This window comes from Natronorubrum texcoconense, assembly GCF_900100335.1.
Taxonomy (GTDB): domain Archaea; phylum Halobacteriota; class Halobacteria; order Halobacteriales; family Natrialbaceae; genus Natronorubrum; species Natronorubrum texcoconense.
Genome location: NZ_FNFE01000011.1, coordinates 1 through 54,968, shown reverse-complemented (window position 1 = coordinate 54,968; position 54,968 = coordinate 1). Strand labels below are relative to the sequence as shown.

The following is a 54,968-nucleotide window of genomic DNA, read 5'->3' as shown; positions in this document are numbered from 1 at the left end:
GTCCGTCCGACCTCGCCATCTACTGCGACCGTGCCTTGTTCCTCGAGCGTATCCAATCGGCGCAACGCCGTGGTTCTGTTACAACCGATCTCGTCGGCGACCTTCCCTGTGGACGCCACCGAACACTCGCGAATAGCCTCGAGAAAATCCGTATCAGTGTATGTCTGTTCGTACTGTTGTTCGATGAATTTCTCATCGTAGCTGTCATTATCGTCGTTTCCGCACCGCTCTGTCATTACCATATAATACGGTTGCAACTCTCTTAAATCCCGTGCATCACGCTGACCAATGGGAAGTATTAAGTCACTTCAACTGAATGTAACAGGTAACGAAGCATCTCGCCTCGCGGTGGTTCGCTCCAGAATCGTCGCGGAATGCAGTGTGGTGGCACACACTGCGGCCGGGTTGCTTCGTGCGACGACTATCCAAAGACCAATCCCACGAAGCATGACACAGTTCCAAACCCAGAGTATTAACACTAGTGGAGCAGATTCACAGACCGAACAGCCGGCTGACGCGAGCCGTCAGACCGTAGCACGACAGACGCCCGATGTCGTTCTTTCGGCGACGCCAACGTACGACCGCGCGTACGACACACTCCTCACGCTCAAGGAGGCCACGCGATGACCCGCAAGGCCTTCAACCCGGACGTCGGCGACCGTGCGGAGTTCCCGAAGCTCAAGGAACAGTACGGAGAGGACCCGGCGCGCTTCCTTCAATCGAGTAAGGATCTCGCCGAGGCCCGAATCGCAGGCATCCAGAGCCGCGAACTTCTCGAAGCGTACCGCGCAGTCGCGAAACAGATCCTGTCGGGCGGCGATCTCGACGAGGCAATGGGCTACATCGACGAGCGCGAACGCGAGCTCACCGGCGAGCCGATCACTCCTGAACCCGACCCGACGCCGGAGCCGATCGCGACGGACGGCGGAACGGTCGCCGAGCCCGAACCAGAACCCGAGGGAACGACGGAACCCTCGGGCCACCGACACCCGGACGCGACCGCGCTCGAGGCGGGCCAAGTCCTGGTCGTCGACGTCGACGACACGACGGAGTTCGTCTGGCCGCAGACGCCCGAGTGCGACGCGCCGTACATCCTCGAGATTCACGCCGATGGCGAGCAACTCGACTCGTTCACGCTCTCGAAGCGAGACCTGTTCAGCCGCGTTCGTCACGACGACCCAGCAAAACAGCCAGCGGAGGACGTCGCACCCGACGCGCCGGCTACTGCGGCACTCGGGGGTGTCGAATAATGGCCGAAAACCCGGTCGAACAGAAGGTAACGGACGCCGAACTCCTCGAGCGCGTCACCGAGTGCTACGAGAACGACCAGACCGTCGGTGGTGGGGGCGTCCTTCCCGAGACGGTCGCGGCTGACCTCCCGATCGTCGAGTCGACGGCTCGAAACCGATGCAAGAAACTCGCGGACGAGGGCGACCTCGAGCGCGACTGGGGATTCGAATCCCGCACGCAACGACTCGGCTACCGACCGGCGCGTGACCGGACGGTCGCGCTTCGGGCGGGCGAGACGCGGGAGACGAACTCGCACGCGGGCGTGGTCGAAGCCCAACTCGCGGAAGCCGACCCGGAGACGCGCGCCGAAATCGAAGGACGGGAGATTCGAACCGACGGCGGAACACAAGCGACGATCACTCTCGAGGCACCTAGTCGAGATTCGGAATCGATCACCTCCGAATGGGATGCTTTGCGGGACGCCACAACGATCAACCACGCGAACACATGGTGGGAACTCACCCATTGCGACACTGATACAGATACCAGTCGGGCCTACGAACGGGCCGTAAGCTGGGTGACGAACTTCTTCGGCGTGATCGATCACGACCACGAGTGGGTCGGCCAATACAGCGCGGTGTGGGACGAACACGACACGACCGCCGACCGACTCATGACCGACGGCGGGACTGCCGGCTACTGTTGGGACGACGAAGACTGCCCTCGAGACGACTGCGATGGCGACCTCCAACAGCAAGACGAGTTCAACGTGATGTGCCTCTCGTGCAACGACGTGTGGGCGCACTGGACCGACGAGACTGAGCACCATCTAGTGTCCCCAGACGAGGACACAGTCGCTCGGAAGCCGCGGGTGATGACCGACGGCGGACGTGGCCGAACGATCGACATCTCGCCCAAACGCAAACACCGCGTCGAAGTCGGCCCCGACACGACGCCGGGCGGGTTCTTCACGGTCGCACACCCACCGTCGGCGTTCGCTGGCCCGTCGGTCGCGAGCTTTGATGAACAACAGGCGCGCGAGATTTACGACGCGCTCGATGAGTTCTTCGGCGACACGGAGGCCGATTCGTAATGCGTCTGTTCAGAGTCCTCCTCGCAAGCGTCCTCACGGCGTTGATCCTCGGCGCTCCAGTGGTCGCCATCTACTTCGGCGGGGTGCTCCAATGAGCACCGATCGACCACAGTGGACGCCGACGGCCGGCACGACGACGAACGCCTGTCAGAACTGCGGGTCACACGTCACGCCCCAGTATGTCCGCGGATACGGTACAAACGACGGTCGGCTCTGTCACTGCCCCAACTGCGACGGCATCGCAGTCCGGGATATGCGCCACGGCGCGGGCCGAAAACCCGACTACGACCCGGCAGTCGACCGCATTCAGACCTCGGACCAGCATCCGATCTTCCCGCAGCGAGGTGACGACCGATGAGCGACAAACTCGTCGCCGTTGACCTGTTCGCGGGCGCTGGCGGCCTCTCGACGGGGCTCGTCAAAGCGATTATCGACACGCACGCGGACACGATCGCCCGCGAAACCGGCCTCGAGGTCGACCAGATCACGCCCAACCACGGTCGCGTTCACTGGTGGCTCGGCGAGAACGTCGAACTCCACGCCGTGAACCACTGGGAACCCGCCATCGCCACGCACGAGCAAAATCACCCGTGGGCGGAACACTACCACGCGAAAATCGAGGAACTCCACCCACCGGACGTCGTCGAACCGGGCGACGTCGATCTCCTTGTCGGCGGCCCAAGCTGTACGCACTACAGCCGTGCCCGCGGTGGGAAACCCGTTAGCGAACAGAAACGGGCGAGCGGGTGGCACGTCCTCCACTGGGTGGAACTGCTCCAACCCGAGCATTTGGTTCTCGAGAACGTCCCCGAGTTTCGTGATTGGGGGCCGATCGTCGACGGCCAGCCCACTCGCGACGGATCGATCTTCCGGCGCTGGGTCGGCATGCTCGAGGCACTCGGCTACTCGGTGCTGTACGACGACGATGACGAGGCCTACGGATCTATCCTGAACGCCGCCGACTTCGGGGAAGCGCAATCCCGAACACGGCTGTTCATCCTGGCGTCGAAGTCGATCTGTCCGACCGCGCCGGAGCCGACGCACGACGACGCCGACCCCGACAAGCCGGACCGTCGGACGGCGGCGGATATCATCGACTGGTCGGACCTCGGCACGAGTCTGTGGACGCGCGACCTCGAGAACCCGCGCGTCCAGCCGCTCGCGAAGAGCACGATGGCTCGAATCGCCGAGGGCGTCCGCCGCCACTGTGACGGCCGACTCGAGGGACTGGCCGACGCGCTCGAGGAGATCGGGAAAGACGAACTTCGAGACCTCCGCGAAAACGTCGTGCCGGCCGAATACGCGGCGACGGTCGCCGAAGTCGTCGATCATCCGTTCTTGGTCCGTGTGCCGGGCGGCCGAACGGCGTTCACGACGCCCGAGGCGTTCTGCCTTCGACAGCAATCGGGCGGCGTCCCGGCACCGACAGACGGTCCGCTCCCGACGGTCGCGAAAAAGGGCGCAATCGGCATGGCGACCGCCGAAACCCGGTCGCTCGTGATGCCACGTAACGGCCCGCGCCGAGGTATTCATTCGAACCCGCTCTACGACCCGGAGGACCGGCCACTGCACACGGTCACGGCGAAGAACACCGACGGCTACCTCGTTTCGCCGTCGATCTTGCACTACTCACACGGTGGCTCGCTGCGGGATATTGACGATCCGATGCCGACGATCGCGACCGAGAAGGGCGGCGCGTTCGCACTCTCAAATCCGATCGTTGCGCCGTTCCTTGATGAGCACTACGGCAACGGCCGCGCGCAGCCGGTCGACGCCCCGCTCCCGACAGTCACCAAGAAGGAACGCTTCGCGCTGTGCATGCCGGAGGTGTTCCCCTACGGACTCGACGTCCGCTACCGGATGCTCGAGCCGGACGAACTCAAGCAAGCACAGGGCTTCCCCGCTGAGTACGAGCTGGCCGGTGGAACGAAAAAGAGCGTCACGGCACAGATCGGGAACGCCGTTCCCGTGAATCTCGCCCGCGCTCTCTGTCGCCATCTCCTGGTCGACGAGACGCCGAGTCTCTCACAGTTCGGTGGCGGTGTGACGGCCGATCCCGACGCCGAAGTACCAGCGTACTCGGAGGTGATCGAGAGCGATGACTAATCCTCGCGAACACGAACTCCCGAACGGCGACCTCGCGGTCACGAGCCACTGGGTCTGGGGAGTCCGCGATGCAACCACCGTCGCGGCAGACGACCGGCCGCTGTACGAACTCTTGCTGGACGTACTCGGGGGCGTGAACGTTCCCGACTGCATGCCCGCCCGACTCGCGACCACCTGCGAGAACCTCATCGACGTGAAACACGCGGTCGAAGATATCGAACGCGGCCGGGCCGATATCGGATCGGTTGGCCACGGCATGTCCTACTGCTATCGCGTCCGCGACGCGATCGCCGACTACCGCGATCGCGACCCGCTTCGACTCGTGGCCGTCGGCTGTTCGGGCTCGAAACACGACGTCTTCGAGCCGACGCCGGCCAAGAAGCTGTACAAAGGCGGCTACTGGACGAACAAACGCCAGTACTACGAGGCGTTCACGACCACTCCCGAGACCCACGCGCGGATCATTTCGGCCGAACACGCTGTCCTCGAGCCCGACGAGCCGATCGACTACTACGAGCGCGTTCCACAGGACTTCGAAGGCATCCCGGTGGACTCGAGCAAGCGACTCCCGAGTGGCGACGACGTCGATACACTACTCGACCAGTGGGCGCTCCGGGTTTTCGAAGGCCTCCAGTCGTGGATCCGGGCGTCGCTCGACGACGTGGATCCGCGGGACGTGACACTCGAGATACTACTCGGAGAAACGAAATACGCCGAGCCACTTCGCGAGCGCGGTGTATTCGACGGCCTGTCGATTCCTGGCACGCTCGAGGTTCGATTCCCGTTCCGTGACGCCGAGGGCGCACAGGGCGGCATCGGCAAACAACGCGGCTGGATGTGCAACCAGATCGACGCGGCGGTCGCGACCGACGGAGGCACCGACCGATGATCGAGCGCCACGTAATCGACACGCAGGGCCGCTTTCGCTGGGAGATCGCCGTCTGTGGCGACGACGTCACGGCCTCGAGACACCTCCCGACGGCGGACGGATCGATCTACTACACGACCGCCGATTTCGGATTCGGCGTTCGTGACGACGGGCGGGACAACTGCTCGCCGTATGACGTAATCGCAGCCTATCACGACCACGCAGCCGAGCCGATGGACTTCGGGGAACTGCTCGAGGCCATCCGCGACGCGCTTCGAGACACACCCGAGACCGACGCGACGCCGGAGGCATTGCCCGCATGAGCACCCGAAACCCGAAAGGAACCCCAACAATGGCAACACGCACGCTGACCGACGCCGATATCGAACCGACTCTCGAGACGACGTGGCTCGCCCAGTGGCCGACACTCGAGCGCGACCACGAACCCACGCCACTCGTCACGAACGACCGAACGGAAACCGACCAGACGACGCTTGCCGAGCACGGACTCGCGCTTCCCGACGCCGCGCCGGAGCGGCCGACGGTCCCGGTAGATGACCGCGACCGAACCGAACAGACACGCGTGTTCGACTTCCCGAAGCCGTGGACCGACGACGCCGACCGACTCGAGGCGCTGTTCGCCGACCGATCACTGTCGGAGCTGGTCGACCTGTTTGACGGCTACCGCTGTTTCGAGACGGTCCGCTCGCGCTTGAAGAAATACGGCATTCGCGACCCGAGCGAGCCGAAATCGCTGGCCGACCGACTCGCGGCGGCCGATCCCGGCGACGTCGGCGACCCGCTGCCGGCGGGGTTCAACCGGGGTGAGAAGGCGTGACCTGTCTGATTCCCGACGACGAACAGGCTGACCCGGAAGACGTGGAACGGGCGCTGGACGAACTCGAAAGCGAGGACGATCAATGACCCGGCATCGAACTGACGAACAGCGCGAGACTGTCGTCGCGGGCTGTCCGAACGGCTGCCAGAGCTTCGAACTCGAGAGCGAAGGCACCGAAGACGCGACCGACAAACTCGTCGAAACCGTCACCGAGGCCTACGACGAGTGCCGCGAGTGTGGCGCGTCGATGGGTGTGCTCCGTGACGCCGAACCCGTGGAGGAACTGGAATGATAGACACGGAGTACGAACACGCTGGCGAATGGGACTGCGACGCCTGCGGCGAGACCTTCGAAGTCGAACACAAACTCGACGTGCTCGCACACTCGATGGGCTGTGGAATCGGAAGCGAGAACAACGCGAACCGCGCGGGCGGCCACGACGGCTACCGACGCCGAAAACGTGAACTCGAGCAGTTCGTGGGGACCGACCGATGAACGAATCCAACACATCTGACGAGACCGCCGAATGCCGGTACTGCGAGACGGAACTTTCGGACGACGACGCGACGTACCGCGTGCTGTACGGGCGCTTTGAACATGCCAGTGAGGACATCGTCTCGGACAAGCTCATCGCGGGTCCGAACGAACAACTCGAGCCCGGTGCCGACGAGCGGTACTACTGTCTGGACTGCTACAAAGACGAACACGACCGAGAGAAAGGCGCACACTTCGAATACGAGAGTGCCGACGAACTTCGATCGATCCTCGAAGCTGCCGACGGTCGACTCGTGGCCGACGCCAGACCAATGACGATCGGCGGCCGGGGCTGGTTCCGTATCGTCGACGGCGACGTACAAGCCCGCCACTCGGTGACGATTCACGGCGACGAGAGCGACGACTACGACATCCGATTCAGCACCGAACCAACGCCCAACTTCGATAGCGACGACTTTGACGAGTTCTTCGGCGGGGCCAAAGAGATCCGACTCGTCTACCTCAAGTCGGTCGACGAAACGCCGTTTGTCGCCGGGATGAATCGGACGCTCGAGGCAGAGTACAGCGAGGGCGAGCAATGAGCACCGAATCCGACGGCTTCGACTTCGACCAGGAACTCGTCGAACCGAACCCGAACCAACCGACCCCCGAGTGCGAACACATCCTTGTGGAGAACGACGACGCTCCAGACGAGCTGGTGATCGTTCCGCTCACGGCACGCGGCCTACACTCGGAGTGGATCACCGCACACGAGGGGAGTTTCGCCGATCTACAGGAGGTCCGATAACCCATGAACTGGCCACACCAATTCCCACGAACCAAACCCGAGAACCGAGAGCCGAACAACCGCTTCGACACGTCACTCCGACAGTCGATCGACGACCTCGAGGCCGAACTCGAGCGCGTCGGGGCTGACGACTGGCGACTCGAGACCACGGCCGATCACCAGAAACGAAACCCGAACTACCCCTACGCCGACGCGAACCCCGACGAGCCGAGCGCGGTCGTACGCTGGTCGATGGACGGCGAGCAGTACGCCGCCGCCTGCGATGCGTACACGCGCCTGCGGGACAATATCCGGTCGCTGTACCTCTACAACCGCGAGAAACGCAAGATGGAATCCCGGCCGGTCACGACGGGCGAATCGGAGTTCGCGAACGCCCGCCTTCCGCCCGCCGACGACCCGGTGGTCGCCGAAGCGGACGAACCACCACACGTCACGCTCGGGGTCTCGCCCGACGCCACTCCCGACGAGATCCGGCAGGCCTACCGCCGGGAAGCGAAGACGGCACATCCCGACAAGGGCGGGAGTGAGGCGGCGTTCCGGCGGGTGAAACGTGCGTACGAGGCGCTAGCCGAACCGACCGAACCGACGCTGTAGCCGGGGCGGTTCTCTTCTCATTTTCGAGAGCTATTACCCAATAGCTCGGACTCTCGAGGCCAGAAAACAGGTAGTCTGGGGAACGCTTATAGTAGAAAAGAGCGAAATTTGATATATGGCGAACGATGACAAATCAGAGCCTGAGACGATGGGAGAACTGCCAGAATTTCAGCGCGACGCGCTGTTCGCAATCGCCGCGCTCGAGCGGCCGAACGGACTGGAAATCAAACAGAAACTCGAGGACTACTACGGGACTGAGGAGAATCACGGGAGATTGTATCCAAATCTCGACGCACTAGTCGAGGGCGGATACGTCACGAAAGCCGAAGCGGACGGCCGAACGAACGTCTACACGCTGACCGACTCGGGCTGGCAAGCACTCGACAACCGCCGGTCGTGGGAAGCGTCGTGTGTCGGCCACAGCGATGACCAAATCGGACTCACGGGCGACGTTCACGACCTCCTGTTGAACTACCAGCGCGACGGCGAGGACATGGCCGAAACGCTTCACCGTTTGCTGTCGATCGTTCCTCACCCCGTCGACCTTCCCTCGAGTGCGTCGGCGGCCACGATCGAACGCGACGAGCTGGTGATCGCCCGCGCTCGAGACATCGACGACTATCTCGATACGTTCGTGTACGAATCGCAGTACGACGTGTACAAGGACATCGAGCAAGCGATGAGGGGCGACGTGGAGGTGCCGGCCGATGACTGAATCCAACTACGCGACCGACACGCTACTTCGAAAGGGCGGGATTCAACAGCGAATGCGCTGTAGTGGTGCCGTCGCCCACAACATCGAGGACGCATTCACGACGGTCGAGAAACTACTCGAGGCGGTCGAATCCGACGACCCGCTGACCGATGTCGATGGGATCGGCCCGAAGACAGCCGAGGTTATCGAGGACTGGTACGAAAACCGACGCACGCGCGAACGGAAGGCTAACAGCGCGACGGTCGACCGGACATCGAGCAAATCCCTCTCAATCAGTTTCCACAACTCGTGGGCGGACGCGCTTGGAATCGAGGAGAGTGATTCAGAATGAGTACCGATAGCCGACTTCCAGACCCCGAGACCACCGAGGCCGAATCGATCACTGTCGCGACCGACGACGTGCTCGAGCAGATCGAAGACGAGAACCCGTTCAAAGAGACCATCGCCGACCTTCGGGCTGCCGGGGATTCGTGGCGATCGATCTGGGAACGACTCGAGGACGCCTACAACCCGGTTGATAACGCATCCTACGAGGAATCGTTCGTCGAGATTCCCGAATACGAGATTCGAGCTGTCGTGCCCGACGAACAGTCGACCTCTGGCGAGCGATACGAGACGTTCACACACGCCGACGAGACGGAAGACGCCGCCCGTGAGTGGGTCCGATCAAAGCCCGAAGTACGTCGCATCGAAGCGGTCGAACAGATCGGCGAGGTGAAAGTCGGATGAACCCCGAACCCATGCAGTTCGACCACGACGACGACCTCAACGCGACGGTTGCGAGTCTGAGCAAAGGCGATAAGGTTCGAATCAACGACCGTTCAATTCCGCTCAAGGTGTTCGACACGGATAGCGAGTGCATCGGGTCGAACTCCGAGGAAACGCTGACGGTATATCTCGAGGGCCGTGGCGGTCGTGTCTACCGGCTCCGTGGCGAGTACGGACACAAAGCCAACCTTCGGAAACCAGACGACACGCCACCGTCGCTCGAGCTACGCCAGGAAGCCGAATGGGAAATGAAAACATCGGCCGTCTGGAGTATCGGAATCGAGGGCGACCAGCAGATTCTCTCGGATACGACGGCCGGCGAGTGGCTCGAGGAGGTCGGTATCGATGTCCGGTGAAATCATCGAAGGCGACACACTCGGACACGCGCTCACGAACCTATTCGCGGTCGTCGACGGCGACGCCGAACCCGACACCGCCGAGTACGACCGCGCGATGGAACACGGGCTCACCGACGAGCAACGACAGGTCGCCGATCGGCATACCGGCGACGGCCGGTTCGAAGTTGACGAGAGTACTGTTCCGACCTTCGGTGATAAGCTCGCCGCGGGCAAGAAGATCCCGTGGACGTTCACGATCGACGGCGTCCGGTTCGTCAAAAAGACGAGCATGGGGTCGGGCTCGAGCGTTGCAGACTCCGAATGGTGGTGGACCGAGGACGGCTACCGATTCACGTTCTACAAACACAACGACGGCCCGGATGAGGTGTCGATCGATGCAGCGTGAGTTATCCGAGTCGATCGACTGCGTACTGTGCGACGAGACGAGCGTAACGCCGGAAGAACACCACGAACACATGGATGAGATTCATGACTGCTAAGAACTCACAGATTTCAGACGCGGGCGACACCAGCACCGGAAAGTATCCACAACATGCGGGCGTCGAACTCGCGGCGAAAGACAAGTCGGAACGGTACTACTTCCGAAACCCGACGGGTGGTATCTCGTCGATTCCGGCGATGAACGCCGATCAGGCGCGCAAGCTCGTCGCGGACGACGTTCGTGGCTTCGCCCCAGAGGACTTCGAGCAGGTCGACGGGTTCGACGCCGAGCCGTGGGACTATCCTGATCCGGTGGACTCCGACCGCGAGGTGAACGAACACGATCTCTGGATGCTCCGCGCTGCAATGGATAAGGGCGGCTGTGTCGGACTCGGGAAACGGAGTCCGCGGAAGAATCCAACCGAGTACACGATTCAGGCGCTACTCGACGAGTGGGACGACCCGACGTCTGTTCCACTCGCAGACCACGACGCGCTCCAGCAGGCCGATGGAATCGGCCCACACCGGGCGATCCAGGTTGTCGGCGCGGCGGTCGCGAACGGACTGATTGAACGGCCGGTTCGGAGGGATTCGTGATGTCTCTCCTCGGTCCACGCGACCCGAACGCCGACGGCTACCCCTACGGTGTCCGCATCACGGTCGGCGGGATCGATTGCTACAGCGTCGGCACGGAGGGTCCACACGAAGCCGAGGGCCTGAAATCCCAACTCGAGCGCGCCGAGGGCGTCACCGACGCGGAGGTCGTTCACTATGGGTAACGCGGTCCCGTGTACCTGTGGCGCGACCGTCTCGAAGACGCTCGTCACGTTCCACGACGGCTGTCCGTACTGTGGGGGTGGCCTATGAGCACGAATCACCCAGCGCCGGGCGCGAAAATGCCCGAAGGAGGCACCGCGTTCGCCGACGAGCCGCTGACCTGCGATCGGTGTGACGACCTCGCGACGCGCAACTGGGAAGGCGATCGGGAGTTCCTACAACTTTGCGAGCCCTGTCACGACGACCTCGGGAGGTGGCTGAACCGATGACAGAGACCGACGCCCGCGGACTCGAGCGGCCGGCGAAGCCAACCGGTCCACTCTCGAGTATCTTTTGGGAGCACGACTGCCGACTCGCGGCGGCGCGAACACACGCGACGTTCGAAGGGTACGATGTCCCACCACGGGCGGTACTCGAGGGCTACGATCGGGCGCTACACCCGTGGGTTCGTGGGTGGCGACCCGGCGAGGTTCGGGAGACGCTGCGGTCGAAATTCGACCAGGTGATTCGATGACCACGAACACTGATACCACGGCAGACTCGAGCGGACACCACGGCCGCCGACACGTCTGCGACGATTGCGGCTGGATTGGAGAGACTGCGGACGCGACAGTCACTGGCCTGCCGACCGAGATTTCGGTTCACTGCCCCGACTGTGACGGCGACACGCACCGCGAGTACTTCGGCAACCCACTCCCCGCGGAAGGGACGACGCTACAGACGCCAGTCGGGTTCGACGACTGCCCGGTCTGCGGAACTGCGGGCATTTTCCTCACCGACGAGCCCGGCACCTGTATGTGTGGGGCCGAATTCGGTGGGCTCTCGACGACGGAGATCGTGACGGTGCCCGACCGCGGCGAGCAAGATGTTCTGATTCGGGCGTCGGAGGACGACCTTCGACACAAAGTATTCGACTACTGCGACGGGACCGACCTCGGGGATAACCCGCGGCGCTCGCTCGCGTACTGGCGCGTGAACGGAACGCCCCGACAGACGGGACCGGGGCGGGCGGTCTTGTTTTCGACGACTAGCGAGACCGTCGATTACTACGCGCCGATCTGTACGGCCGAGGAGGACAAACTGTGGTTTGCGTTCCTCTATCCAACCCGCTTCGAGGTGCCAGCCGAGCCGCCGACGCGCGGGTTCAAGTACGTCGACTGGGGTGATTGGCCGTGGTAAGCGACTCCCGAGACGTCTACCCGACCGAACCCGAGACCCGGCTCTATCCGTGGCAGTCCGCACCCTCCCAAATCGAGCAAGCACTCGAGGCCGCCCGCGACGACCCGAGCGAGCGGGAGTTCATCCACATGCTGCATTCGATTGACGGCGTGTGGGCGATCGTCGACGGCCACGACGAACGGTGGCGACCGACACAGATCACGATCGAGTGCCACGACAAGGCCATGAAATCAAGTAGCGCGACTCGGGACCTGATTACACTCGCCCGGCGCGCCGGCTGGCAGCTCGTCAGCGTCGGCTTCAACCACCGGAACCAGTTGGTGCTCGAGGAACGTGACGATGGTCAATCCTGATACCATCCCCGACGGCCGATTCACGAACCTGTATTGCCCGGAGTGCCAGGCAAATCCTGAAAACATCGAGACACACCCCGAACGCGACGGCTGGCGAACGCTTCGGTGTGCGTACTGTCTGGTAAGCCTGAACTCCACGATCGACAGCGAGTACGTCCCGACGACCCGGCCACCAGACCAGCCGTTCGACGACCGACTGTTCGCGACCGACGAGTAACTTTCCTCGAGCCCGTGGAGTGGGCGAACTCGGCAGCGAGATTCGACCGGCACTTCTATGCGATTCAGTGTAGTACTACACAAGTATGAGCGACGGAATCCGAATGCGCTGCCACAATTGCGATCACGTCTGGACATACACTGGCTCCATGCCACGAGGCGCACACACGAATTGTCCGAATCGGGACTGCCGATACAAGGTCAAAATCCCGAAAGAGGACTGATTTTCGGCGGAAACGTGGTGTGCTCCTAGTTGGCGAAACCGCTATACAGCCCTATCCGAAAGTCATGCGTGGCCGCCGCGTCTGCCGGTACTCGATGGGTTCGACACTTTTCGTGTCCGCCGCCCCTCTCGAGGATCCGTCACGGCGGCGGCCGGTGTCTACCGATTTCAGTTAGACACTACACAAATACTATCGTGGAATATCCATATACTGTATCTGTATATGGGGTATGAAATACCGGAAGACGTCCGCCAAGATGTCTATCAACGCGACCGGTATCGGTGCGCACATTGTGGAAAGACTCAACAACAGCATCAACGAGAGACAGTAGGAGATCGGAGATTACATCTCCACCACATTTGGCCTCGAGCAGCTGGCGGCAAAAACACAAAGAGGAATTTGATAACGCTTTGCCGAAGCTGCCACGCGCAAATCGAGTCGACTGCCCAAACCATTCTTCGAGCATACTCCGGAACTGAGGCCCGATATCGGATTCGGTGGGAGACTTTCAAACGAGTCCGAACAGAACACCCGCTATCTGTGGTGTGGCTAAAGATTGTTAGAACCCGATACCAGCGGTTCGTCGGCGAACGACCGACTGGATAGTCTGGATAAGCTATATGTATCTGGTATCTGTATCCAGTATCTGTATATGGTAGACACCGTACTCCGCTCGTGCGCGTATGTCCCGAAAGGGGGCGTCGGAAAGACGACCAGTACCGCACACATTGCAGTATCAGCAGCGAACGACCACGGCCTGGACGTCTTGTTGATCGACCTTGCGGGCACGCAAAACGATCTGGCAACACAGTTCGGGCTGGCCGACGACGTGGTCGATCCGGACGCCCCGATCTCAGCGATCTTCGGTGAGAACTGGGACTTCATCCGTGAGAACATCGACAACGTGTTCGACCGGATGGTCTTCGAGACCGACGAAGGGCCAGACCTAATCCCGGCCGACAGCGGTCTCGGCGCGGAAGACAACAACCTCGCGAACGTCCCGCGAGAGGATCGGTACACTCGCCTCGAGTCGTTCATTGAATCCGAGGTCGCACCACGATACGATCTTGTGTTGCTCGACCTGCCCGGTAAAGAGGATAATATCACGATCAACGGCCTATTCGCCGCTGAGAACGTGGTGGCTCCACTCCGACCTGGAGAGTTCGAGCGTAAGCAACTCGAGAATCTTCAGACCGAACTCGAATCGATCCGAGCGGACGAAGATCACGATGCACGACCACAACTCCAGCTCGTGTTCGCGACGATGGTCGACCAGACTACGAACCTTGCCGACGAGTTCACCGACTCGCTTGAGGAGGAGTATTCCGAGATCGCCGGCACATCTGTATCGGAGTCTGCAAACATCGGGAACGAACAGGCATCCGGACAGACACTGTTTGCACTCGATGACGACGAACTGTACAACACGGGCCAACGCGCACGCGACGCCTACCGACAACTGACGACCGATCTCCTCGAACGACTCGAGGCACGATAACCATGTCTGACGACGAATCCAAAGCCGAAGAACTACTCGCAGAAGCGAAGTCGAAAAGCCGCCACGAAACCGAACCGTCGAACCAGGCCGACGACGAGACTCCCGTGCTCGAGGACGCGATCGCCGACGCCTACGCCGAACTTGAGGCGGGCGACCTCCATTCAAATCTCACGCTTCGCGACGATAACCTCGCTGCGCTGTTCGCCGGCATGGAAGCGACGAGCGATCTCGAGCGGATCGGCACAGAAGCCGCGGACGTGCTCGACCGAGACGCAGACCCGTCGACACGCGCCGACGTCCTCCGACTGCTTGTTCGGGTCGGTCTCGAAGAAGTCGACGGCTCAGTACTTGAATCGGGCAAAGAGGGCCGTCGGCAGTTTCTCGCTACCGACGAGTTCTGAATACTGTATCCGTTTTCTGATTGTTGATACTGTATCTGGATACTGGATACAGATATTGGATATGAACCGTACATTAGTCAAATCACCCGGCTGAATCGGTTGTGTGGATTTTAGGGATGTGAGCGTGTGATGGGTCCCAAAAAGTATTATCTAGTCGTGGACGAATTTTTGCATATGGTAGAACTCTCATCGGAGGAAACCCTTCGACGACTCCCAACACTTGAACTAATTGACGACGAGCGAACCCGCGCGTTCACGATCAACCTCTCGAGTAAAGCACCGGAATATTTCTGGGAAGTGCCGGCGAGCACGTCGGGCTACCATCACCCGGCGTGCCAGGGCGATCGCGGCCTGTGGGCGCACACGCTCATGCTCTCGACGGTCGTCGACCGACTCGCCGACACGTACGTCGAACAGGAGTTAATCGAACCCGAGGAGGTGCCGCTTGCTCACGCCGCGGTCGTACTTCACGACCAGCGCAAGAACGGCGACCCGGAGAACCCCTCGAATAAATCGACATCAGACCACGAACTCCGAATGGCTCGCGTCATCCGCGAGTCCCCGCTCGACGATCGTGTCGCCGATGCCGTCGAGAGTCACATGGGCGCGTGGTATGCAGATACCCAACCCGAGACGCCGCTTGACCAGCTCGTACACACTGCCGATATGGTTGCGTCGACGGCGTCGATCACACCCGGTGTTCAGGGGCCGATTCCCGAGGAACTCGAGCACTGCGAACTCGAGGCAGTGGATCTGTTGTAGTCGATATAGCTAACTCTTGCGAGCCTCGAACACTCGAGTATGCCTGAAACCGAATCCAGAAGCGCACGCGTTCGCGGGCGATCGCCACCTGACCGACCCGAATGGGAGGTCTCGACAGTCTGCCGACGCGGGACGAACCACGACGGAACGGCGACCTGTCCTGTTACTGGCGCCGAGGTTGCGCTCGACGAATCACATTTCTACGTGACGCTGTGGAAAGAGACGGCGTCGCCGGTTCGACCTGCCGAATACGATCATTTCGTGGTTGCCGACGGCGCGTTCGGTGAGCTTGAACAGTGGCTTGTGAGTGAATAGCATACTTTGCCGATACCAAAAACGACGATTGTCGACACCCAAAACTACAAACGTCTATTTCTGTCGTTACGGGGCTGTAAGGTCCATATTACACTTTCACCACGGCCCCGATACTTTAAATACATTCGAGTGCATCCATCCTGATAGTCGCGCATGAACGACGGTCATCGAAAACGTCGTCGACGCCACCTCTCGAGAAGCGCCGCTATGAGCGCGAGGCGTCACAGAGAACGCGGGATCGGAGGTGAGCAGCCATGGGACGACGAAAGCCATCGAAAGCTAAGATCCGACGCGAAATGCGTCGTGCACAGCGCAAGGCCGAACGCGAACTGGAGCAGGAACTCCGAAAGGCCGAGCGCGAAGCGGAGCGTGAGTTGAAGCGCGCACTCCGCCGAGCACGACGCCGGAACCGGTAGCGACCGGTTCTCACCAGCGGTATCGTATTCTAACTGTTTTGCGGCTGCCATGGTAGTCTTCTATGTTCACACGAATATAGGTAGCGGCTGCAACCGCATGTTTATCCGAGAAGCCGCGGCCAACGTTCGTGATGCCCGATCGAACTCCACAGGAGGATCTGTTAATCGTCGAGGCGCTGGTCGAGTTCCAGTACCGAGAGCAAGAAGCGCGCCCCGAACGCGCAGACCGAGCGTGGCAGCTCGCCACGGCGATCGCCGCGAGCCACGGACTCGAGGTCGAGGATGCGCTTGCGCAGCGGGATGCGGTGTAGGATGTTTACCTTGGTCTGGTCCGGAACATTGAACGCCCTCGCGTTCGACGCCGACGTATGGTCGGACAACCAACAGAAGACTACCCACGAATCTACACGGCTGGTGCGATGCGCTGGCAGAGCCACGGGGATTCGTGGTGGCGGCGTAGCGTCGAGGAATCTCTTGCAGATATCACGTTCTACCACCCCGAAGACGCGTACTTTGACCACGGTGGCGACTATGTTCAGGGCGCTGTCTCGGAGGATATACAGGCGATTAATGCTGCGGACGGCGTCGTCGCATACTACTCGGAGACGCCACAGATCGGAACAACCGTTGAGACGCTTCACGCGCTCCACACGGATACGCCGACGCTCGTGCTGTTCGACGCCGATCTCATTAGCCCGCCGACGAACGAGAGGATCGACTACCCGGAACCGCTCGAGAGTGCGCTCTACCGGGGAACTGCTGACGATCACTGGTTCCTCATCAACTACATCAACGGTGACGACGAACACTCCGGCCAGCGGTTGATGCCTAGTTGGATCTCAGCATGGGAGGGAAAACCCCGAGGGTCAGTTTTCGGTGTCGAGACCACAGATGATATCCGCCAAGCGGTCGCGGATTGGGCGTCGGACGAGTTCGACGTCGAACTCGAGTAAGCGCGAACCGTACTATTGATTCTCGAGACGCTTGTCTTTGACCTCGAGTATCAGTCGGGCCCCGAGGCGTTTGCTAATGGCTCTGCGTAGATCCATCCGAGAAGTGAACTTGGACTCACCCGATTAGCAGTTCGGACACTCCAGACGATAACCCTCCGTAGTGCGTTTATCGCTGGTGGGCTTTTCCCATCCCCCGCATCGCCAGCATTCCGTGAGGAGATCCTCAGAAAAGTACTCGGAAAGGCTCTCCACACATTCCTCGAGTTGTAGCTTTTTGTAGTTATTTTTGAACCATTCTGTCGAATCTAATATTCGCTTATCACGCTCTTCTACTTCATCTCGCCACTCTCCCCACGCTTCAAGTACATCATCTTCGCTCTCACAATCCTCTAATTTCCCGACACACTCCTCGAGAACGCCTATCTGAAGATCGTACGATGCTAATTGCCGGACTGACCTCCACTCGGCCTTCAACATCGGGTCCTGGTTTGACTCGTCTTCAGCCTGTTGACTCCTGAGATCAGATATCTCGTCATTCCATTTCTTGATTAACGTTTTACGTTTCGAATCTTCCATACACCGTCATCTCATCATCTCCTATTAAATCTCAGGAAATTATAAGATCCATCGCTCGAACAATATGATCGCATGTCGAAGACGGTCTCGAAACTCCCTGACAGCCCACTCGACCTCGAGGAAGTAATCCGAATGGACGAAACCTACGAGTACTGCCTATTCTCTGATGCTAACGAGGTCGTCGCGATCCTCATACTCGGCAACGAGAAAGCACACGCACTTGGATACGACGAGGAAGCCGGCGGGTGGGTCGTGGTCCAAAGCGAACCGATCGAGTCACAGGCGGAAGGGCACGAACGAATCGAGGATGCAATCGACGACTGGGCCGTCTCGAACTACGGTGACGAACTCGCCAGCGGAGAGCTCGAGATGGTAACGCCCGGCCAGCGGAAGAAAAACCATCGGCCAAAAGCCGTCGAAGAAGGCTTTGAACTGGAGTACGACTGTCCTGAGTGCGATTTCTATAAGACCGGGCTGACGGCGGCGCCGCAGGAGTTCTTGAACCATCTCCGCAATGAGCACGACTACTCGAGCGAGGAAGCGCACGACGTACTGTAGTCGATCGGACCCCTCTATTTCGTGTAGGCACTCGTGAAGGCGTCAGACACTTGTTCCCGGTGGTTTCCTATCTAGGAGAAAGAGTGCCGAAAAGATATAGCGTTATTAGCTTTATGACACACTCCAAAATCCTTTATTCTCCTGATTTCTATACTCTCAAAGCCTGCAACTAGATTCTAATCTCAATCAGAAGCCACAGTACATTAGACCAATAGTGTGCGGTGCTATTTTGTAGGTCCACGCCCTCGGTGAAGCTGAGTCGATGACAAACAACGAATCCGGGGGTTTGGACGGGGAGAACGGCAACGAAAGCGGTGGTAGAGAGAAACTGTCTATCGATGATGCAACCTACATACTGAGCTCAAAACGCAGACGGTTGGCTATAGATGCACTTTCCCGAGACGCCCCTCTCACACTCAGAGAACTTGCGGACCAGGCCGCTGCGTTAGAATATGACACATCAGTCAGCGAGTTGACGGGGAAGGAGCGAAAGCGAGTCAAGGTTTCACACACGCAAACGCACCTGGGTGAGCTGGAGGATGCTGGGATAATGGGCGTGGGGGATAGGGGCCCGATAGAACGTGGCCCGGCATTCGAGAATGCCGTCGACATTCTACAGGAGTTACGCAATCGCTGCGAGGTCACTGAACCATGACTCGAGGCCACAACCCCGAGGGAATGACCCTCGAGACGGCAGTCGCTGAGTTCGTCGCCGAACGAGACGGTAACTACGCGTCGAACCTCGAGTACTGCCTCAAGAAATGGGTCGAGTGGTGCCAGAAACGCGACTGCAAAACGGTCAACGACGTCTCGACGCTGACCATGCGCAACTACGCCTCCTATCTGAAACGGCGTTCGGACGCCGAGGAGGGAATCGCCGCGACGACGGCCCGAACGTACTACAACTACGTCTCGGCACTCCTCTCGTGGGCGGTCGAAGTCGAGCAGCTCGCCGAGAATCCAGCCGAGAAACGCCGGGCGAAGAAACCGCTCCCGAAAGCGACGACGAACAGCGGCGACCAACAGTTCTGGTCGCCCGAGCAACGGCGGGCGATCACCGAGTACGTCGACGAACGCGCTCGCGAGGCGATCGCCGTCGACGGCACCGACGCATTCGAGGCAGTCCGCAACCGGGCGCTGGTCGCCATGCTGGCCTACTCCGGGGTTCGTGGCGCGGAAGTGCTGGCCGACGCGCGTGACGACCGGCGCAACGGCCTCCGGTGGGGCGACGTCGATCTCGAGAACGGCGTGATTACGGTCCTCGGGAAAAACCAGAAACGTGAACCGACGCCGATTCCCGACCAGGTAGTGACGCCACTGGAACGACTCGAGACGCTGTTGGGCTCGCCCGCCGACAACTGGCCGGTGTTCCCCTCGAGGCATCCGCCGTCGCTGTACGCGGCGATCGACGACACGGACCACGACAAACCCGACGGCAACTCTTGGGGTTACATCCTCGAGACTGGCATCGAACCGCCGTCAATAAGCACCTCGGGCACGCGAACGCTGTTGAAGCGACTCTCCGACGAGGCCGATGTCCCCGGGCTCGAGGACGACGACTACCTCACACTACACGGAGCCCGCCGCGGAGTCGGCGAAAAACTCTATCGTGAGCGTGGGGCCGTCGCAGCGCAGCGAACGTTGCGCCACGCCGACCCGAAAACAACCTCGCAAATGTACTCGCATATCGAAGCGAGTGAGATGGCTGAGGATAATACAGAAGTATTCGACGGAGAGTGAATATTAGAAAGTCATACATTAGCAATGTATAACATCTCAGACAGAGTAACGGGTTTTAATTACGTGTTCTACCCGTCAAGGATCCCGGTGCTGAAATGGCTGATAACAGTGCCCTCAGCCACTATCTAACCGGTAGCCTTTATTACACGCTGTACCCGTCGCAGTTTCACCGTTGCCTTTAAGTATAATCGGAACTTCGGTTCCACTACAGACGAGGTACGGGCCCAGTTAATAGCTGGTTCCCACTCCGTTCCAAAATCCGTTAGACACTTCTTTATTAAATAGGATCTTTGTGAAAAGATCCGCAGTCGGAGGGCTATTCTTGGTTGCGGTAAGTCAAATTAGGCCGAGTGAGCGCGCTACTTTAGACAGCCAGTAGGCTGCCTGAGCAGCTTGCCTAACGGCACTGAACACTCGCTCCCACCGCGGGGACGAGAGGACTTTCCGCGCCGTCTTCTTGAGGACCTTAATGGCCCCCTTGGTTCTCTCATACATTGTTCTTCTCGGATGTCGTTGCCCGCGGCTCTTCGACACGAACAGGGAGAGAACCGTAAGACGAGGTACGGGCCCTATGTTCGATCGCGGGGCTACATTCAACGGCCGATTCCGCTGAACGTTAATAGCCCATTGCCGGGGGGAGTACAAAACGATTTCGGGACCGCGGAATCTGGTCTAATACCATGATATCTGGCTTTACAGGGCTCGAAACGCCCAAAAACACTTTCGATAAGTACTTATGTGTTATCGAATATGCCGCTCAAGCACAGCTCCAATCGTCCCCAAGCGCTGTCTGTTCGGTCTCATGTGTATTACTCCCGAACCAACTCGAGCACAGCCCCGGCCGTCTGCTCACCGACACCCGAGACACCTTCTAACCGCTCCCGATCACTCGCTCGCAGTTCGTCCAGACTCTCGTACTCGCGGGCGATCGCCTCGGACGTCGCCGGCCCGACGCCGTTGACCTGCTCGACGACGACCCGCAGCTCGTCGTTCCGATCATCGAGGTGGAACTCGAGGCGACGTTCGAACTCCGATTCGTCGATCTCGCCCGCGGCGAACGCTTCTTTCGCGGCTTCGACTGGGGTCTGCTCGGTCGACAGGCGGTCGCGGGCTATTGTGTAGGCGACGACTCCGGTCATGACCAAGATCACTGCGAAGTCGTAGGTGCTGGGGTTCCGGTACATGGTACTCTTGCGTGTGCGTAGGCGCGGAATCGTCTTATTCAGATTCGGGCGGGTGCCCAAATCTAATATTAAAAAGATGAAAATTGATTGCTATACTGGTGTGCGCGTCATTAGTATATACGGGGTCGCTACCGCGGACGTCCAACATCCAACAACCGGCCAAAAATCGCATGACTGCGTGGGCTTCATAGCTGTTGGCTGTTGTCCAACAGTCAGAGTTCGCTCCATTGTATCCCGATTGCCTTTTCACCCATACTCGTGAGGCTGTACACTCCACTTTTCTTTTCGACGCATGCACCGAGGAGTTCACTGTCGGCCAGATACTCTGCGATTGTCCCCTCGGGAATGCCTGTGTGATGGGAGAGGCTTTTGCGGTTAGTAATCTCCCCCCGTTCGACCTCGGAAAGGCTGTGAAGAAGCTTCTGACGCCGTTCTGTAGAGTATTCGAGCCATTTCCGTAGCGTTTCTGGCGGTCTATACTCCTCTGTCATCCCGCCGTCGGTTTTGATCGGCACCGTCTGACCGTTCATCATTTCGGCCATCTCTCGCTCTTTCGCTTGTCCGAGTCGCTCGAGGCGCATTTCGCGACTTTCATTCGCGATACTGGTCCGTTGGAACGTCAGATCGTTCGGGACGTCGTAGGTCTGCCGTCGTTCGGCAAACCGTTTCACTGACTCGGCATCCAGCGTTTCGGGCCGTACGCAGTCCTCGAAATCGCTCTCGAGTAAGTACCACTCGTCTACGGCGGGCGGCTCGTCGCTTGAGCACGCTGTACCGTCGCTGTCGGCCCACCAGTCGTTTTCGTCGGCGTACTCTGCCGACCACCGGTCGTCCTCGTGCGAGCGGACACGGAATCCGTAGGCGAGCCCGTAGCGGCGTTCGAACGGCACGTCACCGTCACCGAGGCCACACGGTGCGCCACGCCACCAAATCGGCCAGAAAAAGTCCTCATCGACTTTTAGTGCGCCTTGTCCCTGTTCAAACCCTTTCAGTTGTTGGCATAGGTCGTAGGGGAAGTCCATCTCATCGTTCATCGTCTTGATGAGCCCGTTATCAAGCTTCAAGAACACCTTATACGGCATGTTCGACCGCACGGGTTTCGCGACGTCGTTCAGCTTCTGTGTACTCCCGAGCATCAAGATTCGCCTCGAGCCGCCCTGTGTGGCGATCTCGTACAGCGTCTGTCGGAGTGGCCGCACCTCGCTCGCGTAATCGACGATCGTCATCTTCGACGGCGCGATCTGTTTCAACTCGCGCACCTCGAGCGCGACGCGCGGTAGCGACTTGTCCTTGTCACGGACTCGGAGCAACAGCCGAAGCCACAGGTTCGTGATAATGTACTTGAGCGGTTCGTTCCGATCCTCGAGATAGTTACAGTTCAGCGTCGCCACCCGATCCTTCCGCTTGACAATCTCGGTCATATCGAGGTTCGTCTCGGCGTCCGAATCGGCGAGCAGTCCCTCGCCTGCGAGGTGGAGCACAGTCTGTGCGCACTCGCGCAGCACGTCGTCGGCGTCCATCTCGTAGCGAATCTCGGTCGCGCCGCCGTCGTCGTGAACCAGTTCCTCGCCGTCATCGAGGTCGTCGCTGGTCATCTCGTCGTCGGCGAGGTGGCGAATCGTGACCGTCGCTTCGACTTCCTCGGCGTATTTCTCGAGCCGGTCGACCAGTACGGCCACCTCGTCGCTTTTCGCTGTCTTCGCCTCAGAGAGTGCCTGCTCGACGCGGCTAATCGTATTCCGGTCGGCGCTGAACCCGCCGAGCTGGAGAATCAGCTTCCCCGTGAGGTCGTCGACGCCGATCGTGAACGGCTCGAAGTTACCGGGCAACTCCGAGGGAAGCCCGCTCATCGCCGGCACGTACACGTTCGTATCGTAGGCCGTCGGCTCCTGATTCAATTCCTCGAGGCCCTCTTGAATCGGTTGCTCGTCGTTCGGCGTGGCGATCATGTTCGTCTCGTCACGACCGTCGTCCCACAGACTGATCCACTTGTACTGGTGCTCTTCTTTCAGATTCGCACACAGCGAAACGTTCGTCGAGTCCTTGCCCTGTCGCGGTAGCGCGACGGTCAACACATGCTCGCAGGATTTGTGTTCGATGATCGGCCGGCGGTCGCCCGGCCCGATCGGTTCGTCGGCACCAACGCGAATCCGACCGACCGGCGTCACCTCGCCCGACGTGCTTGCTTTCCCCGGCGCGGGGTCAATCTTCGAGAATCGGACGGGCTCGTACCACGTCATGTCGTTGACGCCGTACACTAACTCGAGTTCAAGCGCGATATGGAACAGCGTCTCGAGTTCTTTCACCGCCGAATCGGGCGTCTCGCCCTGGTCTCGCAGCGCGATTTGCTCGCGAAACCGAGATTTGACCTGTGGCTCGAGGCCGTCGTAGTCCGGTCGAAGGACGGTCTCGATATCCTCGTGGTCGCGAACGATCCAGTGGGCGGCATGGAGTAGCGACTCGAGATCGTGGTCGGCGGCGTCGGCGAGTGCCTTCCGCGCCTGGTCGAGAATCTTCCGCAATCGGGCGTCCTGTTCAGCCCGCTCGGTGTGGCGTTGGCGGCGTCGATACTGTTGCTGGAGGTCGGTGATCGTGTCTTCGACCTGTTCAGCGTCGGTACTCTGGATATCTTTGACTGGTTGTTGTGAGTCGCTCATTCGTATCAATCACCACGGATTCGGCGGGCGGCTTCCCACTTCAACTGTGGGATAATACCTGATTCGTAGCCGAAGACAACCGTCAGCGGGAGCAAGAGCAGCATCCACCCGGTAATGCCGCCCTCGAGATACGCGATAATCGGGAGTGCGGTCGCCGCGGCTCCGAATAGCACCGCGAGAAGTGCTACATCGTTGATTGACCATCGTTCGTCTACCGGTCCGGTTTCTGTCTCTGTATCGTGTGCCATTGTGTTAGTTACTTCGAGCAACCGCCGCCGGGTCGGCCCCGTCGAACAGTGCGGCGGCTTGTGGCGTCGGAACGAATCCCTGCAATCCGTCGCGTGGATCCACGTCGGGGAGTTTGTACACTGCCTCGCCCTTCCGGTCGGTAAATCGGTCGGAGAACTGCGAATGCCGTTCACTAACGTCAGGTAAGCGGCGTTTCTCCGCGGGGAAGACGAGCGTGATTACCTGGACATCGCCGTTTGCATCCCGGAACTCGACATCGCGTTCGTCGAGAATATGGGCGTCCTCGACGAGCCATTCGTACTCCTCGCAGACGAGTTCGGGGTCGTGACCGAGTTTCCGTTCGATTCGCGAGCTGGTCGGTTGTTCGATCACTGACCACGCGAGTTCGGCTTTCGGGATAATGTCGTCGTCGGCGGTCTCGACGGTCTCTTTCAATTCCTTGAGGATCAACGGCCGAAGGACGTTCTCACGGTGGCCCTTGAGGTTCGGCTTCATTTGCTCGAGACACCGGGCATAATGCTGGAGGTCCGAGGGCGCGACACACTCGTCGGAGACGTGCTGGTGCATCGTTCGCGCCGTTTTGCGGACGAACTCTTCGCGGTCGTAGGATGCGTATCGGCGACCGGCGATAAAGCCCATGTAGACCGTCACGTCGGCGGTCTCGACGGTCTTGAACTGGCCGGCACAGTCGAGCCAGTAGTCGCTACTCGAGTCCGCACGGTAGCGTTTCAGCCGGCGCTGCCGGCGGCGTTTGACGACCCAGTACCAGAACAGCCCGACAATAGTACTCGTCGTAATGAACAGCGCGTACACGACGGGATGGGTCCACAGTCCGACAGCGAACAACTGGAGGACGAACGTCACGATCGCCGGAACGCCGAACTTGACGACGGCGTCGCCGGTTCGAAACCCACTCTGTAAGTCGAGCCACAGGTGTTTCATCTCCTCCATGAACCGCACGCGCCACGGGATCTGGCGCTCTCGAGAATCGGCTTCGGCGTCCGTGTCGGGGACGTCGAACTCAGGCTCGTTCATGACCTCGTACAACTCGTCGGAGAGGTCAATCGCCGCCGTATACCCCTGTTGAATCTGGTCGCGAACGGCTTTCGCGTCGGCTTCGAGGCCGTCATCGTCGGGCGCCGTCGCCGCTTCGATCTCGTCGCGAACGTCGTCAATTTGCTGTTGTATCTGTTCGCACTCGTCGATCAAGATTTGGGCCTCGTCGACGGCGTCTCGAGAGCCGCCGTCCATGAGGTCGTACAGCGACGCCATGTCGTCGTCGGACTCGAGGACGGCCCACGGATTGATTTCGCCGTCGAGCGCGTCTCCGAGCAACTCGTCAATCCGATCGGTGTTTGCGTTGTACTCCTTGATGAGTGCCTGTTCCTCGTCAATCAACTCCTCGATACGGCCCGTGTCCTCGTCATCGGCGAACATGTCGTGGCCGATATCGAAGTCTTCGGCGTGGTCGTCAGCTTCCCAAAAGTCGACCGTATCGTCGTCGTGTTCGCCCTCGAGCGCGCTATCGATTCGGCCGGCGATATCCTCGAAGGCGTCGCCCGTCGAAGCAATGATTCGCGTACAGCCGTCGGTCGTCTGAATTTCTTCGCGAAGGTGGTTGACCGTGTTGACCGACCAGCCGGTCACATCGGCCGCGAGCCCGGCGTTTCGGCCGCGGCGGAAGAACACCCACCGCCGGGTGAGATACAGCGCGAGCACCGGCACCAGCCACACGCTCGTCAGGATCTGGAGCACCGGCCCGACGACCGGCGCGGACGAACCGGACGTGTCGATCGACGAGTTCACGATCAACCACAGGCCGGTCGTAATCAGCCCGAACAGGCCGAAGACGAACAGGATCGCCAGCCGTTTCGGAGCCTTTCGAGGGTCGCCGAAGACACGACTCGAGACTCGCGTCAGTAGCGACGGCGAGTCGTTTGTTTCGGGGTCGGCACGATCAAGCAGTGAAAGCGAGGGCACAATCAGTCACCTCCAGTGGCGGCACCGCTGTAGTCAGTTCGACGGTTCGGACGGGCAGCGTTCGACGACGTCTCGGCATCCTCGAAATCCCGCTGGCCGCGGAGTCGAGCGTTCAACTCCGAGACTGTCCGTCGGGCGTCACGAACCTCGTTTCCGCGGTTGTACTCTTTCTCGGCGACCAGCAACGCACTCTCGATGTTCGACAGGGCCGTCGTCGGCGCGAGTCGTCCCTCGAGAATCAGCGGTCCTAGCCACGTCTGCGAGCGGAGCTGGTCGAGCGTGAGCGGGTCGACGTCTTTCAGGTCGTCGACGCCGTGGTGGGCGTAGACCACGTTGCCGTTCTCGTCGTAGTTGATTCGCCCCTCTTCGGTCAGCGAGATCACGCCCTTGCACGCGACTTCGATCATATCGTCGACCGTCTCGACGCCGAGTTCACGCCAGTACCGGGCGGCATTCGGACCGACCTCGCTTACGTCCTCGAGTGAGTGTTTCGCCGCCGCGTTTCGGCGTTCCTCGTAGTCCTGGCGAACAGCCTCGCGCATGAGTTCGGCGCGACTCTCTGCCATCTGCTGGAGCCGAAGAATCCAGCCGTGTTTGCGCTCGAAGTAGATCGCGAGCCCGGCGATGATGGCGATCGCGACGACCCACGTCACGAAGTTCCGAGCGGCCATCATGAGCAACGTCAGAAACATCATGACGTGTTCGCTGAACATGTGATCGAACAGGTCAGCACGTTCCTCTTTGTGCTCGACGTACGCCTGTGCGCCTTCGGGCGTCGTTTCGAACCCTTCGCCGCCGGCTTGTTCGGTCACGTAATCAATGAGACCGCCGTACTCAGCGTACTCGGCGGCCTCGAGCGAGACATCGGTATCGTGAGCGTAGAGGTCGATCTGGTGTTCCGAGCCGTCGGCGAAGAACAGTTCGGCCGTGTAGAGCGAGGCGTTCTCGCCGGCCGCATCCTCGTCGTACTCGACACGAACGACCGAGCCGTCGCCAAGAACGGTCGCGTCAGCGCCGGATTGGCCGACACGGACCGATTGGACGGGTTCGGAAAGGCTGAACGTGGCGTACGGGCCGGACGTGTTGTATGCCTCGTCTGAGCTTTCGGTTTCAATACTCAGATACTCCTTTTCGGGATTGTCGGGCGTCACGCGCAGCATTTCGGCCTGTGTCGGTGCGTCCGAATCCTCGGGAGTGGTGTCGGTCGTGTTCTCGTCGCTCGAGTTGTCCTGTATCGTCGGCTGTGGCGCGTCAGCGGCCGCGGCCGTCGCGAGCGCACCTACGGCGCTCGTGACGAGCAACAGCGCGATACACAGCATGGCGAGCCGAGTTGTGACTCGGCGTGAATTGGCGTTGGTCATGAATAGTCGTTAGTCGCTTTGAGCCGCAGCGGTGCCACGGTCGTCCTCTCGTTCGTCCTGTCGGTACGGCGTCGCGGGCCGGTCGGGCTCGAGGACGTCTTTGGCCTCTCGAAGCCGGCGCATCCCGGCGTCTTCCTCGTTCGTGAGGATGTTTTCGATTTCGGTCAGTTTCTCGCTGAGGATCCCGTTCTGGACTTTCTCGCCCCGGAGTTCTTCCTCGAGTTCGCGCTTTTCGTTTTCTAAGTCCTGTATCTCCGAGCGGGATTTGCGATCCGACGGCACGATCTCGTAGTCCGCAGCTCGGTTCGGGTTGTCGACCGTTCGTTTAGCCTTCGCCCGAATCGTGACTTCCCCCGTTCGTTCGTCCCATACCGCGGACTCGTCGTCGGGAACCTCGTACAACACGAGGTCGTCGGGCAGCCGGTGATCGGCGTCCCGAAGCTCCGGGTCGTCGCCGACGAGTAACGGTCGCCAGAACAGCCCGAACGCCTGGTGGCCTTTGAGTTCGGCGACGAGTTTCGTTCCGTCAGCGGTCTCGCGAACTTGACTGCGGTCGAAATTGACCGTCTGCCGGCGGTTCCCCTCGCCTTTCTCGAGCATGATCTGTAGCTCACCGGCCTTGGCGTTCTGTTTGGCCTTGAACCAGACACCGCCCGCAACGCAGACCAACCCGAAGAGGCCGTACTCGACGTATTCAGTGTAGGCGGCTTCGCTTGGCGAGCCGGTTGAAGCGACTTGGTAGACGGCGATCGCGAGATAGCACAGCAACACGATGATTGAGGCGAGGAACGCCTTTGTCATCGGCGTCTGCCTCGAGACACGGCGTCTGAACCCGATGCGTCGGTGGCGTTCCGCGCCGTCCATCGAGAGACGGTCTTCGGTGCTCTCGGTATTGTGTTCGTCGTCGCCGAGTGACGTTGTTTTCAGGGCGATGAAATAGAGCACGAGCAAGACGAGCAGGAACGCGCCGCCACCGAGGACGGCCGACATCCAGTCGATCACGACGAATCACCGTCTTCATCGTCGGCCATCACGGCCTCGATTGTGTCCTCCATGCGTTGTTTGTCCTCGGGCGACGGTCCGTCGTCGAACGACGTCGTCACGCCGTCGCTGTCGGTCGTCTCACCCGGTCCGGTGAGTGCCTTGACTGCTCGTGCGTTCAGTTCATAGCCTTCCTGTAGGAACTCCGTGTACGAGCCCTGGCACTCCTCGAGCACGTCGAGAATAACGTGACAGTCCTGTTCGATCGCCACGTCGGTCAGTTTCTCGAGCACCTGTTCGTCACTCTCCGCACGCCGGAGAATCCGTTCGATCGTTTTCGTCACGGAGTAACGTTTGACCATCGGGCAGACGACGCCGTAGTGCGGACAGCCCTCGCAGTCATCGGGGAAAGCCGCTTCCGGGTCTTCGACGCCGCGGTGGTCGCGCATCTTCTTGTCACGTTTCAGTTCGCGCAGTTCGGATTTGACCGCGCTGCCGATACTCCCGTCGTGGAGCGTCGACGATGTCCGAAGGAACGTGTCGATCTCCTCGAATAGCTCCGGGTCGTCGTCGCGGATGTACTCGTATTTGTTCGATAGCTTCCGCCGGAGTTCCGAAAGCTCCGTACGTTGCTGTTCGGTCGCCTGTTGGCCGTCCGTGGGTGGGGTGTGAGTGCTCATAGTGTGGTCTCGAGAACGTCGAACTCCTCTGGTGGCGTTATCTCGAGTGGGAACGCCGGGAGTCGGTCGGTCGGGAACACTACCACGACGCCAGAGTCACAGAACGCCACGTACTCCCGCGCATTCCGCAGCGGGTTCTGTGGCGCTCTCGAGAACTTGACGCCGAAATAGAGTTGAATCGATTTGTTGTTCGTCGTCACGCTGCCGGTCGTGTGGTTTCGAAAGCTGGTCATGTCATGATTCGGAGTGGATTTATAAATTCGAACGCGACGAAAAACGTCAGTCTGAGCGGTTGTAGGGGTTCCAGTTGCCAGCGCGCTGACGCCAGCCGCCAGAGTTCATCTGGATATCCCCGTTTCGAGCGCGCCGGGCGTTGCTAAAGAAGAAATAGCTCCACAGCACGAGTACGATAACACCAGTGATCGTGTAGCCGCCGAGAATCGAGAAGATTCCGGCGAGAATCCACACCAGATTGAACGGGATTCGAGCGATGCTCTCAAGTTGGCGCGACTCGCTGTGATAGCGAATGCTCAGGATCCAGCCGCCGAGTAGCCCGACGGCCACGATCGCTCCGACGACGGCCAGTTCACTCATCGTTCCCTCCGGTCTGATTGGTCTGGGTGCTCGAGTCTCGAGCGTCGCCCTCTCGGCTCGAGTTTCGGCTGAACGGGTTCAATCCACTGGCCCGGCGCTGTCTGCGGTTGTTCTTCCGGGCGTTTTTCCCCTGGTTCGTGACGAGCAGATACTCGGGAACGAACTCGAGGAGTGCGTACAGAGCGATAATCACGGCGACGATAAGCAGCGTCAGTATCCAGCCACCGGGATGGAGCAGGTTCGCGAACAGGAACAGGCCGACGAGTACGATTACGACGCTCTGTGTAATGTTCATGGTATCACCTCAGTGGCCGACGTCGGCGCGCTCACCGACAGGATATCGAAGCTGACCATATCCGTCCAGCCTGCCGTGAGCGACCGGATCTCATAGGTGAACTGGTCGCGTAAGTTCGGGTCGGCCGTAAACTCGACTTCGACCTCGCCGTCGGCGTAGTTGTCCGTGTCGAAGTGGAACTTAACCGCCTCGCCACCGCTTGCAGTCCGATAAAACGCCGCGTCGGAGCTATCAGTCGTGATCGGCGTCCAATCATCGTCTGGCCCCGTGCGGTAGACAGCGTGCCAATCGTCGATCGACTGCCCGTCGTTGTTCTGGAGTGGGACAGTCTGAATCGAACCGTCACTCGAGTTCAGCGTGTAGGTTCGTTCCTCGAGATCGCCTTCACTGCCGAAGGGGCTCGTAATCCGGTCGAGCCATCCGTCACCGCTGGTGGCGGTGTCTTTCCACGCCATCGTATGGATTCGGACTTTCGACGGCGCGAACGTCACGTCGGAGTTGGCATCCATCGTGAACGTAATCTCGGTGTAGGACTCGTCTTGTTCGAAGTCGTGGGTGTTCTCCCACGACGCCGTCACGTCGTCGTCAGTATCGGAGACGTCGCCCACTTCCGCGGGCGGGATGATGTCTTGATGGACTTTCATCGTCACTTCGACCGCGTAGGAGTTGGGGTTGTCAGCCTTGACACGCACAAACGCGTCGGTTTCTTCGATCGACGTTTTCACGTTCCGGTCGGTGAGTTCGACGCTCGAGGAGTCGTTAAACTCCGCGGCGTACGCGCCGTCAGTGAGGTACTCGTCGTGTGTGACCGTCGCCGTCTCGTTGCTATCTTCGTCTGCCATCGCGACGCCTGCGATTGCGAGACTCGAGACCATGAGGACGACCATCGCGAGTGCGAGGAGTGTCTTCGGCCCGATCTGGCCTCGGCGTCGATCATCGGGCGATCGGCCGGGCATCACGCGAAGGTAGCCGTTGTGGAGCCACTTCCCCGCGCCACCCTCGTTGAACCACTCGAGGCCGTCCCGGATCTGCTCGAGTGGGAACAACACGGCGGCCGTAACGAACACGCCGACGCCAGCGAGGGCGGCGACGAAAGCCGAGTTGTTCGCGACCGATATCACAGCGAAGATGAGGAACAGGAACACGACGAACACCTTCGAAATCGTCATGAATATCGTTCGCTCACCGCGCCGGAGCGCGTTCATGAGGTCCGTTCGCCGGCCACTTCCCCGCGGGCCGTTAGATCCTTTTCTCGGCATGGTTACTTATCACCGCGCCGGATTTTGTAGCTCCCATTACCTCCCATCCCCGGTATCAGCGTCGAGCGAGCAGTGTCGTAGCGGCTACCGAACCAGTCGCTCCACCGGAGGACGCCGATCATCAGGAAAATCCCCCAGAAGAAAACGAAGATAGCCGTTACGCCGCCCGTGAACAGCCCCGTTTTGACCGACCAGATCATCATGATGATCGATCCTTCGACCTGTTTCTCGGGTGTCTCACCGAGGATAGCGTTCGGTGGCGCGTAGATCGTGTATCGGAGTAGCCACTCCGGTACGAAGTCGTCGAGCGATGCCTTATTCGCGTACTGTCGTGCGTTTTTGAGTATTCCCATGAGTGTCTGTCTCCGTTATTTCCGCGGTCCGCGTCTGTTCCGCCCGCGGCCCGGTAGCAGGCCGCCGACGAACCACCGTAGCCGCCGAAACTGGGTCTGAAACCAGCGCTCGTGCGCTCGGTGGCCGTGATCTGCGTGTTCGTCCGAATCCCATTTCGAGAATCGCCCCTTCCGGTCGCGTTTGCGGCCGTCTCGCCCGATCATGATCTGTTTGGGTTATGAGTCCCCGTTCAGGTCGCCGACCAGGAGTTCGAGGACGTTCTGGCCGTCCTCGCCCAACACGACCGCAGGCATGTACTTCCCCGCGAGCCTCGAGACGTACGCCTCGTCGGGGAGGTCGTGGTCGTCGCCGTCCTCGTCGATGAACTCCCGGCGATACTCTTGCAGCTCGTCGGGAGCGTTTTCGGCCGCCGAGTTGCGGATTTCGGCCTCGAAATCAGGCTCGTCAGCCGTGTCGATCCGCCACTCGAGGTCGGTGTACTCGTAGGCTTCTTCGTCGAACGTGGCGTCGATGACCGTCTCGACACGCTCGTCATCGCCAACCCAGTTCGTTTTGACGACGTCGAGTTTGACTGTCACCGAGCCCGATGGGCGGACGTCGTCGAACTCGGTGATGAGCCAATTCGCGTAGTTGATCCAGTGTTCAGTATTGTTGCCGAACTCGTTTCGCGCCCGATCGGCGAGAGTTTCGGCGCCGGTCGACCCGCCCATCGACATGGCGAACGCCCCGAGTCCGCGGGCGAACGCCCAATTGTCGCCGCCCTCGAGTTCGATACCGTCGGTGAGGATGCCCTTCGATTCGGTTTCCTCGGCACTGGTGCTCATCGACGCGAAGGTTGTCCCGCCGATCGCCGTCAGCGCGACGCCGCCGAGTCGTAGCAGGTGCTGTCGTCTCGTGGTTTGGTCTTCGGATGTCATGGTACTGAAAAAGCGGTGTGGCTGGTGAGAGGTGGGATGAGTGAGAACGCGGGCCGTGGAAAGCGACCCGCGAGTGCTACTCTCAGTGCTCGATACCAGGCCTCGAGCGGGGCACATGCGACCGTCGGGAATCGAACCCGTCCGCATGGAGCCATCCCGGCCGCTGGTCTGTCGGTCACGAACTTAGTCCGCAGCTCGTCCGCTACGGCAGCGCTGTTCCACGGCTGCGAGGTCGGCCATGTATTGCTCCGCGCGTGCGTAGGCGTCTTCGCGCTCGAGGCCGCTTGCCACGATCTCGAATCGGCCGTCGCCTGTCTGGTGCTCGAGTGACCAGTGTCCGGTCAGCCCGCTCGAAGTGAGTTGAACGCGGTCAGCAGAGTGCTGGTGTCGCCACGTTTTTCGGTCCCACTTGTCGTCGACCTGGAGGAACTCGCCGTCGGGCTGACAGCGCGCCCGAACGTCGATGCTCGTCGGTCGAAGGGCGGTCTCGAGGACGGTCTCGCAGGCTTCCCGCAGGCCTGTGAGTGCCGATCTGCCGTCGGTCGTGTCGGCCGGAAGGCCGTGGCTGTGGTCTGTTGCCATAAGTCACTCCCCACAGAGTCGAACTGTGGTGCGTCCAACGGAGCGCCGTCGCGTCGAAGAAAGGGTAGGGTTTTGGGTAGTTGCTGCTCGAGTCGGGCGCTTACCAGAACGTCAGCGTGTCGACCCAGTTGTCGAGGCTGAACATGCTGTCCATGTCAAGACCCCATGCCTGAGTGAGCGAGTAGTCCAGGTCGTCCTGAAGCGCGGAGCGGTCGAACTTCTCGCCCGCCGTGAGGCTCAGACTCGCCGTCTCCTCGCCCTCGTAGTTGTCGCCAAGGTTGATCTCGTACTCGCCGCCCTCGTGGGCCACGATGTACGTGTCATCCTCGTCAACGTCGTCGCCACCGATCTTCTCGCCGGGCTCGCTTGCGAAGACGTAGACAATACCGTCGTCCAGGTTCGACGTCATGAGGTAGCCGACGCGGTCACCGTCGTCAGCGTCCTCGAGTTCGGCATCGAACGCGTCCGTGATGCCACTGTCCTCGCTGTAGACCGTCACGTTCGTGTTGTCGCCATCAATTCCGATGTCGTCCTCGATGGTCGCAATGTCGTCGCTCGAGGACCAGAAGGCCAAGCTCGAGAACATGCCGTCATCGTCGTCGCTGGCCTCGAATTCCGAGACAATGTCATCGTCAGTCGAGAAGGCGGTTCGGACCGCGTGCGTACTGTCGAACTCGTATTCGATTTCGTCAGCCGTCTCGACAGCCTCGGCTTCCTCAGCGTCCTCGAGTTCGGTGATCGTGGCGTCAGCAACGGTCACTTCGCCAGCGTCACCAGGGAGCTTTTCGAGGTCAGCGTGTTCGACAGTCCACTCAAGCTCGAGCGGCGTCGCATCGTCATCGTCGCCCGTGATTTCGGCGTCGTCGACGTCGTACTCGACGAGCGTGTTGTTCTCGTAGGCGATCTCGAGGGTCAGCTCCTCGAAGTCGGCTACGGAGTCGCTGTTCAGGTCAGTCTCGTAGATGACCGTGTCGTTTTCGTCGTCTGCAGCCGCAAAGCCTTCGACCTCGTCGGTGCCGTCAAGTTGGTAGTCGCTCTCTGCCGTTGTTGCGGCCGCGCCGCCCGCGAAGGCCATACCGATCGCGGCCGTCACGAGCGCCATGACCATTAGAATCGATCCGAATTGCTGTGTGATATCTCTCATTTGAGTTTGTGTTTCGTGTTGAAGAATTGGGTCAGTCCCGTGCCAGTGCTATCGCCAGTCCGTGGGCCGTCCTAACCGTAGGGTGGCGGGACGCCTCCGCTCTGGTAGTGGATTCGTCTCTCTGGATGGGTTGTTCGGGTCATTGTATGCGGTAGATTGATGGGGTTCGTTGCGAAGTGTTCGGTGCTATCGTGGGGGCGTCGAACCGGCAGTAAGGAGGGTGTGAACTGATCAATACGCCATCATATCGAGATGTCCCAGTTTTCGGAGAGTTTCTCTTCCCACTCCTGAATCTGGTCCGTGTCCAACCGGTCGCCAACAACTAAGAACTCGCCGGCGAGCCCGTGCCAGTTATTATCTCGTGAGCCAACGTCACCGATCGAGAGGCCCTCAAGAACATCAGAGTCGAGATTTCCGCTTGCGGTTTCTTCCCCGTTTTCCCTGATGAAGCTGTTCGATCCGTCGAAGACAGCGACCATGATGATGGCCTCTCCTTGCGTGCTGAAGTTACCATCAATCCTATCTCCCTCAGATGTCGAAATTGAGTTCCATCCGTCACTCGCACCCTGTGCCATCCAGAACTCATCAGAGGAGTTGTCACCCCAGAAAATCTGATGGTCCGATTCACCGCCCAGAAGTTCAACCACTGCGAAGACAGTGATCGGTTGATCATTCGCGCCCGTATCGGTATTCAATACGTCGCCGCTACCGTCGAATTCAACGCTTTGGTATCCATTGATACCGTCTGCCCGAAGCGTAGGGGAATCGCCAGTCAGGTCAAAGCCATTGTATTCGTCCGTCCACGTCGAGATTGAAGTGCCATCGTCACCTTCGCCGAACGCAGATTGTGCATCATAATGGGCGATCGTGCTCTCTGGGACATCGGTTTCCTCAGGAGGTTCTAACGTGATCGGACCATCGTCCACCAAGATGTTTTCTTGGTGCTCCAATTCGTTCCAATCGACATCAGAGAGGGTGATTCGCCCATCTGACGGTGATTGTAACCCAGTCCTCGCAACGCCGTATCTGCTGAACTCGGACTCGAGATCGCGGGGTGCGCCCTCGAACGTAAACGGCTGTATCAGTGATCCGCTCTCTGGGTTCTCTTGTCTGACAAGCCGTGGTCGGACATATGCTCCAAGATCGGAATTGGAACCGTAGTCGAACGTGCTCCCGGTATGGATTACTTCGCCGTTTGAGACCCAGTCGATGTAATCGTAGCCGCTGGCGTCGACAGTGATCTCTTTGGAATCTTCGTCCACGTAGATCGCATTGACAGTTGGCGGATCAATGCTCTTGTCAGTCCGATAATTAGATATGAACGCCCCAGACCGCAGTGCATCATTGATTTCGGGGGGCCGTTCTTCGGAAAGGGAACCGACGTCTGTGACCGGGATTGTTAGCCACCGAAGATCGAACCCGCCATCCCAACTGTCGCCAGAGAGGGTTTCAGCATCGTCTTCGGTCAACAGATACGGAACATACTCCGGAGCAAGTTCCGTTAAGATGTCGTCCCACATTCCCTCGCGTTCTCGATGGTCCCACTGGATACTGTCGTCTTCTGGATTCGGGCACCGCCTCGTATACGTTGACCCTCCGAGTAATCCGTCAGATGGAGACCATTCGCTAAAGATTCTGAGGTAGTAATCGTAGTCTCTGGGGTTATCAGCGTCCCAAGTGTGAGCAAGATATACTAACCCGCCATCTTCGTGATATTCAGTGTCAGCTCCGACTGTCTCGATAACATCGTCTTGTTCTTTGACGAAGTCATCTGGAACGTACTTGTCGGAGTACATGGTAATCATGTGGTCGTCATTATCCTCGTCCCAATGGTAGTCCTCGTATTCGTCAGTCTGGGTCCGAGTCTCCGTTCCAGCGTCCTGAAACAGTGTTCCAGAGGGTTCGGCATCCCACGGCCATGGAGGTTGATCGTCTCCACGATCCCCCATCCAAGCGAAATCTACTCCCGCATCTTCGACTGCATCTACGATGTCTTGCTGAGACCCCAGTTTGGACGGGTGAAGGTGGCTCATCACCTTTAATTGGCTCGCTGCACCCCAGTCGACAGTCGCGTATGGATTGTTAATGAGTTCAGCCATGATTACTCTCCGTTGGATTCGGTATCGTCGTCTTCGTCGTCAGACCACGGCCAGCTCAAGTCGAAATCGAAGTCGAACGAAAACCAGCCGTCTGCGCTTCCCACCCGCAGCTCGTCTGCGTGCTCGCCGCCCGCAGCTCCGAGCCGGCGAGCTATGTTGACGTATCGGGCAGAGAACGACGTCCAGCTATCGTCCCACCACATCTCCCGGTTGCGCATCTGCCACGGGTCTTCGACTGCGATCGCATCAGCGGCATCGTACCAGCCGTGATCCGTCCATGTGGATCGCGTCTCCTCGAGTGCGTGCAATTCGGGGAACGACCCCCGGCCGTCATCTTTGAACGACAAGTGGTTCCACGGGTCGATCACCTCGAAACTCGCGTGGGTTGGCTCATCACCACGGGATTGTTCAAGGTCGTCTTCGTCCGGTTGGACATCGGCCGCGAGGTACTGGTATCCCGAATACACGATCTCCTCAATTTCTTCTGTCTCTTCGTCGACGAACACGTAGATCGGCTTGTGAGAGCCGAGTTGGCTGTTAAAGTCCACCCACGCCGTTTCGGCTTTCGGAAGGTCGAGCCAATAACAACACACGAACGTGTCTTCGTCATCCGAGTCGGCGACGAAGGCGAACATCCCGTCGCTTCCACGGCGAGTGTCCGAGTCCATCGAAATCCTCGGCTGGTACTTTCGAAGACGGTACTCGTCGTAGACGATTTCGGCGTTCTCTGGGACTTCTGACCACTCGTCGGTTGACTGTGATCTGTGTTCGAAATCGTTTGGGTCGAGAGGTATTTCGAGGATCGCTTCGACGAACTCCGGCGACACCTCATTATCGTTCGATCCGAGTTCGATCTCGAAGTCGTAGTAGTAGTCCTCTGAGCCTTCGATTCCAGCAAGATCGTAGTCGTTCGTTCCGTCATCAATCTCGATGGAGTCGCTGTTTACCAACTCGCCGCCATCATCGTCAGTGTACTCGTAGACTCTGGCCTGGATAGCCGTGTCGCCTGGAGTCGTTGCATCAGTCGTCAGCGTGGGTGCATCGTCATCATCGGATGCAGTTGCCCGTTCGATCCCGCTCCGGCCGACGACTACGAACGCGATCGCCGCCCCGGTCGCTTTCAGTACCTCTCGTCTGTCCGCCTGGAGTCGTGGTTGTGACTCTTGGTGTGTTTGTGTTGTCTCTGACATTGGTTGTTAGTCCTCTTCGAATCTGAGCCGGTTCCGTGACGTGCCTTCGCTCAGTCCGAGTGGAATCCAGACGTTCCGAGCGAACCACGCGTCGTTCGTATCGCTATCCCACCAGTGATGGCGCTCCTCGTCGTAGAATACGAATGGATCTTCTATCGCCCGATCTGCGGTATTGTTGTACCGGCCATCATCAATCCCCTCGTCATACCAGTCCTCGCGAACGTCACGGAAGGAGCCGAACGTCCCGCGGAAGTCTTCGACAAACTGCCCGTCTCCCACAGCACTCGAGGGAGACTCCATATAGTGGTTGTGCGGCCGGATCACCATCAGATTGACATGCGTTTCGCGGCCCGAAACGTACTCTTCACTCATCGGACCCCACTCGCCGTCGATGTACAGCGCGTAGTGGTGTCCGCCGGTCGTTACGATCGTGTCGACAGTTTTGTCCTCTCTTCGGAACACGATGGTCGGCTCATGGTCTAAATAGTGAGCGTCGCCCCAGCTAACGTCAACATTGAAAAGCGTGTTGAGCAACGACTGTTGGGTCTGGTGGCGAAACCAGTAGTAGTGGGCGGTAACATCGTGATCCTCGCTTTCAGCCGTCCAGCCGTACAACCCTCGAGCCTTCGATCGGGCTTCTTCCTGCTCGAGGTAGTTCATATGCCCATAGTAGAACTCCGGTTGGAACTCTCGCAGTTCATCAAGATCGTCCCGGATCTCAGTGATGTGGTCGGGGGGAATCGGATAACCGCCGTCGTCGTACTCGAGGCCGTCATCCTCGCCGTCGTTTCTCGAGAACGGCCCCCAGAACGCGACCGTTGAGGCCGCGGCGCCGGACGTGAGGAACTCTCGGCGTTGCATGGTGGGACTCACAGAATTGTCGACAGCGTTTCGTTGAACGCGTCTCGAGCTTCGGCTTCGGCCGATCGGATCTCGTCGCGGTCGTCGTCCGGTTCGTCGTCGTCGATCGCCGCCTGGACGTCGAGCAGTCCGAACTCGGCTTCCGTTTCGCCCGCGTGCTCGAGTGGGTGTCCGGTCGCCGTGAGCCGGTCCCACGTCTCGTCGACGTCCGTGCCCTCGCTGGCCCGGAGCAGTGCCGCTCCGCCGCCGACCATCGGGGCCGCCATCGACGTTCCGGAGAGCGTCGACGGCCCACTCGGGAGTTCGGCAGTGATGTTCATCCCTGGTGCCACGAGCTCCGGGCCGTTTCCGGTGTCGGGGTCTGGCGCAGTGTTTCCGAAATAAGCGGGTTTCGTGTCGTCTCGGTCGCCGCTTTCGGGGACGTTCGACGCGTTGACGCCGAAGCCGTCGTCGGCATCAGCCGGGCTGTTCGTGAACACGGTCACGAATCGGTCGTTGCCCACAGCGACAACACAGAACACGCCCGCGTCGCGTGCGTCCGCGAGTGCATCCGCGAGTGCTTGTGACGGGAGCGGCGACCCAAGCGAGAGGCAGACGATGTCGGCCTCCTCTTCGATCGCTTTGTCGACCGCGGCGACGATGTCTTTCGTTTGCCCGCCGCCATCGTCTCCGAGTGCTTTCAGTCCGAGAATGCCCGCGTCGGGCGCGAAGCCATCCGATCCAGCCATACACGCCGCGACCCACGTCCCGTGTCCGTCGCCGTCCGCAACCGCGTCGATGCCGGTCGGATCAGAATCGCTCGTGAAGTCTGTCGATTCGGGAAGGATTCGGTCGCCGAACGTCGAGCCGTCGTTGACGCCCGTGTCGATCACGGCGATCGTCAGCTCCGACGTGTCGACGCTATCGATTAGGTCATCGTCCGCGCGCACGAGGTCACGAGCCTCGGGAATGGTTGCTTCGGGAGCGTCGCCGTCGAACGCGAGTCCTTCGATTCCGTCCGGCGTTGGGCTCCACGACCGAGTCCGAACCATCAGCGCGGCCGTCCGTCGCCACCCGAAGTCGTACGACCACGCGTCACTCCCCTCGAGTTCGTCGATCGGCTCGGGAACTTCGACGCTCATGTTCGCGTCGATATAATCAACGTAGTCGTTCTCTTGGACGCCACCCGAGATTTGGTTGATCGACGCCGGCCCGTAGCCGCGTTGTTGCAGGCCGATGTCTTCCCACGACGCCGAGATCGCCATCAGATTGACGTTCTCGAGTTCGCGTTTCTTGACCGCATTACTGTCGACCCAGCTCTCGAGTTGCTCGCGTTCGTCGTCGCCCTGGTAGTGAATCAGGAACGACGGGTCGGCGTCCGATCCGAACGTCTCGAGGTCGGCCTCGAGTACCGTATTAGTGAGTGTGTTGCTCGACCCCAACCGTCGTTGTGAGAAGTTGATAAAGCCGGGCGCGCTCGCGACGGCTGCCGTTGCTCCGAGTCCTGTGAGGAATTGTCTTCGTGTAGTCATTGTTTCACCTTAGGCGAACCAGCGGCGTCGCACCACGATACCGAACATCCCGAGTGTGACGCCCAGTGAACCGATCGCCCCGCCGACCGCGGTGAACGGCAGGAAATAGAAATTGATGCTCGGAACCGACGTTGCGACCGAGTGTTTCAGGCCTTCATCCCACGATGGGTCCGAGTTGACGTACATCTCGAGGCTACCGTCACCCTCGGTGAACGTACGAATCACGACCTTGCCGTTATCGCGTTCGATCACTTCACCGTAGCGGCTCGTCTCACCGACTTCCATCGGTTCGCCGCGGAACCACGCCGTTCCGCCACGCCAGATCGCCGCGTCTTCGTCGAGCGAGTCGAAGTGGAGCACCGTCTCGACGCTCGTGTCGATCGTGCGCTCGTCGCTGCCCTCGAGCACGCGGATATCGATCGTGTTTGTGTGGCGGTCCATCGCCGGATCGGCTTTCACGTCGAGTCGGGACGGCGTATCGCCCGATGGGACGATCGCCGAGATGCCGACTCGGTCGTCGTCAACGCTGATTTCAGCGTCGCGGAGACCGTCGCCGACGATCGCGAACAGTTCGTCACCAGTACCGGTCTCGGCTCTGACTGTTGGGTAGTCGCTTCGTTCGGACTCGAGTGCTCGAATCGAGAACGTCTTCGTGAACGCTTCGCCCGTGTCAGATTCGATCTGTGCGCGGACGTAGTGCTCGCCTTCGCCGTTCGTTTCGAAGGACGCACGCTCTTCGTCGTCACGGAGGTCGACGTCAAGTTGTTCGCCGTCGGGGTCGAACACTTCGACCGCTTCGACGCCCTCGAAGCCGCCGTCGCCGGGTCGGAACGTCATCGAGACCCGGTCACTATCGCCGGGCGACATCGTGTTTAGGTCGACGCTTCGTACGTCGGGAACGACGCCCTGGAACGCTGGGTTCGTGCCCGAAATCCGGTCATCGAGGATCGAATCCTCGCCACCACCCATGATTCGGATGTCGAACGCCGCCGGGTCGTCGTCCTCGAGCGGGAAGCCGTCGATGACGAGCGTGTTACTGGTTCCGAACGTGCCGCTCGATTCGATTGACCAGTACTCGTCTGCGATCTCCTCGCTCGTGCCATCGGACCAGTGGATTTCCGGCGAGAGTGTGTCTTCGTCAATTCCGCCAGGGATTGGATACTCGGCGAGTAGTTCGCCGCCGTCGATTTCAAGCGGGTCGTCGAGATCCGGTGCGCCGATTGTCTCGATACCGGTGATCGCCGTCTGCATGTGGCCGGTTTCTTCGGCCAGCTCGTCGTTGTCCAGGTCGTCGGCGTCTTGGATCTCGTCGAAGTCGCTGCGTTCGAGATAACGTTCTTCCGCGCGCGGGTTGATCTCGATTATTCCTTTGTGACCCTCGTACGTGGCCTCGAGCGTCCCACGCTCCATTTCGTCGAAGCGTTTGTCGTACTCGGAGCGGATCTCATCGAGGCGTTCGTCCATCCGCTGTTCTTCGGCCCACTGCCGCCACTCTTCGAGGGCGTCGATGCCCATGTGTGGGAGTTCGTCAGTGCGGAAGCCCTGAAGCTGGACGTCCTCTTCGGGGACATCGGTTCGTTGTGGCGTTCCGACGACGAATGTACCGTTGTAGCCCTGGTCGCGGACGTCGCGAAGATCATCGAACGACGGGCCAGTAATATCAGTCAGTTGCTGGCCGTCCGCCCGGTAGGCCTGGACCGTTGCTCGTTCGACGCCCGACTGCATCCGCAGGTCGAACTCGCCGTTTTCGTCGGTCGTCGTCGTCCGGCGCTCGAAGACACCAGAGTCGAGATTGTCCCGAATTTGTTGGGCATGATCGGTCAGCTCGCCGGCCTCGTCTCGGAGGTCGGACTCGAGGGCGTTCCACTGGTCTTCGGCGTCGCCGACAGTGAACGTGTACCGTTTCTCTGGCTGACCTTCCGGATAAACCGCATACACGCCCGGTGAGAGGTCCTTTCGGATCGCCGGGACTTCCTGGTCGGAGCGGAGTGCGCGTTCAACGACGAACTCGCTTTCAGTCTCGATGGTCTCTTTTTCCATCACCGAGCCTGCCGAGTACTCCTCAAGAACAACTTCGCCCTCAGTAATCCCGCCAGTGTGAGAGTTGCTGACAGGACCTTGCGGGAGCAATATGTTGTTGTCCTCAAGTGCCCACAGGCTGATTATGACGTCTTGGTCCGCGTCGAGTTGCAGTCTCGGATCGCCGACTTCGGAGCTAAAGATGTTCGTGTTACCTTCGCCCCAGTCATCGTGTTGGTTGACAAGCGGGTATGTGCCGTCGATGTCAGCCGTAAACTCGTCGGCGTCGAACAACCCGTCGCCAGTCTCGAACTCGTCTTCGAACTCCTGCCACTCCTCAGGCAGTTCGACGTTTTCGGCTTCCTCGAGTAGTTCTTCGGCTTCGGCTTCAAAGTCGTCGACCGTCTCGTTGAGCGCGTCGTAGTTGACGCCCACCCCTTCAATCGTCGCGTTCGGGATTGGCTCTCCGTTCTGGTCGACGAATTGACCGCTGACTGAGTGGCCGCCAGCGTCGACTTGGTCCAAGTTCAGCGTCCGGTCATCGCCGCTGCTACCCGCAGAGAGGTAAAACTCACTTTCGATTTCGAAAGCGTCCATCTCACCTTCCCATTCGGTTGGCTCAGATGTGCCAGACTCCCAGACTTTCGCCCTAACTTCCCCACCCGTGGACTCATACCGGAAATCAACCCATGTGTTGTCGAAGCTTTCGTCTGCGATTTTTACCTCGTCAACTGCGTCGTTGTCATCGATATTTCGCAGATAGGTCGCATCATCTCCGTGATCCTGGACCAGATTCACCTGCAAATCTTCGTCATCATCCCGAAGGCCAAGTCGGGTCGTCTCACTACCGCCACCAGAATCAGAGAGGTATGTCCCAGTGATTTCGAAATTACTGCTGCTATCGAGGGTTGGGCCGCCCTCCCAAAGTACGCCCTCGCTAAGGCCGCTGTCAACGGCCAGCATGTAGTCATTGTAAAATCCGCCCTCTTCGACGCTGACCTCATCTTGGTCAGTATCCCAATTTGGAGCCGTTCCATCTCCGAAATTGTCGAAGTAGGCCGAATCATCATCAGAGTCGTCGGTCGTAGTCGTTGCCAGTTGTGGTTGTGAGTCAGCGGTCAGTTGTTGGCTGTGGAATTCGTCCGCCTGCGCAGTTCCATCATCGAACCCGCCGAGCATCGGCACGAAGGCGATCGAAGCGAGCATCAGGAACGCGAAGGTGATGGCGATCGCCTGCGTTCGTGTTGGCGTTGGAACTGCGCGTCGGAGGTGGTCGGAGATCGAGCGGTCGCTGTTGCTCGAGGTGTGTTTTCTGCGTGTCATTGAAATCAGTTACTCGCCAGTTTTCGCCATTCGCCAAGCGTCTTGCATCAGTTCCGCCACGATATCCACGTCGCGGCCGTCGCCGTCGCGTTTCCTTCGATCGGCCGTTTCACGAAGGGTGTCGATGTTCCGTTTCGACAAGTCCAGCTCGGTGTACCAGTGTGAGAGTAAGTCCTCGACGCCAGGCATGAAATTCTCATATTTCCGGTCGGGGACGTACGGACCAGTTAGATTCCCGTGTTCCTCGTTGATCCGCACGCGATGGCTCATTGCACCGTACTCGCCGTCTGAGTGCCACTCGGGCGCTTGTTTCGGAATGTACGCCTCCGGGTCGCTGACTTCGACCTCGCACGGTTCGTCATGAAGATCGTACTCACCGGGCTCGTGAAAGGCGACCGGGCACAGGAGCCGTTCGGCCGTCTCTTTCCAAAATCCAGTTATCACGTACTCGCAGCGTTCCCTTTTGTAGTGGAACTCCTCCGGGTCGTGTCCAGTCGTCTCCTCGGTGCCGTCGACGTCGGTACCCCAGTGATTGTCGCGACGGAATGGCGAGTCGCTACTCGCTTCGCGTCGCTGTTGCTCGAGGTGCTGTTGTGTTTGACTCATGGTCTGAGAATTTGGAGATACTCTCGTCCGCAATCCACCCACGCAGATCGGCCGCCGAAGGCGTTCCGCGTACCCAGGAACTCGAGCCTTTCAACCCGAGTATGTTGTAAGTCGCGGGGGACTGTCCCGAGGGACGCCGCTGCGATGAGCTAGTTACTATATACAAACACTCCAAGCACCATTAAGGTACCGCTAACAACTGTTTCATCCACTTTAGAATGTATTTAGGTGCATTCAGTCACGTGAACCGGAAGGCGTAGATTAACAGTCCGCCCGCGAGAGTGTTCGGGCATGGGCGACGAGCCCGTCGGCGGTGATGACGAGTCGCTTGACGAGACCGAATCGAAGAACGTGACGCTCAAACGCCGAACGTTCCAGGCGCTCGAGGAACAGTATCCACACGCACTCGACGACCCGGAGCGCATTCGAAACGCGATACACGACGCACTCGAGACCTCGTCTGACGCCGACGAAAAGCGAGAGTAAGCCGAGCCCGTGTCCTTGGCCGGGACGGGCCTCGTAAGTGGCTACGCTCGCCTTGGTGAAAACGGATTCGGTGGCTTCCTACAAAACAGGATAAATAGTGGTAGATGATACTGGGCAATAGATGGGATCTACTCTGAAAACGGCCCGCAGGGAATGGAAGAAAAGGGGGCCTCTATCTTTCATAAGGGGTGTATTCGACTATGCAACTACTCGAGGGTTATCGATATCGCCACGACTGTACTGGAGGCTCGCCCCGAAGTTCTACGCAGCAGTCGCCAGGAAGTGCTCGACCGGGTTGAACAGATCGGTCACCTCTATAAGAGAATCGAATCTGATGGGTACCAACCGCAATACGAGCTGGTAGATCGGCAGTCACCGCCGCAATCCGGTCTCTTTCTCGATACGTTAGATGAAGTTGCTATCAACGTCGGTCGCGACGGTGAACTCCTCCATGTTGACGGGTTACATCGACTTTCAATCGCAAAGATTCAGGGCATAGACCGCATCCCAGTCGTATTTTTGGTTCGGCATCCGCAGTGGATGGAATACCGAGACAGTGTTGCAGAAAACGGAAACTGTCACGACCATTCCGATCTCCGAGACTTGGGTCGAGAGTGTGGCAAAAAAGGTATCTTCCCTGATATCTCCTATGGGAGTAAGAGTCCGCGTGTCCTTGGCCGGGCGGGGTTCGGTAGTGATTACCCTATCCATCGTCTAAAACTATTGGTTGTTCAATATCGCTGTAAAACGTGGGGGCAGACTGTAGCGAGTGTCATACTGCTGTTTTAATGTCCACACATAGACTCGCAAGCTATTTACCAATAACAGCTTAGAAAAAACTCATGAACATATTATTCATCTGTGTGGACTGTCTCAGAGAGGATTTTGTCACATCCGATATGTCGGACACGCCCTTCATAGACGAATTAGTCGATGATAGTATCTATTTTGAGAATATGTTTTCGACCACAACGACAACAACACCCTGCATTGCGAGTATTCTAACCGGTTGTTATTCAGAGAAAAATGGTGTCAACACACACGATGGTGTCAGTTTAAATGAGGATATCAAGACGTTGGGTGAAGTGTTGCAGTCTGAGGGGTACTCTACCTATGCAATGCCGACTGGACCCTTAGTGGAAGAGACTCAGCTTGCAAGAGGGTTCGATGAGTACTGGTACCGAGACCGGAGAAATTATCTAAACGGTGAGTGGGGGAGCACTGCACTCGAACAGATCGAAACGTTGAGAGAACCGTTTTTCCTATTCATGCATCTCTGGGAAACACACGAACCAGTTCACGTTCCAGATGAGTATGATTCCGCCGAATACGGAGAGTATCCCTATGCTCGAGCACTATCTGCGCTCGATCGCCAACTCGAGAGGGTTGTAGATCATATCCCCGATGACACACTCATCGTTTTACATGGCGATCATGGAGAAAGTATCACATACCGACAGTCATTCTTACAACACGCATTGCGCCGTATTTTCCGCGTTCGGTTACAATACAAAAGAGGGATCGATACACGAGCATTTGAGCGGAAAGTTAACCGATTAGTCGAGTATGTCTCTGAATCGCCAATTCCTGATCGGTATTTCGAGAGTGGTCATGGGGAGAACATTAGCGATTTCGCAGCTAACGTTCCGTTCCTCATTTCCCATCCCGACATACAATCGGCCAGCGTTTCGGAGCAAGTCCGCCAAGTCGATATCTTCCCGACTATTTTGGATCTTCTCGATATTGATTTCGAAATGAGCGGCCAGATTGACGGAGAGTCTCTTCACCCGCCAGATAGTATTAGCGATAGGGATGCCTACATTCGGGCCTGTGGTACCTCGTTGAAAGGCGAACAGAATTGGAAGCGTGGAATCCGTAGTAATAGAATGAAATACATCGAATATCCAAATTGTGACTGGGAGCCAGAAGTATATGATTTGGAGTCAGACCCTAACGAGCTGTCACCGCTTGAAAATGCTGACGAGGAGATTCAAGCACTTCAGGCTAAAATGCCCGACGACGAGTTGATGCAAGTCGACCAACTAGAGATAAAGGAACTACTCGCAGACCTTGGATATCGATAACTGTCCTGAGTACCTGTTTTTCCTCAAGATGCAGTTCGTCACCCGTGTTCGTCATGATTAGGTCTGTCACGTCGGCGGCTACGCTGACCTCAGGGTTGCGATACAAGACGAACAGCTCATCGTGTTCAACGACGCTGCCGACGGCCGATGGGTCGTACTCAAGAACGATGCATAAGTACCGAAATGGGTTAGGAACGTGCCGCCGCTACCGCTCTGTTAGATCACGATGCTTGCGGGCATACTCGGGATGGTGATCAATGAGGTAATCGACCGCGTCCCAAAGATCGATGTCCATCCACTCTTTCGGCGCGTCCTCGAGAAAGAGTTTGTCCAAGTGCGATTGGCCGTGGTCGGTATCGATCCGGGCGACGGGTATCGACGACCCCCGTTCAGGATCGTTGTAGTAGACCGTCACTGCGAACTCGTCGGGGTCTGTAAGATCGGGTTCGCCCCGTATCACGAGATGGTATGGCCGGCCCGCATATTCTGATAGTTCGAACGAGCGTTTCATGTTTCAGTGTGCTCGGAGGTCAATTCGCTGGGAACCAGGTGTCGATGCACATCAAACTATTCTCACACAAGGTATAAATATGTTTACCTCGTAGGTCAACATAGCCTATGGCACCAATAGTCCGTCATGGCGCATCCATAACACGCCTCAGAACGCCTGGATAGCGCATTGCGACATCGCAAGTAAAGGGTCGGGAAAACAACCAAACAACACAACATAAATGACAAACGAAATGGCACTAAAAAACTCTCGCAAGCCTCCAGTGCGATTTGTCCGTGCCCTTGCCACCACGGACCTCGATGACGTGCACGTGATTCGGCGCGAAACTGCCGAACGTGTTCTGACTCCAGAACGCGAACGGCTCCTCAAGGCAGTCACAACCAACGAAATAACCTCGGTTCGCGATCTCGCCCGCCAGCTTGACCGTAACGTTAGCGTGGTTAGTCGAGACCTCGATATCCTGTTCGAAGCCGATATCATCGTATTCGAGCAGGAGGGTCGGTCGAAGATACCCCAACTCGCGCATGAGAATATCCTTGTCGAACCACTCGTGTTCGACGGTGATGTGAAAGCGCGGGCAGAATAGAGTAGAAATTCCCTTTTCTGGACGATCCAGAACAGGTCCGCAGTCATTTTTCGGAACTATCGGAAACCGCCTGATCAACACTAAGACAGACCGTCACGTCATCCAGAGACATGATTGTCGAGAAGACCGTTCTCGAAGCCGATAGCCAACCACAAGAGATTCTCCATCGACACGACCAGATTAGCTACCTGTCCGATATCCTCGAGCCCGTCGCGGCGGGCGATCGCGTCGACGGCGCGCTCATCTACGGCCCGACCGGCACGGGAAAGACCGCAACTTCTCGATTCCTCTGTGACCGGCTCGAGCAAGAATCAGAAGCTGTCGAAACAGCGTACGTCGATTGCTGGGGGAACTCGAATCGCACTGCAATTCTCCACCGGATACTCGAGGGTGTTGGTCTCTCCCCCTCTGGATTGCATCGTAAGACCCCGACCGACGAGTTATCGCAGACGCTCAAACGTGAACTCGAGTCGCCACTGGTCGTGATCCTCGATGAAGCCGACCAGATCGAAGACCAAGCAGTCCTGTACGAACTCTACGAGAACCCGCAGGTCACGATGCTGTTGATCGCCAACGACGACGAGGAGTTTTTCGCACGGCTCGAGCAACGGGTTGACTCCCGGCTGGTCACAGTCCCGCGGATTCACTTTCGGAAATATCACGACACGGAGCTGGTGTCCATCCTTGACGATCGGGCCGATGCCGGTCTCGAGCCCGAGAGCGTCCAGCGCGACGAACTGGCCGTGATCGCCGACGCGGCCGCCGGTGACGCACGAGTCGCTATCGGGATTCTTCGAAACGCGGCCGAACACGCGCGTCGCGACGGCGCCAGTCAAATCGATTCGGGAATAATCGAATCAGTGACCCACGCAACCAAACGAGAGGTACGCCGAAAGACGATTAGCTCGTTGAATAGCCACCAGCGCGTATTACTCGAAATCCTGATCGAGAACGGGACGCTGGGAATGGGTGAGTTGTATCCGCGCTACTGCGACCGGGTTGCAGAACCGAAGGGCAAGCGGATGGTTCGGAACGACCTCGGGAAGATGAGCCACTACAATCTGGTCGATCGGGAGGGTGAAACGCGATCTCGAGAGTACAGCCCCGACGAGACCTTAGTCGATGATCATGCAACGGAGGACGTGCCGGTTCTTGGTTCTGTGCCCAAGTGACTTTCGGAGACGGCTACCAGTAGCTGGTAGCATGGTTTCTTTATTCAGTGTGTGCCGTGGAAATCGTGTTCAATACAGAGAATCGATGCAGCAGGTGGACACACTTTAGTTGACCTACAGACCTCGATTGGGGGACAGGTGTGATCAAACCAACCTACAAGACGAGCCAGGGACCCACCACCCGTTCAATCGTTTCGAGAAACGGGAGACACACCACTGATTCAGACGTTTCAACGCCTTCCAACAGAGAGACACCACCCATTCAATCGTTTCGGTGCGGACGACCAGTGGATGAGTGAACGGATAGGAATTACCTATTTCAGTTTTTTCGGAGGATAGAGACGTCAACAAGATAGATTCGGTTAAACAAAGACAACGATAACGAGATTCAACATCTAACACACCACTCATTCAATCGTTTCTCAGCCGTCTGCACTGCGGGTTTGGTTGTAGTGCTATTATTATAAATCTAGGTCTATTCCAAAATCTATTTTCCGGTATTTGTGGTTCTCGACCTGCCCTTTCGTTCTATAACGATTGAATCAGTGGTGTGGGTGTGTCCCGAGAACGGTTGCAACAGATGAATCGTTTGTAACGATTGCTGCCATGGTTTTATATAGGAATAGTGCTAGCCGACTGATATGGCTCTCTTCGAGCGAAGTGAAGAAATCTTCGAGGATGAAAACATCCTCCACGACGACTATCAGCCCCAGTCGCTCGAAGAACGCGATAGCGAACTTGACCGCTACACCGGCTACCTACAGCCGGTTATCAATGGCTCCCAACCCCGGAATATCTTTCTCTACGGAAAGACTGGTGTCGGGAAAACAGCTGCTACAAAGTATCTCTTAACGCATCTCAAAACTGACGCCGAACAGTACGATGACGTCGATATCGAAACTGTCTATCTGAACTGTGAAGATTTGACTAGCAGTTACCGGGTTGCCGTCTCCTTAGTCAACCAGCTTCGCGAACCCTCCGACCAGATCAGTCGAACTGGGTATCCACTGAACGCTGTCTATGAAATGCTCTGGGACCGGCTCGACGAGATCGGCGGCACCATCCTCATCGTCCTCGACGAAATCGATTATATCGGCGATGACGATTCGATTCTTTACCAGCTCCCTCGAGCGCGGAGTAACGACAAGATCGAGAATTCTCGCGTCGGTATCATCGGCATTAGTAACGACTTCAAGTTTCGCGAGAAGTTAGACCCGCGCGTCGAAGACACGCTCTGTGAGCGTGAGCTTCACTTCCCGCCGTACGACGCGAACGACCTCCAGAACATCCTCGAGAAACGTGCCGGGAAAGCCTTTGAGGACGGCGTTCTGAGTGGTGATGTCGTGCCGTTGTGCGCTGCGTTTGCCGCCCAGGACAAGGGGAGTGCGAGGCAAGCACTGGATCTGTTGCTCGAGGCCGGTGATCTCGCCCGGCGGCAAAGCGATCCGACCGTGACCGAGCAGCACGTTCGCGACGCCAAGCAGTTGCTCGAAAAGCAGCGTATCGAGGAGTCGATGCAAGATTTGACCTCCCACGGACACCTCACCCTATTGGCTGTCGTCGCCTCGACGGTCTCGAGCCCAGAGGACATTCCACTTCAAAAGCAGTCGATCTACGAGCAATACCAGAATCTTGCACAGGCGACGAGCCGAGATCCCCTCGGTGGCCGTGCATTTCACAACCATCTCGCCGAACTCTCCATGCTGGGGATTCTCGATCGCGTCAAACGAAACGAAGGCCGCGCGGGCGGAATTTACTATGAGTACGAGGTTGACGTCCCGCTTGATGCGGCGCTTTCGACGCTCGAGAATTTGCATATGAGCGATGAACTAGATCTAGACTCGTTGCGAGACAATGCGTGTGAAAAGGGATTGATCTGATATAGACGATAATCTAGGCTACTGACTTTGGAATGATTTTGCGGAAATCTGGGGTAGAGATCTACCGTTATATTTTTATATTTTTACAACGTGCTATCTAGTAGTTCCCGACGGAGGGAAGCGGCAGAGGAAGCCACTGATTGCCACGCCAATCTGCCGGCCCTTTTCCATCGGTTTTGATTCGTGAGCAATGGCTGTGTGATTCTCAACTGTTAGAGAAGGCAACGGTGCACTCATAACCCCCAGTACGGGGGACCCCTCTCGGGGTACTCAGTTGTGGCCCACTCCCGACTACAGCGCTATTAACACTGCAATAGTGCCAAGAGTGGTGACTTCTTTCGTAAACCGAACCAGTTCCGTTGCAACCCGGAGTCGCCGTTCGGCGAGCTCCAATCGCTCGGTGTTTGGGCCGGTCTTTTCGCCCTTTTCAGTCATCGATCTGACACTGAGGGATTCGCCACAACGTAGTTCCCAACGGAGGGCGATCCCTCAGCAATTGCAGGATACCCAACCAGTGAGTAAAAGGATGTGGATGTAGTGTGCCACTTGTCGGAATTCGGTCCCAGTCACATGATTCGATTCTTTGCTGAGTCCGATGTGATCGTGCTCGGTAGCCTCATTGATTGCCATCTGAACTCCGCTTTCTACGTCTTCTAATCAGTGCCGTCAATGTTCGTTTTAATAGCTTCTATCGCTTCGTCTTCAGCCGACTGTATTTTTGCAGGTGTTGTTACTAAACGGAAAACCTTCCCCCGATTGGTCTCATTTCGGAGATATAGTTCGTCCTCAAACTTCTGTAGCAGCGTATAATAGTTAACAATCGCGTCTATCTCTTGCCTTGTGAGCAATCCGATCCGATCTGTATTTTGCTCATAGATCGTCGTTGGAGCTGGCCTTCGAACTGCGTTTCCATTCCCTACCCCATTTTCATCGAAAAATTCCAGATCATCGCCAGCCTGGATTTCGTGTAGCAAGCCTCGTCGAAGTGCTGTGAGTTCACGTTTCCGTTGCTCTTGTTGGCGCTGTTGTTCCTCGAGTCGGGCCTGTTGGGTTTCCTCTACAAGTTGGTCGGTGTGGCGAACATATCGAAACGTGACATACACGAGAACAACTGTCGCAATACTAGATACGACAGTTGATATCTGATATGCCTCTTCAAAAGCACCGGTGAGCGTTGCGAGTATCGCAGGGATTGAAAAACCAAAGATGAGGATGATTACCAGATGTTTCCCGAGCTTTGGAGTTAATCGCTGGTCTTCATTATTCATCTTTTCAATCACACCTCACTGTCTTCCAACTTAGTCGCGCCAGAATCAAATCGAGACGTGAGTGACAGGGCACCAAACGGGCCTGAGCCAGTATCGATCATCCGTTGTCGCTACTCCGAGAAGAGATCTCCCACGTACTGATCCTCCCAATCCCGGCGAGCTTCTAACTCCCGCCGGCCGCGAGCGGTGATCGAATAGTAATTGGTCCGCTGATCGGCTGTGCCTTTCTCGACGAGACCTTTATCAACTATATTATCAAGGTTTGGGTAAAGACGTCCGTGATGGATCTCGCTCTCATAGTAGTCTTCAAGTTCCTCTTTGATCGCCAATCCGTGTGGTTCGTCTTGTCCAGCGATCGCATATAGTAAGTCACGCTGAAATCCCGTCAAATCGTACATACCGCCCCTGTGTTTTATCATAATATAAGAGTGTTGATACACATAGATCGGTTAGCGAGTTGTTCCTAATCTGAGACACAGTAACCTGAGAAAAGAGACAGAGGTTTATTTTGACTGCGTTACATAGATGTATACACGCTATGAGCCGTCCGCCAGGACTCCCCCGACTCGCTGTGATTTATCTAACACTGGTGGGTATCCTAATCATCAGCGTAGGGGCTGCACACGGCTTATTAAGTTTGCCAATTTTCCTTTTTGCATTCATCGAAGCGCCTGCTGTATTTGGTTGGGTTGTACTCGCGTTTGCTGGATGGACTGTCCTTTATATCACGGAGATTCTACAGATTGTTCGGCTCGACGGCGCTCAGATGTTAAAGGACGTGACTGAGAATATCTTTAATCAGCAATGGCTCTACATAATTGCCGTCTTCGGCCTGATTGCACTCTATCTGAATATCGTGATTGGGATTGCAGCTGTAGTCGCAGCAACGTTGTACGGGGCAACAGGTATCCCGATAGTCGCATTACTCGTTGCGCTCCTGTACCCTGGCTTCGATTTCGGACTCAGTATCAGGTGGTACTCACCAGGTAGCCTGATCCTTGCGGGAGTGCTCGAAATCCTCCATTTGTTCGGGTTGCTTCGAGAAGTCAGCGTCGCATCTCTACTTGAATCACTTCGGCTTCAGGGTCGATCTCCCGATATTCGAGCCCATCCGTCGTGAAACATCGCAGTTTTGACCATGCCACTGCTGTCAAGATAATCCACGAAAGAAGCCTTGGGTATTGAATTTGGTCTGGTAATCCAGTTACACCCGAGATCGGGACCCCCAGTAGAAACGTCAGTACGAACAGAAAGATTCCAATCGGGATGGCCAGGACAGTTAGTTCAAAACCTGCTTTCAGCAAGAATCCGATTGTTCGGTAAAATAGACTTTGGGAAAAGCGCCAGTTGACAATCCGTTGCTGCCATGTCATCGTTTGATAATCAGTCGTCGTCTTCTAACTCGCTCGCATTGAGTTCGACGGTTACCATCATCATGAGCTCGTCGCGATTCTCGAGGATCGGAATCCGCGCTGACTGACGCAGCCGAAGCGATTTTGGAGTCAGAATATTAGTCGTCCGAGTCCGTGTCTGAATCGTCCCCTGTTCTTGCTGCGTGGTAAATATCCCAATCGCCGTCTTCGGGTTCGGGGTTTTCTGCGTTTGCAACTATCTGGCCGTCAAGGAGAATTCCATCGTCGGACTGGCTCTCGTTCGAAGACGACTCATTGTCTGATTCGTCAGTCATAAAAACTCATTAGAACCAGTTGGATATAAAACCCACTACAGCGGGGTGAAAATGAAACGAAAAAGTCAGATATTATTCGTCCGATTCCGAAGTGGATTGGTTCTTACGGCGCTTCCCCTTCGAGATCCGCTGACCATCAAGCAACACGGTCGATGACCCATTATCCGAATTGTCGGAGTTGTTGCGTTTTCCCATAAGCGGTGCTTTGTGGTCTACATTCATATACATTTGCACTACCTCTTTCGGCGCCATGATCGGTCAAAACCAGCTAACCGATACGGTATCGACTTGATGAAAGAGATAAAGGAGCGTGCTTTTGATTGGATAGTCAATACAGTATCCGACTCTCCGAGTGCTCGTTGGACTTGTTTCGGGAGTTCTGCTGTGTAAACGAATACGCCAATAATACCCCATGCTATCAGAATCAACATCCAAGAGACTTCACCAATCAAAGCGTCATAGACACCAAGTGAAAAATGGGTTATTGAGACAACCAATAAGAGTGATGTGGCAGTTATTAGTGGTGTGTTCAGAACATTTGTCTTCTTATTGAAATTCATCCAGAGTGCATACGACTTCGCCACGGCCTCTTCCGATTGCTTCCCTGTATAATCCTGCTCAAACAATAATGCAACGTCATTTGAATTGACGCCGGCTTTGAACTCTGATGAGGTGTATGTGAGTGCTGCTAATCCGCTTGAAAACAAAAGCGAGACAACACCGACACCGACAAAACGATTTAGGAAATCGTTGATGTGTAACTCTTCAATAGATGAATCGCTAATATAGGTGGGGTCAGTCTGTGCTGCAAGCGATAATGCAGAGAGGACAATTCCGATTAAGAGGACATTCAGTCGGAGGATTCGTGCAGCCTTTTCATCAATATCGTCTAACGCATCAATTTGATGATCAAGTGTATTTCGTGCTTCTTTTCGGAGGATGGTGGCTGTCTCTGGATCGCCATCAAAATCGTCATTTAGTAACCGATCTCGGAGTTCCTCGTCGTCACTCATTGTCGTCTTCTAACTCGCTGGCGTCGAGTTCGCCTGCTAGATATTTCTGACCTTTGTCCGAGATTACGTACCATCCCCGATCCTCATTCACTTTTTCCACCAAGCCCTTTTCGTGCAACTGCTTGAGTCGCCTATTGATCGTCCGGTAAGAGATCGCAATCCCTTCGCGCTCGAGGTTGATGTCTAGTCCGCGT

Annotated in this window: 68 protein-coding genes and 1 pseudogene; 40 read left to right on the top strand and 29 right to left on the bottom strand. The window is 58.0% G+C overall.

The window, feature by feature from the left end:
- Positions 1-623: 623 nt before the first annotated feature.
- The 31 genes and pseudogenes from BLT08_RS23260 (at position 624) to BLT08_RS22195 (ending at position 17,367) form a co-directional block, all read left to right on the top strand.
- The gene (locus BLT08_RS23260) at positions 624-1,250 is read left to right on the top strand and encodes a hypothetical protein (RefSeq protein ID WP_175529417.1); all 627 of its coding nucleotides are present in this window, start codon (positions 624-626) and stop codon (positions 1,248-1,250) included.
- Positions 1,250-2,323 (top strand): hypothetical protein, encoded by a 1,074-nt coding sequence (locus BLT08_RS22340; protein WP_090312504.1) that lies wholly within the window; start codon positions 1,250-1,252, stop codon positions 2,321-2,323. Before BLT08_RS23260 ends, BLT08_RS22340 begins: the two co-directional genes overlap by 1 nt.
- Positions 2,324-2,414: 91 nt before the next feature.
- Positions 2,415-2,681: a DUF7563 family protein gene (locus BLT08_RS22335; protein ID WP_090312503.1), complete on the top strand. Its 267-nt coding sequence runs from the start codon at positions 2,415-2,417 to the stop codon at positions 2,679-2,681.
- Entirely contained in the window at positions 2,678-4,429 is a 1,752-nt protein-coding gene (locus BLT08_RS22330; RefSeq protein ID WP_090312501.1) for a DNA cytosine methyltransferase, read from the top strand. The genes BLT08_RS22335 and BLT08_RS22330 overlap by 4 nt, the downstream gene beginning before the upstream one ends.
- Positions 4,422-5,318 carry a DUF6884 domain-containing protein gene (locus tag BLT08_RS22325; protein ID WP_090312499.1) on the top strand — a complete coding sequence of 299 codons (897 nt, stop codon included), beginning with the start codon at positions 4,422-4,424 and terminating at the stop codon, positions 5,316-5,318. The genes BLT08_RS22330 and BLT08_RS22325 overlap by 8 nt, the downstream gene beginning before the upstream one ends.
- Positions 5,315-5,620, top strand: coding sequence for a hypothetical protein (locus BLT08_RS22320; protein WP_090312496.1), 306 nt, complete (start codon positions 5,315-5,317; stop codon positions 5,618-5,620). Before BLT08_RS22325 ends, BLT08_RS22320 begins: the two co-directional genes overlap by 4 nt.
- Positions 5,621-5,649: 29 nt before the next feature.
- Positions 5,650-6,135 carry a hypothetical protein gene (locus BLT08_RS22315; protein WP_245724317.1) on the top strand — a complete coding sequence of 162 codons (486 nt, stop codon included), beginning with the start codon at positions 5,650-5,652 and terminating at the stop codon, positions 6,133-6,135.
- A gap of 82 nt (positions 6,136-6,217) precedes the next feature.
- Positions 6,218-6,427: a hypothetical protein gene (locus BLT08_RS22310; protein WP_090312493.1), complete on the top strand. Its 210-nt coding sequence runs from the start codon at positions 6,218-6,220 to the stop codon at positions 6,425-6,427.
- On the top strand, positions 6,424-6,630 hold the full coding sequence (locus BLT08_RS22305) for a hypothetical protein (protein ID WP_090312491.1): 207 nt from the start codon (positions 6,424-6,426) through the stop codon (positions 6,628-6,630). The genes BLT08_RS22310 and BLT08_RS22305 overlap by 4 nt, the downstream gene beginning before the upstream one ends.
- A complete protein-coding gene (locus tag BLT08_RS22300) occupies positions 6,627-7,211 on the top strand; it encodes a hypothetical protein (protein WP_090312489.1) in 585 nt (194 codons plus the stop codon). Before BLT08_RS22305 ends, BLT08_RS22300 begins: the two co-directional genes overlap by 4 nt.
- Complete coding sequence (locus BLT08_RS22295; RefSeq protein WP_090312487.1) at positions 7,208-7,417, top strand: DUF7511 domain-containing protein; 210 nt, start codon at positions 7,208-7,210, stop codon at positions 7,415-7,417. The genes BLT08_RS22300 and BLT08_RS22295 overlap by 4 nt, the downstream gene beginning before the upstream one ends.
- Positions 7,418-7,420: 3 nt before the next feature.
- Entirely contained in the window at positions 7,421-8,011 is a 591-nt protein-coding gene (locus BLT08_RS22290) for a DnaJ domain-containing protein (protein WP_090312484.1), read from the top strand.
- A gap of 148 nt (positions 8,012-8,159) precedes the next feature.
- Positions 8,160-8,426 (top strand): annotated as a pseudogene (locus tag BLT08_RS23795) (helix-turn-helix transcriptional regulator); the annotation flags it as partial.
- A gap of 292 nt (positions 8,427-8,718) precedes the next feature.
- Complete coding sequence (locus BLT08_RS22280; protein ID WP_090312478.1) at positions 8,719-9,057, top strand: helix-hairpin-helix domain-containing protein; 339 nt, start codon at positions 8,719-8,721, stop codon at positions 9,055-9,057.
- The gene (locus tag BLT08_RS22275; RefSeq protein ID WP_090312474.1) at positions 9,054-9,455 is read left to right on the top strand and encodes a hypothetical protein; all 402 of its coding nucleotides are present in this window, start codon (positions 9,054-9,056) and stop codon (positions 9,453-9,455) included. Before BLT08_RS22280 ends, BLT08_RS22275 begins: the two co-directional genes overlap by 4 nt.
- Positions 9,452-9,850, top strand: coding sequence for a hypothetical protein (locus BLT08_RS22270; RefSeq protein ID WP_090312471.1), 399 nt, complete (start codon positions 9,452-9,454; stop codon positions 9,848-9,850). Before BLT08_RS22275 ends, BLT08_RS22270 begins: the two co-directional genes overlap by 4 nt.
- Positions 9,840-10,238 carry a hypothetical protein gene (locus BLT08_RS22265; RefSeq protein ID WP_090312469.1) on the top strand — a complete coding sequence of 133 codons (399 nt, stop codon included), beginning with the start codon at positions 9,840-9,842 and terminating at the stop codon, positions 10,236-10,238. The genes BLT08_RS22270 and BLT08_RS22265 overlap by 11 nt, the downstream gene beginning before the upstream one ends.
- Before the next feature lie 83 nt (positions 10,239-10,321).
- Positions 10,322-10,870, top strand: a complete 549-nt coding sequence (locus tag BLT08_RS22260) for a hypothetical protein (RefSeq protein ID WP_090312467.1) — start codon at positions 10,322-10,324, stop codon at positions 10,868-10,870.
- On the top strand, positions 10,870-11,052 hold the full coding sequence (locus BLT08_RS22255; RefSeq protein ID WP_090312464.1) for a hypothetical protein: 183 nt from the start codon (positions 10,870-10,872) through the stop codon (positions 11,050-11,052). Before BLT08_RS22260 ends, BLT08_RS22255 begins: the two co-directional genes overlap by 1 nt.
- Before the next feature lie 84 nt (positions 11,053-11,136).
- A complete protein-coding gene (locus tag BLT08_RS22250; protein ID WP_090312462.1) occupies positions 11,137-11,319 on the top strand; it encodes a hypothetical protein in 183 nt (60 codons plus the stop codon).
- Positions 11,316-11,564 carry a hypothetical protein gene (locus BLT08_RS22245; protein ID WP_090312459.1) on the top strand — a complete coding sequence of 83 codons (249 nt, stop codon included), beginning with the start codon at positions 11,316-11,318 and terminating at the stop codon, positions 11,562-11,564. Before BLT08_RS22250 ends, BLT08_RS22245 begins: the two co-directional genes overlap by 4 nt.
- Complete coding sequence (locus BLT08_RS22240; RefSeq protein ID WP_090312456.1) at positions 11,561-12,229, top strand: hypothetical protein; 669 nt, start codon at positions 11,561-11,563, stop codon at positions 12,227-12,229. Before BLT08_RS22245 ends, BLT08_RS22240 begins: the two co-directional genes overlap by 4 nt.
- Positions 12,223-12,582 carry a hypothetical protein gene (locus tag BLT08_RS22235; RefSeq protein ID WP_090312454.1) on the top strand — a complete coding sequence of 120 codons (360 nt, stop codon included), beginning with the start codon at positions 12,223-12,225 and terminating at the stop codon, positions 12,580-12,582. Before BLT08_RS22240 ends, BLT08_RS22235 begins: the two co-directional genes overlap by 7 nt.
- Positions 12,569-12,799: a hypothetical protein gene (locus BLT08_RS22230; RefSeq protein ID WP_090312451.1), complete on the top strand. Its 231-nt coding sequence runs from the start codon at positions 12,569-12,571 to the stop codon at positions 12,797-12,799. The genes BLT08_RS22235 and BLT08_RS22230 overlap by 14 nt, the downstream gene beginning before the upstream one ends.
- Before the next feature lie 445 nt (positions 12,800-13,244).
- Positions 13,245-13,628 carry an HNH endonuclease gene (locus BLT08_RS23790; RefSeq protein ID WP_090312449.1) on the top strand — a complete coding sequence of 128 codons (384 nt, stop codon included), beginning with the start codon at positions 13,245-13,247 and terminating at the stop codon, positions 13,626-13,628.
- A gap of 46 nt (positions 13,629-13,674) precedes the next feature.
- A complete protein-coding gene (locus BLT08_RS22220) occupies positions 13,675-14,520 on the top strand; it encodes a ParA family protein (RefSeq protein WP_090312448.1) in 846 nt (281 codons plus the stop codon).
- 2 nt (positions 14,521-14,522) lie between these two features.
- Complete coding sequence (locus tag BLT08_RS22215; RefSeq protein WP_090312446.1) at positions 14,523-14,921, top strand: DUF8115 family protein; 399 nt, start codon at positions 14,523-14,525, stop codon at positions 14,919-14,921.
- A gap of 174 nt (positions 14,922-15,095) precedes the next feature.
- Positions 15,096-15,683, top strand: coding sequence for an HD domain-containing protein (locus BLT08_RS22210; RefSeq protein WP_090312443.1), 588 nt, complete (start codon positions 15,096-15,098; stop codon positions 15,681-15,683).
- 39 nt (positions 15,684-15,722) lie between these two features.
- Entirely contained in the window at positions 15,723-15,998 is a 276-nt protein-coding gene (locus tag BLT08_RS22205) for a hypothetical protein (protein ID WP_090312440.1), read from the top strand.
- 547 nt (positions 15,999-16,545) lie between these two features.
- Positions 16,546-16,725, top strand: coding sequence for a hypothetical protein (locus BLT08_RS22200; RefSeq protein ID WP_090312437.1), 180 nt, complete (start codon positions 16,546-16,548; stop codon positions 16,723-16,725).
- 57 nt (positions 16,726-16,782) lie between these two features.
- A complete protein-coding gene (locus BLT08_RS22195) occupies positions 16,783-17,367 on the top strand; it encodes a hypothetical protein (RefSeq protein WP_139171353.1) in 585 nt (194 codons plus the stop codon).
- A 123-nt stretch (positions 17,368-17,490) separates the two neighbouring features.
- Here the strand turns inward: BLT08_RS22195 and BLT08_RS22190 are convergent, their stop codons facing one another.
- The gene (locus tag BLT08_RS22190) at positions 17,491-17,943 is read right to left on the bottom strand and encodes a hypothetical protein (protein WP_090312433.1); all 453 of its coding nucleotides are present in this window, start codon (positions 17,941-17,943) and stop codon (positions 17,491-17,493) included.
- 72 nt (positions 17,944-18,015) lie between these two features.
- Here BLT08_RS22190 and BLT08_RS22185 point away from each other — a divergent pair, with 72 nt between their 5' ends.
- The 3 genes from BLT08_RS22185 (at position 18,016) to BLT08_RS22175 (ending at position 20,241) form a co-directional block, all read left to right on the top strand.
- Positions 18,016-18,501, top strand: coding sequence for a DUF7964 domain-containing protein (locus BLT08_RS22185; RefSeq protein WP_090312430.1), 486 nt, complete (start codon positions 18,016-18,018; stop codon positions 18,499-18,501).
- 262 nt (positions 18,502-18,763) lie between these two features.
- Complete coding sequence (locus BLT08_RS22180) at positions 18,764-19,156, top strand: DUF7344 domain-containing protein (protein WP_090312427.1); 393 nt, start codon at positions 18,764-18,766, stop codon at positions 19,154-19,156.
- Positions 19,153-20,241: a tyrosine-type recombinase/integrase gene (locus BLT08_RS22175; RefSeq protein WP_090312425.1), complete on the top strand. Its 1,089-nt coding sequence runs from the start codon at positions 19,153-19,155 to the stop codon at positions 20,239-20,241. Before BLT08_RS22180 ends, BLT08_RS22175 begins: the two co-directional genes overlap by 4 nt.
- Before the next feature lie 809 nt (positions 20,242-21,050).
- Here BLT08_RS22175 and BLT08_RS22170 read toward each other — a convergent pair.
- The 21 genes from BLT08_RS22170 to BLT08_RS22065 form a co-directional block, all read right to left on the bottom strand.
- The gene (locus BLT08_RS22170; RefSeq protein ID WP_175529416.1) at positions 21,051-21,425 is read right to left on the bottom strand and encodes a helix-hairpin-helix domain-containing protein; all 375 of its coding nucleotides are present in this window, start codon (positions 21,423-21,425) and stop codon (positions 21,051-21,053) included.
- 212 nt (positions 21,426-21,637) lie between these two features.
- The gene (locus tag BLT08_RS22165) at positions 21,638-24,082 is read right to left on the bottom strand and encodes a hypothetical protein (protein ID WP_090312423.1); all 2,445 of its coding nucleotides are present in this window, start codon (positions 24,080-24,082) and stop codon (positions 21,638-21,640) included.
- Positions 24,083-24,087: 5 nt separating this feature from the next.
- Positions 24,088-24,330 (bottom strand): hypothetical protein, encoded by a 243-nt coding sequence (locus BLT08_RS22160; RefSeq protein WP_090312420.1) that lies wholly within the window; start codon positions 24,328-24,330, stop codon positions 24,088-24,090.
- A gap of 4 nt (positions 24,331-24,334) precedes the next feature.
- Entirely contained in the window at positions 24,335-26,311 is a 1,977-nt protein-coding gene (locus tag BLT08_RS22155; protein WP_245724316.1) for a hypothetical protein, read from the bottom strand.
- A gap of 2 nt (positions 26,312-26,313) precedes the next feature.
- On the bottom strand, positions 26,314-27,630 hold the full coding sequence (locus BLT08_RS22150) for a hypothetical protein (protein WP_245724315.1): 1,317 nt from the start codon (positions 27,628-27,630) through the stop codon (positions 26,314-26,316).
- Positions 27,631-27,681: 51 nt separating this feature from the next.
- Positions 27,682-28,674, bottom strand: a complete 993-nt coding sequence (locus BLT08_RS22145; RefSeq protein WP_090312418.1) for a hypothetical protein — start codon at positions 28,672-28,674, stop codon at positions 27,682-27,684.
- On the bottom strand, positions 28,671-29,333 hold the full coding sequence (locus BLT08_RS22140; RefSeq protein ID WP_090312415.1) for a hypothetical protein: 663 nt from the start codon (positions 29,331-29,333) through the stop codon (positions 28,671-28,673). Before BLT08_RS22140 ends, BLT08_RS22145 begins: the two co-directional genes overlap by 4 nt.
- On the bottom strand, positions 29,330-29,566 hold the full coding sequence (locus BLT08_RS22135) for a hypothetical protein (protein ID WP_090312413.1): 237 nt from the start codon (positions 29,564-29,566) through the stop codon (positions 29,330-29,332). Before BLT08_RS22135 ends, BLT08_RS22140 begins: the two co-directional genes overlap by 4 nt.
- 46 nt (positions 29,567-29,612) lie before the next feature.
- Positions 29,613-29,927 (bottom strand): hypothetical protein, encoded by a 315-nt coding sequence (locus BLT08_RS22130; RefSeq protein ID WP_090312411.1) that lies wholly within the window; start codon positions 29,925-29,927, stop codon positions 29,613-29,615.
- Positions 29,920-30,222 (bottom strand): hypothetical protein, encoded by a 303-nt coding sequence (locus tag BLT08_RS22125; RefSeq protein WP_090312409.1) that lies wholly within the window; start codon positions 30,220-30,222, stop codon positions 29,920-29,922. The genes BLT08_RS22130 and BLT08_RS22125 overlap by 8 nt, the downstream gene beginning before the upstream one ends.
- Entirely contained in the window at positions 30,219-31,391 is a 1,173-nt protein-coding gene (locus BLT08_RS22120; RefSeq protein ID WP_245724314.1) for a hypothetical protein, read from the bottom strand. The genes BLT08_RS22125 and BLT08_RS22120 overlap by 4 nt, the downstream gene beginning before the upstream one ends.
- Before the next feature lie 92 nt (positions 31,392-31,483).
- Positions 31,484-31,834 (bottom strand): hypothetical protein, encoded by a 351-nt coding sequence (locus tag BLT08_RS22115; RefSeq protein WP_090312404.1) that lies wholly within the window; start codon positions 31,832-31,834, stop codon positions 31,484-31,486.
- A 216-nt stretch (positions 31,835-32,050) separates the two neighbouring features.
- Positions 32,051-32,752 (bottom strand): hypothetical protein, encoded by a 702-nt coding sequence (locus BLT08_RS22105; protein ID WP_245724313.1) that lies wholly within the window; start codon positions 32,750-32,752, stop codon positions 32,051-32,053.
- A 183-nt stretch (positions 32,753-32,935) separates the two neighbouring features.
- Complete coding sequence (locus BLT08_RS22100; RefSeq protein ID WP_090312400.1) at positions 32,936-33,334, bottom strand: hypothetical protein; 399 nt, start codon at positions 33,332-33,334, stop codon at positions 32,936-32,938.
- 100 nt (positions 33,335-33,434) lie between these two features.
- Complete coding sequence (locus tag BLT08_RS22095) at positions 33,435-34,442, bottom strand: hypothetical protein (protein ID WP_090312398.1); 1,008 nt, start codon at positions 34,440-34,442, stop codon at positions 33,435-33,437.
- Positions 34,443-34,720: 278 nt separating this feature from the next.
- Positions 34,721-36,577: a hypothetical protein gene (locus BLT08_RS22090; RefSeq protein ID WP_090312395.1), complete on the bottom strand. Its 1,857-nt coding sequence runs from the start codon at positions 36,575-36,577 to the stop codon at positions 34,721-34,723.
- A gap of 2 nt (positions 36,578-36,579) precedes the next feature.
- Entirely contained in the window at positions 36,580-37,767 is a 1,188-nt protein-coding gene (locus BLT08_RS22085) for a hypothetical protein (RefSeq protein WP_090312393.1), read from the bottom strand.
- A 6-nt stretch (positions 37,768-37,773) separates the two neighbouring features.
- Positions 37,774-38,628: a hypothetical protein gene (locus BLT08_RS22080; RefSeq protein ID WP_090312391.1), complete on the bottom strand. Its 855-nt coding sequence runs from the start codon at positions 38,626-38,628 to the stop codon at positions 37,774-37,776.
- 8 nt (positions 38,629-38,636) lie between these two features.
- Complete coding sequence (locus tag BLT08_RS22075; protein ID WP_090312388.1) at positions 38,637-40,139, bottom strand: S8 family peptidase; 1,503 nt, start codon at positions 40,137-40,139, stop codon at positions 38,637-38,639.
- A gap of 9 nt (positions 40,140-40,148) precedes the next feature.
- Positions 40,149-43,481, bottom strand: coding sequence for a hypothetical protein (locus tag BLT08_RS22070; protein ID WP_245724312.1), 3,333 nt, complete (start codon positions 43,479-43,481; stop codon positions 40,149-40,151).
- A gap of 9 nt (positions 43,482-43,490) precedes the next feature.
- Complete coding sequence (locus BLT08_RS22065) at positions 43,491-44,087, bottom strand: hypothetical protein (RefSeq protein ID WP_090312385.1); 597 nt, start codon at positions 44,085-44,087, stop codon at positions 43,491-43,493.
- A 291-nt stretch (positions 44,088-44,378) separates the two neighbouring features.
- Here BLT08_RS22065 and BLT08_RS22060 point away from each other — a divergent pair, with 291 nt between their 5' ends.
- Together BLT08_RS22060 and BLT08_RS22050 are read left to right on the top strand one after the other, a co-directional pair.
- Positions 44,379-44,573, top strand: coding sequence for a hypothetical protein (locus BLT08_RS22060; protein WP_090312382.1), 195 nt, complete (start codon positions 44,379-44,381; stop codon positions 44,571-44,573).
- Between the two features lie 842 nt (positions 44,574-45,415).
- Complete coding sequence (locus BLT08_RS22050) at positions 45,416-46,657, top strand: sulfatase family protein (protein WP_090312379.1); 1,242 nt, start codon at positions 45,416-45,418, stop codon at positions 46,655-46,657.
- A 205-nt stretch (positions 46,658-46,862) separates the two neighbouring features.
- On the opposite strand, the gene BLT08_RS22045 is transcribed toward BLT08_RS22050, so the two are convergent.
- Entirely contained in the window at positions 46,863-47,117 is a 255-nt protein-coding gene (locus tag BLT08_RS22045; RefSeq protein WP_090312377.1) for a DUF7718 family protein, read from the bottom strand.
- Positions 47,118-47,388: 271 nt separating this feature from the next.
- On the opposite strand from BLT08_RS22045, the gene BLT08_RS23830 reads away from it, so the two are divergent.
- From BLT08_RS23830 to BLT08_RS22030, 3 genes are all read left to right on the top strand, one after another.
- Positions 47,389-47,754, top strand: a complete 366-nt coding sequence (locus tag BLT08_RS23830) for an HVO_A0114 family putative DNA-binding protein (protein WP_449406635.1) — start codon at positions 47,389-47,391, stop codon at positions 47,752-47,754.
- Between the two features lie 110 nt (positions 47,755-47,864).
- Complete coding sequence (locus tag BLT08_RS22035) at positions 47,865-48,926, top strand: Cdc6/Cdc18 family protein (RefSeq protein WP_090312372.1); 1,062 nt, start codon at positions 47,865-47,867, stop codon at positions 48,924-48,926.
- 641 nt (positions 48,927-49,567) lie between these two features.
- Positions 49,568-50,806: an orc1/cdc6 family replication initiation protein gene (locus tag BLT08_RS22030; RefSeq protein ID WP_090312369.1), complete on the top strand. Its 1,239-nt coding sequence runs from the start codon at positions 49,568-49,570 to the stop codon at positions 50,804-50,806.
- 291 nt (positions 50,807-51,097) lie between these two features.
- Here the strand turns inward: BLT08_RS22030 and BLT08_RS23250 are convergent, their stop codons facing one another.
- From BLT08_RS23250 to BLT08_RS22025, 3 genes are all read right to left on the bottom strand, one after another.
- Positions 51,098-51,241: a hypothetical protein gene (locus BLT08_RS23250; protein WP_175529414.1), complete on the bottom strand. Its 144-nt coding sequence runs from the start codon at positions 51,239-51,241 to the stop codon at positions 51,098-51,100.
- 218 nt (positions 51,242-51,459) lie between these two features.
- The gene (locus BLT08_RS22765; protein ID WP_139171352.1) at positions 51,460-52,074 is read right to left on the bottom strand and encodes a hypothetical protein; all 615 of its coding nucleotides are present in this window, start codon (positions 52,072-52,074) and stop codon (positions 51,460-51,462) included.
- Between the two features lie 110 nt (positions 52,075-52,184).
- The gene (locus tag BLT08_RS22025) at positions 52,185-52,472 is read right to left on the bottom strand and encodes a PadR family transcriptional regulator (protein ID WP_090312520.1); all 288 of its coding nucleotides are present in this window, start codon (positions 52,470-52,472) and stop codon (positions 52,185-52,187) included.
- A gap of 140 nt (positions 52,473-52,612) precedes the next feature.
- On the opposite strand from BLT08_RS22025, the gene BLT08_RS22020 reads away from it, so the two are divergent.
- Positions 52,613-53,194, top strand: coding sequence for a hypothetical protein (locus tag BLT08_RS22020; RefSeq protein ID WP_139171351.1), 582 nt, complete (start codon positions 52,613-52,615; stop codon positions 53,192-53,194).
- 390 nt (positions 53,195-53,584) lie between these two features.
- Here BLT08_RS22020 and BLT08_RS23245 read toward each other — a convergent pair whose 3' ends face one another.
- The 3 genes from BLT08_RS23245 to BLT08_RS22010 all read right to left on the bottom strand — a co-directional run.
- Positions 53,585-53,761: a hypothetical protein gene (locus BLT08_RS23245; RefSeq protein WP_175529413.1), complete on the bottom strand. Its 177-nt coding sequence runs from the start codon at positions 53,759-53,761 to the stop codon at positions 53,585-53,587.
- 233 nt (positions 53,762-53,994) lie between these two features.
- On the bottom strand, positions 53,995-54,774 hold the full coding sequence (locus BLT08_RS22760; RefSeq protein WP_139171350.1) for a hypothetical protein: 780 nt from the start codon (positions 54,772-54,774) through the stop codon (positions 53,995-53,997).
- The coding region (locus BLT08_RS22010; protein WP_090312362.1) for a winged-helix domain-containing protein at positions 54,767-54,968 on the bottom strand (202 nt) is incomplete at its 5' end. The genes BLT08_RS22760 and BLT08_RS22010, both read right to left, overlap by 8 nt.

Bases quoted from the DNA above. Each gene is read 5' to 3' on its own strand.
- BLT08_RS23260 (WP_175529417.1), top strand. From the start codon at position 624: ATGACCCGCAAGGCCTTCAACCCGGACGTCGGCGACCGTGCGGAGTTC.
- BLT08_RS22340 (WP_090312504.1), top strand. From the start codon at position 1,250: ATGGCCGAAAACCCGGTCGAACAGAAGGTAACGGACGCCGAACTCCTC.
- BLT08_RS22335 (WP_090312503.1), top strand. From the start codon at position 2,415: ATGAGCACCGATCGACCACAGTGGACGCCGACGGCCGGCACGACGACG.
- BLT08_RS22330 (WP_090312501.1), top strand. From the start codon at position 2,678: ATGAGCGACAAACTCGTCGCCGTTGACCTGTTCGCGGGCGCTGGCGGC.
- BLT08_RS22325 (WP_090312499.1), top strand. From the start codon at position 4,422: ATGACTAATCCTCGCGAACACGAACTCCCGAACGGCGACCTCGCGGTC.
- BLT08_RS22320 (WP_090312496.1), top strand. From the start codon at position 5,315: ATGATCGAGCGCCACGTAATCGACACGCAGGGCCGCTTTCGCTGGGAG.
- BLT08_RS22315 (WP_245724317.1), top strand. From the start codon at position 5,650: ATGGCAACACGCACGCTGACCGACGCCGATATCGAACCGACTCTCGAG.
- BLT08_RS22310 (WP_090312493.1), top strand. From the start codon at position 6,218: ATGACCCGGCATCGAACTGACGAACAGCGCGAGACTGTCGTCGCGGGC.
- BLT08_RS22305 (WP_090312491.1), top strand. From the start codon at position 6,424: ATGATAGACACGGAGTACGAACACGCTGGCGAATGGGACTGCGACGCC.
- BLT08_RS22300 (WP_090312489.1), top strand. From the start codon at position 6,627: ATGAACGAATCCAACACATCTGACGAGACCGCCGAATGCCGGTACTGC.
- BLT08_RS22295 (WP_090312487.1), top strand. From the start codon at position 7,208: ATGAGCACCGAATCCGACGGCTTCGACTTCGACCAGGAACTCGTCGAA.
- BLT08_RS22290 (WP_090312484.1), top strand. From the start codon at position 7,421: ATGAACTGGCCACACCAATTCCCACGAACCAAACCCGAGAACCGAGAG.
- BLT08_RS22280 (WP_090312478.1), top strand. From the start codon at position 8,719: ATGACTGAATCCAACTACGCGACCGACACGCTACTTCGAAAGGGCGGG.
- BLT08_RS22275 (WP_090312474.1), top strand. From the start codon at position 9,054: ATGAGTACCGATAGCCGACTTCCAGACCCCGAGACCACCGAGGCCGAA.
- BLT08_RS22270 (WP_090312471.1), top strand. From the start codon at position 9,452: ATGAACCCCGAACCCATGCAGTTCGACCACGACGACGACCTCAACGCG.
- BLT08_RS22265 (WP_090312469.1), top strand. From the start codon at position 9,840: ATGTCCGGTGAAATCATCGAAGGCGACACACTCGGACACGCGCTCACG.
- BLT08_RS22260 (WP_090312467.1), top strand. From the start codon at position 10,322: ATGACTGCTAAGAACTCACAGATTTCAGACGCGGGCGACACCAGCACC.
- BLT08_RS22255 (WP_090312464.1), top strand. From the start codon at position 10,870: ATGTCTCTCCTCGGTCCACGCGACCCGAACGCCGACGGCTACCCCTAC.
- BLT08_RS22250 (WP_090312462.1), top strand. From the start codon at position 11,137: ATGAGCACGAATCACCCAGCGCCGGGCGCGAAAATGCCCGAAGGAGGC.
- BLT08_RS22245 (WP_090312459.1), top strand. From the start codon at position 11,316: ATGACAGAGACCGACGCCCGCGGACTCGAGCGGCCGGCGAAGCCAACC.
- BLT08_RS22240 (WP_090312456.1), top strand. From the start codon at position 11,561: ATGACCACGAACACTGATACCACGGCAGACTCGAGCGGACACCACGGC.
- BLT08_RS22230 (WP_090312451.1), top strand. From the start codon at position 12,569: ATGGTCAATCCTGATACCATCCCCGACGGCCGATTCACGAACCTGTAT.
- BLT08_RS23790 (WP_090312449.1), top strand. From the start codon at position 13,245: ATGGGGTATGAAATACCGGAAGACGTCCGCCAAGATGTCTATCAACGC.
- BLT08_RS22220 (WP_090312448.1), top strand. From the start codon at position 13,675: ATGGTAGACACCGTACTCCGCTCGTGCGCGTATGTCCCGAAAGGGGGC.
- BLT08_RS22215 (WP_090312446.1), top strand. From the start codon at position 14,523: ATGTCTGACGACGAATCCAAAGCCGAAGAACTACTCGCAGAAGCGAAG.
- BLT08_RS22210 (WP_090312443.1), top strand. From the start codon at position 15,096: ATGGTAGAACTCTCATCGGAGGAAACCCTTCGACGACTCCCAACACTT.
- BLT08_RS22205 (WP_090312440.1), top strand. From the start codon at position 15,723: ATGCCTGAAACCGAATCCAGAAGCGCACGCGTTCGCGGGCGATCGCCA.
- BLT08_RS22200 (WP_090312437.1), top strand. From the start codon at position 16,546: ATGCCCGATCGAACTCCACAGGAGGATCTGTTAATCGTCGAGGCGCTG.
- BLT08_RS22195 (WP_139171353.1), top strand. From the start codon at position 16,783: ATGGTCGGACAACCAACAGAAGACTACCCACGAATCTACACGGCTGGT.
- BLT08_RS22190 (WP_090312433.1), bottom strand. From the start codon at position 17,943: ATGGAAGATTCGAAACGTAAAACGTTAATCAAGAAATGGAATGACGAG.
- BLT08_RS22185 (WP_090312430.1), top strand. From the start codon at position 18,016: ATGTCGAAGACGGTCTCGAAACTCCCTGACAGCCCACTCGACCTCGAG.
- BLT08_RS22180 (WP_090312427.1), top strand. From the start codon at position 18,764: ATGACAAACAACGAATCCGGGGGTTTGGACGGGGAGAACGGCAACGAA.
- BLT08_RS22175 (WP_090312425.1), top strand. From the start codon at position 19,153: ATGACTCGAGGCCACAACCCCGAGGGAATGACCCTCGAGACGGCAGTC.
- BLT08_RS22170 (WP_175529416.1), bottom strand. From the start codon at position 21,425: ATGTACCGGAACCCCAGCACCTACGACTTCGCAGTGATCTTGGTCATG.
- BLT08_RS22165 (WP_090312423.1), bottom strand. From the start codon at position 24,082: ATGAGCGACTCACAACAACCAGTCAAAGATATCCAGAGTACCGACGCT.
- BLT08_RS22160 (WP_090312420.1), bottom strand. From the start codon at position 24,330: ATGGCACACGATACAGAGACAGAAACCGGACCGGTAGACGAACGATGG.
- BLT08_RS22150 (WP_245724315.1), bottom strand. From the start codon at position 27,630: ATGCTGTGTATCGCGCTGTTGCTCGTCACGAGCGCCGTAGGTGCGCTC.
- BLT08_RS22140 (WP_090312415.1), bottom strand. From the start codon at position 29,333: ATGAGCACTCACACCCCACCCACGGACGGCCAACAGGCGACCGAACAG.
- BLT08_RS22135 (WP_090312413.1), bottom strand. From the start codon at position 29,566: ATGACCAGCTTTCGAAACCACACGACCGGCAGCGTGACGACGAACAAC.
- BLT08_RS22130 (WP_090312411.1), bottom strand. From the start codon at position 29,927: ATGAGTGAACTGGCCGTCGTCGGAGCGATCGTGGCCGTCGGGCTACTC.
- BLT08_RS22125 (WP_090312409.1), bottom strand. From the start codon at position 30,222: ATGAACATTACACAGAGCGTCGTAATCGTACTCGTCGGCCTGTTCCTG.
- BLT08_RS22120 (WP_245724314.1), bottom strand. From the start codon at position 31,391: ATGACGATTTCGAAGGTGTTCGTCGTGTTCCTGTTCCTCATCTTCGCT.
- BLT08_RS22115 (WP_090312404.1), bottom strand. From the start codon at position 31,834: ATGGGAATACTCAAAAACGCACGACAGTACGCGAATAAGGCATCGCTC.
- BLT08_RS22105 (WP_245724313.1), bottom strand. From the start codon at position 32,752: ATGACATCCGAAGACCAAACCACGAGACGACAGCACCTGCTACGACTC.
- BLT08_RS22100 (WP_090312400.1), bottom strand. From the start codon at position 33,334: ATGGCAACAGACCACAGCCACGGCCTTCCGGCCGACACGACCGACGGC.
- BLT08_RS22095 (WP_090312398.1), bottom strand. From the start codon at position 34,442: ATGGTCATGGCGCTCGTGACGGCCGCGATCGGTATGGCCTTCGCGGGC.
- BLT08_RS22090 (WP_090312395.1), bottom strand. From the start codon at position 36,577: ATGGCTGAACTCATTAACAATCCATACGCGACTGTCGACTGGGGTGCA.
- BLT08_RS22085 (WP_090312393.1), bottom strand. From the start codon at position 37,767: ATGTCAGAGACAACACAAACACACCAAGAGTCACAACCACGACTCCAG.
- BLT08_RS22080 (WP_090312391.1), bottom strand. From the start codon at position 38,628: ATGCAACGCCGAGAGTTCCTCACGTCCGGCGCCGCGGCCTCAACGGTC.
- BLT08_RS22075 (WP_090312388.1), bottom strand. From the start codon at position 40,139: ATGACTACACGAAGACAATTCCTCACAGGACTCGGAGCAACGGCAGCC.
- BLT08_RS22070 (WP_245724312.1), bottom strand. From the start codon at position 43,481: ATGACACGCAGAAAACACACCTCGAGCAACAGCGACCGCTCGATCTCC.
- BLT08_RS22065 (WP_090312385.1), bottom strand. From the start codon at position 44,087: ATGAGTCAAACACAACAGCACCTCGAGCAACAGCGACGCGAAGCGAGT.
- BLT08_RS22060 (WP_090312382.1), top strand. From the start codon at position 44,379: ATGGGCGACGAGCCCGTCGGCGGTGATGACGAGTCGCTTGACGAGACC.
- BLT08_RS22050 (WP_090312379.1), top strand. From the start codon at position 45,416: ATGAACATATTATTCATCTGTGTGGACTGTCTCAGAGAGGATTTTGTC.
- BLT08_RS23830 (WP_449406635.1), top strand. From the start codon at position 47,389: ATGACAAACGAAATGGCACTAAAAAACTCTCGCAAGCCTCCAGTGCGA.
- BLT08_RS22035 (WP_090312372.1), top strand. From the start codon at position 47,865: ATGATTGTCGAGAAGACCGTTCTCGAAGCCGATAGCCAACCACAAGAG.
- BLT08_RS22030 (WP_090312369.1), top strand. From the start codon at position 49,568: ATGGCTCTCTTCGAGCGAAGTGAAGAAATCTTCGAGGATGAAAACATC.
- BLT08_RS23250 (WP_175529414.1), bottom strand. From the start codon at position 51,241: ATGACTGAAAAGGGCGAAAAGACCGGCCCAAACACCGAGCGATTGGAG.
- BLT08_RS22765 (WP_139171352.1), bottom strand. From the start codon at position 52,074: ATGAATAATGAAGACCAGCGATTAACTCCAAAGCTCGGGAAACATCTG.
- BLT08_RS22025 (WP_090312520.1), bottom strand. From the start codon at position 52,472: ATGTACGATTTGACGGGATTTCAGCGTGACTTACTATATGCGATCGCT.
- BLT08_RS22020 (WP_139171351.1), top strand. From the start codon at position 52,613: ATGAGCCGTCCGCCAGGACTCCCCCGACTCGCTGTGATTTATCTAACA.
- BLT08_RS23245 (WP_175529413.1), bottom strand. From the start codon at position 53,761: ATGACTGACGAATCAGACAATGAGTCGTCTTCGAACGAGAGCCAGTCC.
- BLT08_RS22760 (WP_139171350.1), bottom strand. From the start codon at position 54,774: ATGAGTGACGACGAGGAACTCCGAGATCGGTTACTAAATGACGATTTT.